This window comes from Leifsonia sp. 22587, assembly GCF_052044215.1.
In the GTDB taxonomy this organism is placed as follows: domain Bacteria; phylum Actinomycetota; class Actinomycetes; order Actinomycetales; family Microbacteriaceae; genus Leifsonia; species Leifsonia shinshuensis_C.
Genome location: NZ_JBQENB010000001.1, coordinates 401,422 through 453,711 on the forward strand (window position 1 = coordinate 401,422; position 52,290 = coordinate 453,711).

Annotated in this window: 60 protein-coding genes and 1 pseudogene (1 of these 61 only partly in view); 35 read left to right on the forward strand and 26 right to left on the reverse strand. The window is 70.7% G+C overall.

The genetic code is table 11. The features are described 5' to 3' along the window. Positions 1-13 precede the first annotated feature (13 nt). The 7 genes from iolC to iolG are packed head-to-tail and all read left to right on the forward strand — an operon-like array spanning position 14 to position 8,168. The gene (gene iolC, locus ACTJI1_RS01930; RefSeq protein ID WP_440741355.1) at positions 14-979 is read left to right on the forward strand and encodes a 5-dehydro-2-deoxygluconokinase; all 966 of its coding nucleotides are present in this window, start codon (positions 14-16) and stop codon (positions 977-979) included. Then, a complete protein-coding gene (locus tag ACTJI1_RS01935; RefSeq protein WP_440741356.1) occupies positions 966-1,850 on the forward strand; it encodes a class I fructose-bisphosphate aldolase in 885 nt (294 codons plus the stop codon). The genes iolC and ACTJI1_RS01935 overlap by 14 nt, the downstream gene beginning before the upstream one ends. Before the next feature lie 27 nt (positions 1,851-1,877). Then, entirely contained in the window at positions 1,878-3,383 is a 1,506-nt protein-coding gene (locus ACTJI1_RS01940) for a CoA-acylating methylmalonate-semialdehyde dehydrogenase (protein WP_310131287.1), read from the forward strand. An 18-nt stretch (positions 3,384-3,401) separates the two neighbouring features. After that, positions 3,402-4,313: a 5-deoxy-glucuronate isomerase gene (gene iolB, locus ACTJI1_RS01945; protein ID WP_440741357.1), complete on the forward strand. Its 912-nt coding sequence runs from the start codon at positions 3,402-3,404 to the stop codon at positions 4,311-4,313. Then, positions 4,310-6,235, forward strand: coding sequence for a 3D-(3,5/4)-trihydroxycyclohexane-1,2-dione acylhydrolase (decyclizing) (gene iolD / locus ACTJI1_RS01950; protein WP_440741358.1), 1,926 nt, complete (start codon positions 4,310-4,312; stop codon positions 6,233-6,235). Before iolB ends, iolD begins: the two co-directional genes overlap by 4 nt. After that, positions 6,232-7,143 (forward strand): sugar phosphate isomerase/epimerase family protein, encoded by a 912-nt coding sequence (locus ACTJI1_RS01955; RefSeq protein WP_310131279.1) that lies wholly within the window; start codon positions 6,232-6,234, stop codon positions 7,141-7,143. The genes iolD and ACTJI1_RS01955 overlap by 4 nt, the downstream gene beginning before the upstream one ends. A gap of 14 nt (positions 7,144-7,157) precedes the next feature. After that, positions 7,158-8,168 carry an inositol 2-dehydrogenase gene (gene iolG, locus ACTJI1_RS01960; protein ID WP_440741359.1) on the forward strand — a complete coding sequence of 337 codons (1,011 nt, stop codon included), beginning with the start codon at positions 7,158-7,160 and terminating at the stop codon, positions 8,166-8,168. 19 nt (positions 8,169-8,187) lie between these two features. Here iolG and ACTJI1_RS01965 read toward each other — a convergent pair whose 3' ends face one another. Genes ACTJI1_RS01965 through ACTJI1_RS01980 form a run of 4 tightly spaced genes read right to left on the reverse strand, consistent with a single transcriptional unit; the run spans position 8,188 to position 11,886 of the window. After that, entirely contained in the window at positions 8,188-8,955 is a 768-nt protein-coding gene (locus ACTJI1_RS01965; RefSeq protein WP_310131273.1) for a GntR family transcriptional regulator, read from the reverse strand. Further along, positions 8,901-9,725, reverse strand: a complete 825-nt coding sequence (locus ACTJI1_RS01970) for a glucosamine-6-phosphate deaminase (RefSeq protein WP_440742165.1) — start codon at positions 9,723-9,725, stop codon at positions 8,901-8,903. The genes ACTJI1_RS01965 and ACTJI1_RS01970 overlap by 55 nt, the downstream gene beginning before the upstream one ends. After that, entirely contained in the window at positions 9,725-11,116 is a 1,392-nt protein-coding gene (locus tag ACTJI1_RS01975) for a 6-phospho-beta-glucosidase (RefSeq protein WP_440741360.1), read from the reverse strand. Before ACTJI1_RS01975 ends, ACTJI1_RS01970 begins: the two co-directional genes overlap by 1 nt. After that, entirely contained in the window at positions 11,113-11,886 is a 774-nt protein-coding gene (locus tag ACTJI1_RS01980) for a DeoR/GlpR family DNA-binding transcription regulator (protein WP_310131269.1), read from the reverse strand. The genes ACTJI1_RS01975 and ACTJI1_RS01980 overlap by 4 nt, the downstream gene beginning before the upstream one ends. A gap of 117 nt (positions 11,887-12,003) precedes the next feature. Between ACTJI1_RS01980 and ACTJI1_RS01985 the strand changes: the two genes are divergently transcribed. Genes ACTJI1_RS01985 through ACTJI1_RS02000 form a run of 4 tightly spaced genes read left to right on the forward strand, consistent with a single transcriptional unit; the run spans position 12,004 to position 16,093 of the window. Next, a complete protein-coding gene (locus ACTJI1_RS01985; protein WP_440741361.1) occupies positions 12,004-12,990 on the forward strand; it encodes a carbohydrate kinase family protein in 987 nt (328 codons plus the stop codon). A gap of 3 nt (positions 12,991-12,993) precedes the next feature. Then, positions 12,994-14,352 carry an extracellular solute-binding protein gene (locus tag ACTJI1_RS01990; RefSeq protein WP_310131266.1) on the forward strand — a complete coding sequence of 453 codons (1,359 nt, stop codon included), beginning with the start codon at positions 12,994-12,996 and terminating at the stop codon, positions 14,350-14,352. Then, the gene (locus ACTJI1_RS01995) at positions 14,352-15,272 is read left to right on the forward strand and encodes a carbohydrate ABC transporter permease (protein WP_440741362.1); all 921 of its coding nucleotides are present in this window, start codon (positions 14,352-14,354) and stop codon (positions 15,270-15,272) included. Before ACTJI1_RS01990 ends, ACTJI1_RS01995 begins: the two co-directional genes overlap by 1 nt. Further along, a complete protein-coding gene (locus tag ACTJI1_RS02000; protein ID WP_310131261.1) occupies positions 15,269-16,093 on the forward strand; it encodes a carbohydrate ABC transporter permease in 825 nt (274 codons plus the stop codon). Before ACTJI1_RS01995 ends, ACTJI1_RS02000 begins: the two co-directional genes overlap by 4 nt. 65 nt (positions 16,094-16,158) lie before the next feature. Here ACTJI1_RS02000 and ACTJI1_RS02005 read toward each other — a convergent pair whose 3' ends face one another. After that, positions 16,159-16,584 carry a GNAT family N-acetyltransferase gene (locus ACTJI1_RS02005; protein ID WP_310131259.1) on the reverse strand — a complete coding sequence of 142 codons (426 nt, stop codon included), beginning with the start codon at positions 16,582-16,584 and terminating at the stop codon, positions 16,159-16,161. Positions 16,585-16,782: 198 nt separating this feature from the next. Between ACTJI1_RS02005 and ACTJI1_RS02010 the strand changes: the two genes are divergently transcribed. The 3 genes from ACTJI1_RS02010 (at position 16,783) to ACTJI1_RS02020 (ending at position 18,977) form a co-directional block, all read left to right on the forward strand. Beyond that, positions 16,783-17,517, forward strand: a complete 735-nt coding sequence (locus ACTJI1_RS02010; protein WP_310131257.1) for a Type 1 glutamine amidotransferase-like domain-containing protein — start codon at positions 16,783-16,785, stop codon at positions 17,515-17,517. A 73-nt stretch (positions 17,518-17,590) separates the two neighbouring features. Further along, entirely contained in the window at positions 17,591-17,926 is a 336-nt protein-coding gene (locus ACTJI1_RS02015) for a hypothetical protein (protein WP_440741363.1), read from the forward strand. Positions 17,927-18,092: 166 nt separating this feature from the next. After that, positions 18,093-18,977: an alpha/beta hydrolase fold domain-containing protein gene (locus ACTJI1_RS02020; protein WP_440741364.1), complete on the forward strand. Its 885-nt coding sequence runs from the start codon at positions 18,093-18,095 to the stop codon at positions 18,975-18,977. 15 nt (positions 18,978-18,992) lie between these two features. Here ACTJI1_RS02020 and ACTJI1_RS02025 read toward each other — a convergent pair whose 3' ends face one another. From ACTJI1_RS02025 to ACTJI1_RS02035, 3 genes are all read right to left on the reverse strand, one after another. After that, a complete protein-coding gene (locus ACTJI1_RS02025) occupies positions 18,993-19,208 on the reverse strand; it encodes a CsbD family protein (RefSeq protein ID WP_310131253.1) in 216 nt (71 codons plus the stop codon). Positions 19,209-19,390: 182 nt separating this feature from the next. Continuing rightward, positions 19,391-19,774: a hypothetical protein gene (locus ACTJI1_RS02030; RefSeq protein WP_440741365.1), complete on the reverse strand. Its 384-nt coding sequence runs from the start codon at positions 19,772-19,774 to the stop codon at positions 19,391-19,393. A 200-nt stretch (positions 19,775-19,974) separates the two neighbouring features. Next, positions 19,975-20,559, reverse strand: a complete 585-nt coding sequence (locus tag ACTJI1_RS02035) for a hypothetical protein (RefSeq protein ID WP_440741366.1) — start codon at positions 20,557-20,559, stop codon at positions 19,975-19,977. A 157-nt stretch (positions 20,560-20,716) separates the two neighbouring features. Here ACTJI1_RS02035 and ACTJI1_RS02040 point away from each other — a divergent pair, with 157 nt between their 5' ends. Next, positions 20,717-21,244, forward strand: a complete 528-nt coding sequence (locus ACTJI1_RS02040) for a hypothetical protein (protein ID WP_440741367.1) — start codon at positions 20,717-20,719, stop codon at positions 21,242-21,244. Between the two features lie 21 nt (positions 21,245-21,265). Here ACTJI1_RS02040 and ACTJI1_RS02045 read toward each other — a convergent pair whose 3' ends face one another. Continuing rightward, complete coding sequence (locus tag ACTJI1_RS02045) at positions 21,266-21,862, reverse strand: dihydrofolate reductase family protein (RefSeq protein ID WP_440741368.1); 597 nt, start codon at positions 21,860-21,862, stop codon at positions 21,266-21,268. A gap of 162 nt (positions 21,863-22,024) precedes the next feature. Between ACTJI1_RS02045 and ACTJI1_RS02050 the strand changes: the two genes are divergently transcribed. Together ACTJI1_RS02050 and ACTJI1_RS02055 are read left to right on the forward strand one after the other, a co-directional pair. Then, a complete protein-coding gene (locus ACTJI1_RS02050) occupies positions 22,025-22,207 on the forward strand; it encodes a hypothetical protein (RefSeq protein WP_440741369.1) in 183 nt (60 codons plus the stop codon). A gap of 28 nt (positions 22,208-22,235) precedes the next feature. Beyond that, positions 22,236-22,946: a hypothetical protein gene (locus ACTJI1_RS02055; RefSeq protein WP_440741370.1), complete on the forward strand. Its 711-nt coding sequence runs from the start codon at positions 22,236-22,238 to the stop codon at positions 22,944-22,946. A gap of 12 nt (positions 22,947-22,958) precedes the next feature. On the opposite strand, the gene ACTJI1_RS02060 is transcribed toward ACTJI1_RS02055, so the two are convergent. Then, complete coding sequence (locus ACTJI1_RS02060; RefSeq protein ID WP_440741371.1) at positions 22,959-23,900, reverse strand: LysR family transcriptional regulator; 942 nt, start codon at positions 23,898-23,900, stop codon at positions 22,959-22,961. Between the two features lie 117 nt (positions 23,901-24,017). Between ACTJI1_RS02060 and ACTJI1_RS02065 the strand changes: the two genes are divergently transcribed. The 4 genes from ACTJI1_RS02065 (at position 24,018) to lysA (ending at position 29,353) form a co-directional block, all read left to right on the forward strand. Beyond that, positions 24,018-25,562: an aminotransferase class I/II-fold pyridoxal phosphate-dependent enzyme gene (locus tag ACTJI1_RS02065; RefSeq protein WP_440741372.1), complete on the forward strand. Its 1,545-nt coding sequence runs from the start codon at positions 24,018-24,020 to the stop codon at positions 25,560-25,562. A gap of 66 nt (positions 25,563-25,628) precedes the next feature. Next, positions 25,629-27,125 carry an amino acid permease gene (locus ACTJI1_RS02070; RefSeq protein WP_310131233.1) on the forward strand — a complete coding sequence of 499 codons (1,497 nt, stop codon included), beginning with the start codon at positions 25,629-25,631 and terminating at the stop codon, positions 27,123-27,125. Further along, entirely contained in the window at positions 27,122-28,024 is a 903-nt protein-coding gene (locus tag ACTJI1_RS02075; RefSeq protein WP_440741373.1) for a universal stress protein, read from the forward strand. The genes ACTJI1_RS02070 and ACTJI1_RS02075 overlap by 4 nt, the downstream gene beginning before the upstream one ends. A 69-nt stretch (positions 28,025-28,093) precedes the next feature. Then, positions 28,094-29,353 (forward strand): diaminopimelate decarboxylase, encoded by a 1,260-nt coding sequence (gene lysA, locus ACTJI1_RS02080; protein ID WP_440741374.1) that lies wholly within the window; start codon positions 28,094-28,096, stop codon positions 29,351-29,353. A gap of 19 nt (positions 29,354-29,372) precedes the next feature. On the opposite strand, the gene ACTJI1_RS02085 is transcribed toward lysA, so the two are convergent. Continuing rightward, positions 29,373-30,764, reverse strand: coding sequence for an APC family permease (locus tag ACTJI1_RS02085; protein ID WP_440741375.1), 1,392 nt, complete (start codon positions 30,762-30,764; stop codon positions 29,373-29,375). A gap of 45 nt (positions 30,765-30,809) precedes the next feature. After that, entirely contained in the window at positions 30,810-32,498 is a 1,689-nt protein-coding gene (locus ACTJI1_RS02090) for an amidohydrolase (RefSeq protein ID WP_440741376.1), read from the reverse strand. A 120-nt stretch (positions 32,499-32,618) separates the two neighbouring features. Here ACTJI1_RS02090 and ACTJI1_RS02095 point away from each other — a divergent pair, with 120 nt between their 5' ends. Beyond that, on the forward strand, positions 32,619-33,221 hold the full coding sequence (locus tag ACTJI1_RS02095; RefSeq protein ID WP_440741377.1) for a TetR/AcrR family transcriptional regulator: 603 nt from the start codon (positions 32,619-32,621) through the stop codon (positions 33,219-33,221). A 10-nt stretch (positions 33,222-33,231) separates the two neighbouring features. Here ACTJI1_RS02095 and ACTJI1_RS02100 read toward each other — a convergent pair whose 3' ends face one another. After that, the gene (locus ACTJI1_RS02100) at positions 33,232-34,308 is read right to left on the reverse strand and encodes a phosphotransferase family protein (RefSeq protein WP_440741378.1); all 1,077 of its coding nucleotides are present in this window, start codon (positions 34,306-34,308) and stop codon (positions 33,232-33,234) included. Between the two features lie 29 nt (positions 34,309-34,337). After that, entirely contained in the window at positions 34,338-34,886 is a 549-nt protein-coding gene (locus tag ACTJI1_RS02105) for an N-acetyltransferase family protein (protein WP_440741379.1), read from the reverse strand. A gap of 135 nt (positions 34,887-35,021) precedes the next feature. Here ACTJI1_RS02105 and ACTJI1_RS02110 point away from each other — a divergent pair, with 135 nt between their 5' ends. Then, positions 35,022-35,207, forward strand: coding sequence for a hypothetical protein (locus ACTJI1_RS02110; protein ID WP_440741380.1), 186 nt, complete (start codon positions 35,022-35,024; stop codon positions 35,205-35,207). A 12-nt stretch (positions 35,208-35,219) separates the two neighbouring features. Here the strand turns inward: ACTJI1_RS02110 and ACTJI1_RS02115 are convergent, their stop codons facing one another. After that, entirely contained in the window at positions 35,220-35,783 is a 564-nt protein-coding gene (locus ACTJI1_RS02115) for a dihydrofolate reductase family protein (protein ID WP_440741381.1), read from the reverse strand. Between the two features lie 20 nt (positions 35,784-35,803). Further along, entirely contained in the window at positions 35,804-36,103 is a 300-nt protein-coding gene (locus ACTJI1_RS02120) for a hypothetical protein (RefSeq protein ID WP_440741382.1), read from the reverse strand. Between the two features lie 70 nt (positions 36,104-36,173). On the opposite strand from ACTJI1_RS02120, the gene ACTJI1_RS02125 reads away from it, so the two are divergent. After that, positions 36,174-37,889 carry a SulP family inorganic anion transporter gene (locus ACTJI1_RS02125; RefSeq protein WP_440741383.1) on the forward strand — a complete coding sequence of 572 codons (1,716 nt, stop codon included), beginning with the start codon at positions 36,174-36,176 and terminating at the stop codon, positions 37,887-37,889. 108 nt (positions 37,890-37,997) lie between these two features. Then, positions 37,998-38,762: a patatin-like phospholipase family protein gene (locus ACTJI1_RS02130; protein WP_440741384.1), complete on the forward strand. Its 765-nt coding sequence runs from the start codon at positions 37,998-38,000 to the stop codon at positions 38,760-38,762. Positions 38,763-38,786: 24 nt separating this feature from the next. Here the strand turns inward: ACTJI1_RS02130 and ACTJI1_RS02135 are convergent, their stop codons facing one another. Then, positions 38,787-39,230, reverse strand: a complete 444-nt coding sequence (locus ACTJI1_RS02135; protein ID WP_310131202.1) for an ester cyclase — start codon at positions 39,228-39,230, stop codon at positions 38,787-38,789. Between the two features lie 58 nt (positions 39,231-39,288). On the opposite strand from ACTJI1_RS02135, the gene ACTJI1_RS02140 reads away from it, so the two are divergent. Both ACTJI1_RS02140 and ACTJI1_RS02145 read left to right on the forward strand, forming a co-directional pair. Continuing rightward, complete coding sequence (locus tag ACTJI1_RS02140) at positions 39,289-39,915, forward strand: TetR/AcrR family transcriptional regulator (RefSeq protein ID WP_440741385.1); 627 nt, start codon at positions 39,289-39,291, stop codon at positions 39,913-39,915. A gap of 65 nt (positions 39,916-39,980) precedes the next feature. Continuing rightward, positions 39,981-40,565, forward strand: a complete 585-nt coding sequence (locus tag ACTJI1_RS02145) for a dihydrofolate reductase family protein (RefSeq protein WP_440741386.1) — start codon at positions 39,981-39,983, stop codon at positions 40,563-40,565. Positions 40,566-40,601: 36 nt separating this feature from the next. Here ACTJI1_RS02145 and ACTJI1_RS02150 read toward each other — a convergent pair whose 3' ends face one another. Continuing rightward, complete coding sequence (locus tag ACTJI1_RS02150; protein WP_440741387.1) at positions 40,602-40,970, reverse strand: VOC family protein; 369 nt, start codon at positions 40,968-40,970, stop codon at positions 40,602-40,604. A 63-nt stretch (positions 40,971-41,033) separates the two neighbouring features. On the opposite strand from ACTJI1_RS02150, the gene ACTJI1_RS02155 reads away from it, so the two are divergent. Together ACTJI1_RS02155 and ACTJI1_RS02160 are read left to right on the forward strand one after the other, a co-directional pair. Beyond that, positions 41,034-41,501 carry a MarR family winged helix-turn-helix transcriptional regulator gene (locus tag ACTJI1_RS02155; RefSeq protein WP_440741388.1) on the forward strand — a complete coding sequence of 156 codons (468 nt, stop codon included), beginning with the start codon at positions 41,034-41,036 and terminating at the stop codon, positions 41,499-41,501. A gap of 33 nt (positions 41,502-41,534) precedes the next feature. Further along, positions 41,535-42,344 carry a methyltransferase domain-containing protein gene (locus ACTJI1_RS02160; RefSeq protein WP_440741389.1) on the forward strand — a complete coding sequence of 270 codons (810 nt, stop codon included), beginning with the start codon at positions 41,535-41,537 and terminating at the stop codon, positions 42,342-42,344. On the opposite strand, the gene ACTJI1_RS02165 is transcribed toward ACTJI1_RS02160, so the two are convergent. After that, positions 42,291-43,016 (reverse strand): response regulator transcription factor, encoded by a 726-nt coding sequence (locus tag ACTJI1_RS02165; protein WP_440741390.1) that lies wholly within the window; start codon positions 43,014-43,016, stop codon positions 42,291-42,293. The genes ACTJI1_RS02160 and ACTJI1_RS02165 overlap by 54 nt on opposite strands. Positions 43,017-43,195: 179 nt before the next feature. After that, positions 43,196-43,486, reverse strand: coding sequence for a DUF4287 domain-containing protein (locus ACTJI1_RS02170; protein ID WP_310131185.1), 291 nt, complete (start codon positions 43,484-43,486; stop codon positions 43,196-43,198). A 183-nt stretch (positions 43,487-43,669) separates the two neighbouring features. Between ACTJI1_RS02170 and ACTJI1_RS02175 the strand changes: the two genes are divergently transcribed. The 3 genes from ACTJI1_RS02175 (at position 43,670) to ACTJI1_RS02185 (ending at position 45,938) form a co-directional block, all read left to right on the forward strand. Then, on the forward strand, positions 43,670-44,056 hold the full coding sequence (locus tag ACTJI1_RS02175; RefSeq protein ID WP_310131183.1) for a PLDc N-terminal domain-containing protein: 387 nt from the start codon (positions 43,670-43,672) through the stop codon (positions 44,054-44,056). 134 nt (positions 44,057-44,190) lie between these two features. Continuing rightward, positions 44,191-45,378 (forward strand): metallophosphoesterase family protein, encoded by a 1,188-nt coding sequence (locus ACTJI1_RS02180; RefSeq protein WP_440741391.1) that lies wholly within the window; start codon positions 44,191-44,193, stop codon positions 45,376-45,378. 44 nt (positions 45,379-45,422) lie between these two features. Then, positions 45,423-45,938 carry a GNAT family N-acetyltransferase gene (locus tag ACTJI1_RS02185; RefSeq protein ID WP_440741392.1) on the forward strand — a complete coding sequence of 172 codons (516 nt, stop codon included), beginning with the start codon at positions 45,423-45,425 and terminating at the stop codon, positions 45,936-45,938. Positions 45,939-45,960: 22 nt separating this feature from the next. On the opposite strand, the gene ACTJI1_RS02190 is transcribed toward ACTJI1_RS02185, so the two are convergent. Further along, positions 45,961-46,800, reverse strand: coding sequence for an SDR family NAD(P)-dependent oxidoreductase (locus ACTJI1_RS02190; protein WP_440741393.1), 840 nt, complete (start codon positions 46,798-46,800; stop codon positions 45,961-45,963). An 89-nt stretch (positions 46,801-46,889) separates the two neighbouring features. On the opposite strand from ACTJI1_RS02190, the gene ACTJI1_RS02195 reads away from it, so the two are divergent. Continuing rightward, positions 46,890-47,927: a transporter gene (locus ACTJI1_RS02195; RefSeq protein ID WP_440741394.1), complete on the forward strand. Its 1,038-nt coding sequence runs from the start codon at positions 46,890-46,892 to the stop codon at positions 47,925-47,927. Positions 47,928-47,933: 6 nt separating this feature from the next. Here ACTJI1_RS02195 and ACTJI1_RS02200 read toward each other — a convergent pair whose 3' ends face one another. The 4 genes and pseudogenes from ACTJI1_RS02200 to ACTJI1_RS02215 all read right to left on the reverse strand — a co-directional run bounded on the left by ACTJI1_RS02200 (position 47,934) and on the right by ACTJI1_RS02215 (position 49,770). Further along, positions 47,934-48,293, reverse strand: a complete 360-nt coding sequence (locus ACTJI1_RS02200; RefSeq protein ID WP_310131158.1) for a cupin domain-containing protein — start codon at positions 48,291-48,293, stop codon at positions 47,934-47,936. Beyond that, positions 48,290-48,409 (reverse strand): hypothetical protein, encoded by a 120-nt coding sequence (locus ACTJI1_RS02205; protein WP_440742166.1) that lies wholly within the window; start codon positions 48,407-48,409, stop codon positions 48,290-48,292. Before ACTJI1_RS02205 ends, ACTJI1_RS02200 begins: the two co-directional genes overlap by 4 nt. 64 nt (positions 48,410-48,473) lie before the next feature. After that, a pseudogene (locus ACTJI1_RS02210) lies at positions 48,474-49,025 on the reverse strand (alpha/beta fold hydrolase); the annotation flags it as partial. A 121-nt stretch (positions 49,026-49,146) separates the two neighbouring features. Further along, positions 49,147-49,770, reverse strand: coding sequence for a TetR/AcrR family transcriptional regulator (locus ACTJI1_RS02215; protein ID WP_310131155.1), 624 nt, complete (start codon positions 49,768-49,770; stop codon positions 49,147-49,149). Positions 49,771-49,875: 105 nt separating this feature from the next. Here ACTJI1_RS02215 and ACTJI1_RS02220 point away from each other — a divergent pair, with 105 nt between their 5' ends. Then, entirely contained in the window at positions 49,876-50,976 is a 1,101-nt protein-coding gene (locus tag ACTJI1_RS02220; protein WP_440741395.1) for an ABC transporter permease, read from the forward strand. Positions 50,977-51,006: 30 nt separating this feature from the next. On the opposite strand, the gene ACTJI1_RS02225 is transcribed toward ACTJI1_RS02220, so the two are convergent. Continuing rightward, complete coding sequence (locus tag ACTJI1_RS02225; protein ID WP_310131152.1) at positions 51,007-51,231, reverse strand: hypothetical protein; 225 nt, start codon at positions 51,229-51,231, stop codon at positions 51,007-51,009. Between the two features lie 69 nt (positions 51,232-51,300). On the opposite strand from ACTJI1_RS02225, the gene ACTJI1_RS02230 reads away from it, so the two are divergent. Further along, a protein-coding gene (locus tag ACTJI1_RS02230; protein WP_440741396.1) for an NAD(P)H-dependent flavin oxidoreductase crosses the window boundary here: on the forward strand, positions 51,301-52,290 show its 5' portion. 81 nt of this gene lie beyond the right edge of the window; the window shows 990 of its 1,071 coding nt (coding positions 1-990); its start codon is at positions 51,301-51,303; the stop codon falls past the right edge of the window.

A 52,290-nucleotide genomic window follows, 5' to 3' on the forward strand; every position in this document is an offset into this window, starting at 1 on the left:
GGAGTCAGCCTGCATGACCGAGCTCGAAAGGGACGACCTGGTCACGATCGGTCGAATCGGCGTGGACCTCTACCCGCTGCAAGACGGTGTGGGACTCGAAGACGTCGACACCTTCGGCAAGTACCTCGGGGGGAGTGCGACCAACGTCGCCATCGCCGCGGCACGTCACGGCCTGCGTTCTGCGGTCATCACGGCGACCGGCGACGACCCCTTCGGGCGCTACGCCCGGCGTGAGCTGCGACGCCTGGGAGTCGACGACCGCTTCGTCGGCACCGACCCCACGCTGAAGACGCCGATCACCTTCTGCGAGATCTTCCCTCCCGACCACTTCCCGCTCTACTTCTACCGGGATCCGATCGCCCCCGACCTCGCGATCACGGCCGAGCAGCTCGACCTCGACGCCATCGCACGGGCGCGTATCTTCTGGGCGACCGTCACCGGTCTCTCGCGCGAGCCGAGCCGCACAGCTCACCTCGCCGCCTGGGAGGCGCGGGGACGGGCGCCGCTGACCGTTCTCGACCTGGATTACCGGCCGATGTTCTGGGATTCGGCCGAGGCGGCGTCGACGCAGGTCGGGCGGGCACTCGAGCACGTCACGGTGGCCGTCGGAAACCGCGAGGAATGCGAGGTCGCGGTCGGCGAGGCGGACCCCGTGCGCGCGGCCGACGCACTCCTGGAGCGCGGCGTCGAGCTGGCAGTCGTGAAGCAGGGCCCGCGAGGGGTGCTCGCCAAGACCCGCACTGAGACGGTCGAGGTCCCTCCCTACGCCGTCCAGGTCGTCAACGGCCTGGGCGCGGGCGACGGCTTCGGCGGCGCGCTCTGCTACGGGCTCCTGCAGGACTGGTCGCTGGAGCGCGTCATCCGCTTCGCCAACATCGCCGGCGCCATCGTCGCGACCCGGCGGGAATGCTCGACCGCGATGCCCACGACCACGGAGGTCGAAGATGTGCTGAAGGGACTCGAGCATGTCGACGGCTGAAGCCTTCGCCCGCCTCCGGGAGCTCCGGCTCAGCGACCCGGGCGCCATCCGGACCGCTCTGGACGCGCGGGCACGGAGACCGCTGGTCCGGGGGGACGGGAGATTGTTCATCGTCGCGGCCGACCACCCCGCCCGCGGAGCACTCGGCGTCCGAAACGACGGCATGGCGATGGCCGACCGGTACGACCTGCTGGAGCGCCTCACCCTCGCTCTGTCGCGTCCAGGGGTGGACGGCGTGCTCGGAACCCCGGACATCGTCGAGGACCTCGCGCTGCTCGGTGCGCTCGACGGCAAGGTCGTGGTCGGCTCGATGAACCGCGGCGGGCTGCGCGGCTCTGTCTTCGAGATGGATGACCGCTACACCGGCTACGACGTGCCCGCCGCGATGCGTGACGGCCTCGATGCGACCAAGCTGCTGCTGCGGGTGAACCTGGAGGACCAGGCGACGGTCCGCACCCTGGAGAGGACGGCGGACGCCGTGACGGCCGCGTCCAGCGCTCGCCTGCCGATCATGCTGGAGCCGTTCCTCAGCCGGTGGCGAGACGGCCGCATCGTCAACGACTTGACGGCGGACGCCGTGATCACCTCGATCGCCATCGCTTCCGGGCTGGGGGCGTCGTCGGCGTATACCTGGCTCAAGCTCCCGGTCGTCCCGGAGATGGACCGGGTCATGAAGTCCACGACCCTGCCGACGCTTCTGCTCGGAGGCGACACCGACGCCGCGCCGGAACAGACGTTCGAGGCCTGGGGCGCAGCACTCGAGCTCCCGGGCGTGCACGGACTCGTCGTCGGCCGCACCCTCCTCTATCCTCCGGACGGCGACGTCGCCGCGGCGGTCGACATCGCCGCCGCGCTCGTCCACGGACACTGACACCGCAATGACCATCGAAGGAACGCCATGACCTCCAACACCCTGCCCGTCGTGCCGCACTGGATCGGCGGCGCCGCGTACCCGTCTGCCAGCGGCCGCACCGCCCCGGTGTTCGATCCCGCCCTCGGCGTCGAGACCAAGCGTGTTGCGCTGGCAGACGCCAGCGAGATCGAGGCCGCGATCGCTTCCGCGAAGGCCGCGTTCCCGGCATGGTCGGGGATGTCTCTCGCGAAGCGGCAGACGATCCTGTTCCGGTTCCGGGAGCTGCTGGACGCGCGCAAGGGCGAGCTGGCCGAGATCATCACCAGCGAGCACGGCAAGGTCCTGTCCGACGCGCTGGGCGAGATAAGCCGCGGCCAGGAGGTGGTCGAGTTCGCGACGGGCCTCGCCCACCATCTCAAGGGCGAGTTCTCGGAGGAGGTGTCCACCGGGGTCGATGTGTACTCCACCCGCCAGCCGCTCGGCGTCGTAGGGATCATCTCGCCGTTCAACTTCCCGGCGATGGTTCCGGCCTGGTTCTTCCCCATCGCGATCGCCGCGGGCAACACTGTCGTGCTGAAGCCTTCGGAGAAGGACCCGTCGGCCGCGATCTGGCTGGCGGAGCTGTGGAAGGAGGCCGGCCTGCCCGACGGCGTCTTCACCGTTCTCAACGGCGACAAGGAAGCGGTAGACGGTCTCCTCACCCATCCCGATGTCGCAGCGATCTCCTTCGTCGGCTCGACCCCGATCGCCCGCTACGTCTACGAGACCGGCACCCGGCACGGCAAGCGCGTGCAGGCGCTCGGCGGGGCCAAGAACCACATGCTGGTGCTGCCGGACGCCGACCTCGACCTGACGGCCGACTCCGCCATCAACGCCGGGTTCGGATCGGCGGGCGAGCGGTGCATGGCGATCTCCGTCGTGGTCGCCGTCGAGCCGGTCGCGGACGCGCTCATCGCGAAGATCGCCGAGCGGATGGCGGCCCTGCGCATCGGCGACGGCCGTCGCGGCTGCGACATGGGTCCGCTGGTCACGAAGCAGCACCGCGACAAGGTCGCCGGCTACATCGACATCGCCGAAGCCGACGGGGCCACGGTCGTGGTCGACGGCCGTACGGTGAACCCGGACGGCGACCCGAACGGCTTCTGGCTCGGCCCGACACTGCTGGACCGCGTGCCGACCTCGTCCCGGGCGTACACCGAAGAGATCTTCGGCCCAGTGCTCGCGGTCGTCCGCGTCCCCTCTTTCGAGGCGGGCGTCGACCTGATCAACGCCGGCACGTTCGGAAACGGCACCGCCATCTTCACCAACGACGGCGGCGCCGCCCGGCGGTTCCAGAAGGAGGTCCGGGTCGGGATGATCGGCATCAACGTGCCCATCCCGGTCCCTGTCGCGACGTTCTCCTTCGGCGGATGGAAGGACTCGCTGTTCGGCGACACCAAGGCGCACGGCAGCGAAGGCGTGAAGTTCTTCACGCAGCTCAAGGCGATCACCAGCCGCTGGCTCGACCCGTCGCACGGCGGGATCAACCTCGGCTTCCCGAAGAACGACTGAGGCGGGAGCGGCACGACGATGGCGCTGAGCAACGAGTGGTTCTTCCCGCGGGAGAGCCTGGCGGACGGCCCGTGGGAGTCGGTGGTCGACTCCACCCTCCCCGGCTGGCAGCACACCGGCCTGCGCGTGGCGGAGCTCGCGGGGGGCTCGGTGGCGCTCGCGGCGGGCGACGTCGAACGCATCGTGGTGCCGCTCGCCGGGTCGTTCTCGGTGGATCACGAGGGCCGCAGCACACAGCTGGCCGGGAGGTCGAACGTGTTCGACGGCCCGACGGACGTGCTCTACGTCGGCGCCGGGAACGGCCTCTCCATCAGCGGCACCGGCCGGGTCGCGGTCGCCGAAGGGCCGACCGGAATCCGCAAGCCGTCCGTCCACATCCCGCGCGAAGCGGTGCCCGTCGAACTGCGCGGCGCGGGGGCGGCCACCCGGCAGGTCCACAACTTCGGCACGCCGGCGGCTCTCGACGCGGCGTCGCTCATCGTGTGCGAGGTGATCACCCCCGCGGGCAACTGGTCGTCCCATCCCGCCCACAAACACGACGAGCACGTGGACGGTCGTGAGTCGCAGCTCGAGGAGATCTACTACTTCGAGGCGGCGCCCGCCCGAGGTCTGAGCGCCCCGGCCGGCCACGACGCATTCGGCACCTTCGCGACCTACGGTTCCCCTGCGGGCGCCATCGAGACGAACGCCCTGGTGCGCACCGGCGACATCGCGCTCGTGCCGTTCGGATACCACGGGCCGGCCGTCGCGCCGCCCGAGTACGACCTCTACTATCTCAACGTCATGGCGGGCCCGGGTGAGGAGCGCGTCTGGCTGGTCAGCGACGACCCGCGCCAGGCCTGGCTGCGCGACACCTGGGCGACGAAGCAGCAGGACGGACGGCTCCCGTACCTGCCCGCCGCCCCGAACCACGGAGGAGACACGCGATGACCACCCTCAGGAGGACCGTCGGCCAGGCGCTCGTCGAGTTCCTGGCGAACCAGTGGACGGTCGACGGCGATGTGCGCGAGCGGACGGTGCCCGGAATGCTCGGTATCTTCGGGCACGGCAACGTCGCCGGCCTCGGCCAGGCGCTGGCGCAGGCGAACGCTGTGGACCCGCGGCTGATGCCCTACTACCAGGCGCGCAACGAGCAGGCCATGGTGCACCAGGCCGTAGGTTACGCGCGCATCCACCGTCGGCGAGCGACGCTTGCGTCGACGGCGTCGGTCGGCCCTGGCGCGGCGAACATGCTCACGGGCGCGGCGCTCGCGACGGCCAACCGTCTCCCGGCCCTGCTGCTGCCGTCCGACACCTTCGCCACCCGTGTCGCCGACCCGGTGCTGCAGCAGCTGGAGCACCCGCACGACCCCGGGATGCAGGTCACCGACGCGTTCCGCCCGGTGTCCCGGTTCTTCGACCGGGTGCAGCGGCCGGAGCAGTTGTTCTCCATCGCGCTCGCCGCGATGCGGGTGCTGACCGACCCGGCCGAGACCGGCGCGGTCACCATCGCGCTTCCGGAGGATGTGCAGGCCGAGGCCCTGGACGTGCCGGCGGAGTTCCTGCAGCCCCGCGAGTGGCGCATCCGGCGTCCGCTGCCGGAGCGCTGGGCCCTCGAGGCGGCGGCCGGCGCGATCCGCGAGGCGAAGCGTCCGTTCATCGTCGCCGGCGGCGGCGTGCTCTACGCCGGCGCCGAGGGCGCACTCCGCGCGTTCGTCGAGGAGACCGGCATCCCGGTGGGAACCACCCAGGCCGGCGGCGGATCCCTCGACTGGGACCACCCGCAGTACCTCGGCGGCGTCGGCGCGACCGGCACGTCGGCCGCCAACCGCCTCGCCGCCGAGGCCGACCTCGTCATCGGCATCGGAACCCGGTACAGCGACTTCACGACAGCCAGCCGCACGGCGTTCCAGGATGCGGACGTCGCCTTCGTGAACATCAACGTCGCCGGCGTCGACGCCTTCAAGCATGGCACGCAGGTCCCCGTGATCGCCGACGCGCGGGAGGCCCTCGACGCTCTGCGCGCAGCGCTCGCCGGAACCGTGGTCGACTCCGGATACCGCGACCGCGTCGTGGACGAGAAGCGGGAGTGGGATGCTGTCGCGGACCGCGCGCTCGCCCCCACGGGGGCCGAGCTGCCCGGCCAGCCGGAGATCATCGGCGCGGTCCAGCGCGCGACGGACCCGCGCGACGTGGTCGTGCAGGCGGCGGGTTCGCTCCCGGGCGACCTCCACAAGCTGTGGCGCGTGCGCGACCCGCTGGGCTACCACGTCGAGTACGCCTTCTCGACGATGGGGTACGAGATCGCCGGCGGCCTCGGCGTGAAGCGCGGGCTGGAGGCTGCCGGCGACGACCGCGACGTGATCGTGATGGTCGGTGACGGCTCCTACCTCATGCTGCACTCCGAGCTGGCCACGGCGATCGCGGAAGGCCTCAAGATCGTGGTGGTCTTGGTCCAGAACCAGGGCTTCGCGTCGATCGGGCATCTCTCCGAGACCGTCGGGTCGCAACGCTACGGTACGCGCTACCGCTATCGCGACGCGGGCGCCGCGAACTTCGAGACCGGAGCCTTCGTACCGGTCGACCTGGCCGCAAACGCCCGCAGCTACGGCGTCGACGTGATCGAGATCGCGCCGGGCGAGGATGCGATCGCCCGACTGTCCGACGCCGTCGCGTCCGCCAAGGCGTCCGACCGGACGACACTGATCCACATCGAGTCGGATCCCTTCGTGTACGCCCCCGACGGCGGAGGGTGGTGGGACGTGCCGGTCGCCGAGGTCTCACGGCTGGAGAGCACGCAGGCGGCCCGCGCCGAATACGAGCGCCTTGCGCGGTCGAGGCGGCCGCTGCTGGGCCGGGAGGACAACCGATGAACGTGACCGTTGCCGGAGCCCCGGTGAGCTTCGGCGTCTTCGAGATGACCCCGGACGGGGCGGCGACGCTCTCGGCCGATGACATCCTGGACATCCTGGCCGAGACCGGATACGCCGGCGTCGACCTCGGCCCCCTCGGATTCCTCGGTCGTGGTCGCGTGCTCCGCGACCGCCTCGCGAGCCGAGGCCTCGAACTGGCCGGCGGCTGGGTCGAGCTCCCCTTCACGGACGACGAGGCCTTCCGGGCGTCGCTCCTCGACCTCGACGCGGCGCTCGCCGTCTTCTCCGAGGCCGCGGAGGCGGCACCGCGTCGGCTGCCGAAGCCCACCCTCGCCGACAGCGGGTCGCCGGAGCGCCGGCGTGCTCCGGGCTCCGGCATCGGCGCACTGGACCCGTCCGGGTGGGAGCGGCTCGCGGCCAATGCGGCCATCGCCGCCGACCGGGTAAGGGCGGCCGGGTTCGAGCCGACCTTCCACCACCACGCGGGCACCTTCGTCGAATCGCCGGAGGAGATCGGCGTCTTCCTCGAGCGCGTCGATGTGGGGCTCACGCTGGACACCGGACACCTCCTCATCGGCGGAGGCGACCCCGTCGCTGCGCTGACGGCCTGGGCCGGCCGGATCAACCACCTCCATCTGAAGGACGTCGACCGGTCCGAGCTGCACGCCGTCCTGTCCGCGGGCGGCGGGATGCGCGAAGTCTGGTCGTCCGGGGCGTTCGTCGCCTTCGGAAGCGGGGACATCGACCTGGCCGCTGTGCTCGCCGCCGTCGAGGCGATCGGGTTCGACGGCTGGATCGTCGTCGAGCAGGATGTCCTGCCGGCGCCGGACGTCTCGCTGCCCGACTTCAGGCGTTCGCGCGCAGCCGACCAGAAGATCAATCGCGACGCACTGCGCCCGTGGTGCTGAGAGAAGGAGCCCCCGTGAACGATTCGCCGATCCGGTTCGGACTGATCGGCACCGGCCGCATCGGTCAGGTGCACGCCCGCAGCATCGCCGAGAACCCACGCACCGCGCTCTCCCGGGTCGCGGATCCCTTCGTGGAGGGAGCCCGCTCGGTCGCCGCCCGCTTCGGCGGCACGCCGACCGACAGCGCCGACGAGCTGCTGGCGGCGGGGGACCTCGACGCGGTCCTGATCGCCTCGCCCACGCCGACGCACGTCCCGCTGATCTCCGCTGCACTCGACGCGGGCCTGCCCGTGCTCTGCGAGAAGCCGATCGACCTCGACCTGGCCGCGGTGGATGCTCTGAGGGGCAGAGTCGCCGCCTCGCCGGTGCCGGTGGCGATCGGCTTCAACCGGCGGTTCGACCCCGCGTTCGCCGACGTCCGTGCGCGCGTCCGGGCCGGCGAGATCGGTGAGCTGGAGCAACTCACGATCACCAGTCGCGACCCGGCCGCGCCGCCCGCGGACTATGTGGGCGTCTCCGGCGGCATCTTCCGGGACATGACCATCCACGACTTCGATATGGCGCGGTTCTTCCTGCCCGACATCGTCGAGGTGCAGGCGTCCGGTTCGACGCTCTTCGACGAGGGGGCTCGACAGCACGGCGACTTCGACACGGCCGTGGTCGTCCTCCGCTCCCGGAGTGGCGCCCTGGTCACCATCGTCAACTCCCGGCACAGTGCCGTGGGGTACGACCAGCGCATGGAGGCGTTCGGTTCGCGGGGGATGCTGAACGTGGCCAATGCGCCGACCTCGCTCGTCAGCGTGTCCACGGCTGCGGCCGTCGAGGCCCGGCCGCCCTATCAGGACTTCTTCCTCGACCGCTATCGGGAAGCCTACGCCGCCGAGTTGGAGGCGTTCGTCTCGACCGTGCGCGGGGAGCCATCGGAAAGTCCGACCTTCGAGGACGGCCGCGCGGCGCTCGTCCTGGCAGAGGCGGCGCAGCGGTCCGCTGAGACCGGCCGGTCGGTGCCTGTCGACCTCGACTGAGGGGAGCCGGGAGCCGAGTTCAGCGGTCGACGAGGGTGATCTCGAACGAGTACAAATCCGGACGGTAGCAGTGCCGGCCGAACTCGACGACACGGCCGGTGGTGTCGATGGCGGTGCGCGACATGGTCAGCACCGCAGCATCCTTGCCGATGCCGAGCAGCTCGCTCTCGTACGGGGTCGCTTCGCGTGCGCTGATCCGCTGCCGCGCGATGCGCATGTTCACGCCGCGGTGGCGCAGGAGGTCGTAGAGGCCGTGCTCTTCGAGATCCTCCCGGCTGATGTCGGTGGAGTCGGTGGGGAGGGTGTTGTCGAGGACGGCAAGCGGTACGTGACGGGCCAGGCGGAGCCGCACCAGGTGGAGCACAGGCGCGCCGGGCTCGAGAGCGAGCTGTTCCGCCTCCTCCGCCGTCGCGGGCCGCACCTCGTGGTGCAGCACCCGGGTCTCGGGGGACTGGCCGAGCAGTGAGAGGTCTTCGTACAGGCTCGTCAGGCCGAGATCACGGGTCACGCCGCTCTGCACCACCTGCGTTCCGACGCCGCGGCGCCGGATGAGCAGGCCCTTGTCGACGAGTTCCTGGATGGCGCGGCGCACGGTCGGTCTCGACAGTCCGAGGCGCTGGCCCAGCGCGATCTCGTTCTCGAGACGGGCTCCCGGCGGCAGCGACTCGTCGCGGATCGCCTGCTCGAGCGCTGTGGCCAGCTGATGGTACAGCGGGACGGGACTGTTCTTGTTCAGTGCCGTGAGAAGCTCGGCAGGGATGGTGCCCTCGTCCCGGCTCCCCGCCATGCCCGCACCTCCGAGTTTGTACGGACAATGTTACACGGCCCGGAATCCGTGAGCCGCGACCCGGCGGCTTCGTCGGCGATCAGCAGGACGTGCGGATGCGTCTGGAGCACCGACGCAGGGCAGTCGACCGAGATCGGTCCCTCCACTGCTGCCGTGATCGCGTCCGCCTTCCGCTCGCCGATTGCCACGAGGACGATGCGCCGGGCGCGCATGATCGTCCCAAGCCCCTGGGTGAGCGCGTGGGTCGGCACGTCTGCGAGCGACGGGAAGAACCGGGCGTTGTCGAGCCGGGTGCGCTCGCTGAGCTCGACGACGCGCGTGCGCGTGCCGAACGCCGAACCGGGCTCGTTGAACCCGATGTGTCCGTTCGAGCCGATTCCGAGCACCTGGATGTCGACGCCGGACTCCTCGAGTGCCCGCTCGTACTCGTCGGCGGCCGCAGCGAGGTCCGCGGCCGCACCGTCGGGAACGCGCACAACGGCCCGGCGCATGCGCAGCGGGGTCGTGACCGTCCGGTCGATGACGGAGCGGTAGCTCTGGGGGTCGGCGGGGTCGAGGCCGACGTACTCGTCCAGGGCGAAACCCCGCGCGCGCGACAGGTCGAGCTCTCCGCGCTGCACCCGGTCGGCGAGTGTCGAGTAGGCGCCGAGCGGCGAGTCCCCGGTGGCGAGTCCGAGCACGGCGTCCGGCCGCTCGGCGACGACCGCGGCGATCTCGTCCGCGGCGGCCTCGCCGACGTCGGCGGGAGTCGGCAGGACGAGCGTCCGGATCACCGGGCCGCCGCAGCGAGCCCGGGGGTCGCCGGCGTCCGGCCGAAGAGCTCAGTGAGCTGCGGGTGCGCCTCCGTGTAGCCCTGAAGCAGCCGGCGGGCCGTCGGGACGCTCTCCACGAGCGGGTGCAGGGCGAACGCGAGGAGCGCCTCCGACGGGGACCCGGTGAGCGCCGCGGCGATCGCGTGACGCTCGACCTCCTTCACCTGCGCCATCAGACCGAGCTGGTGGAGGCTCGGCGCCGGCACCGACAGCGGATGGGCGCCGTTCGCGTCGACGAGGGTGGGCACCTCGATGACGGCGTCGGCGGGGAGGCCGGCGATCGTGTTGCCGTTGCGGACGTTGAGGATCATCGTCGCCTGCTCGTTCCGGGCGATGGCGTTCATCACGCCGAGTGCGACGCCCGCATAGCCCTGGTCGGCGGGGTCGGAGTCCGCCTCGTGATGGTGCGCCGGCTCGTCCTGGGTGCCACCGGTGGCCTCGGCCATGTACGACGCACTGCGGCGGTCGACGGTGCGCCGCCACAGCCCGGCCTTGTCGTCGGTGTCGCGGGACAGCGTCCAGAACTCGGACTGCGTGCGGGCGAGGAAATCGCCGCGCGTCGTGCCCGCGTCGATGATGGCTCGGACGGCGTCGCGGTTGAAGTAGTAGTAGTAGAGGTACTCGTTGGGGATGACGCCGAGATCGCGGATCCACTCGGTGCCGAAGACCTGGCCCTCCTCGAGCTCGCCGAGCAGCCGGTCGTCCGCGATGAACTCGGGGAGGATGTCGCGGCCGTCGAAGTAGACACCGCGCATCCAGCCGAGGTGGTTGAGCCCGACGTAGTCCATGTGGATGCGGCTCTGGTCCACGTCGAGCGCCGCCGCCACCCGCCGTCCGAGCCCGGACGGGGTGTCGCAGATGCCGACCACGCGGTCGCCGAGGACGCTCTGCATCGCCTCGGTGATGATGCCGGCCGGGTTCGTGAAGTTCATGACGAAGGCGTTCGGCGCCAGCCGCGCGATGGTCTCCGCGACCGAGACCATGACCGGCACCGTCCGGAGCGCGTAGGCGATGCCGCCAGGCCCGGTCGTCTCCTGGCCGAGGACACCGAGGTCGAGCGCGACGTGCTCATCGCAGCGACGCCCCTCCAGGCCGCCGACGCGGATCGCGGAGAAGACGAAGTCGCAGCCGGCGATCGATTCCTCGAGCGACGTGGTCGTGGTCAGCCGCGGCGCATCGGGAGTGCCGGCGGCGAGCTGCCGCAGGAGCGCCGCCATCGTCGTGAGCTTCTCGGCGTCCACGTCGTAGAGGCTCACCTCGTCGACACGGGGGCTGCCCATGTCGCGCAGCAGGGCCTGCCAGACGTACGGCGTGCGGAACCCACCACCGCCGAGGATGCTCAACTTCATGCGATCACGACCTCTCCGCCGCTCGCGCGGCACATTTCGATTGCTTCTGCCGGGGCGCCGTCGGTCGTGACGAGCACGTCGACGTCGGAGAGCTCGCACACGCGGAGCGCGCCCGTGCCCGGGAACTTGGCTTCGCTGGCGAGCAGGACGACCTTGTCGCTCGACGCGATCATCGCCTGCTTGAGCGGAGTCTCCACCGCCATGTCGTCCACGATCGCTCCGCCTGCGCGCACACCCGTGCAACTGAGGAACATCACGTCCGCGCTGATCTGCTGCAGCGACGCCGCGGTGATGGATCCGACGAGGGTGCGCATATTGCGGCGGAGCACGCCGCCGAGAAGGACGACACGCACACTGCTGTCATTGCGGAGCTCGTCGAAGACGGCGAGGTTCGACGTGACGACCGTGATGTCGCGGCCGCGCAGCATCCGGGCGAGGAACGGAGTGGTCGTCCCGATGTCGAGCAGCACCACGCTGCCGTCCTGCACGTAGGGGAGAGCGGCCTTCGCCACGCGGACCTTCAGGTCGATGTCGGCGCTGTCGTCGTACGGCGTCTCGGGCGACTCGGGGCCTTCTTGGACCGTCATGCCCGAGCGCAGCACCGCGCCACCATAGCTGCGCGTGAGCTCGCCGTTTCGATCGAGGATCTCGAGATCCCTCCGGATCGTCGATGCGCTGACGCCGAGCGTCTCGGCCAATTCGGGGACGCTGGCGGCCCCGCTGGCGCGCAACTCGTTGAGGATGCGCTGGCGGCGTTCATTCACGATCATGGTGGACACGATAGCGAAATCTGCTCGAAATACGCAAAGGTGCGCAAAGTTGATCAAACCTGCGCAACGGTGTTACGGTGTCCCGCAACCGTCCGGAGAAGTACGAAGGAGTGAACCGTGCATCACCGTTTGTCCCCACCCGGGGTCCTGCTCTTCACCGGGGACGTGTTCTGCGATCTGATCTTCGCGGGTGCGGACGTGCCGGTCCTCGGGCAGGAGACGTACGCGGATCGCTTCGGCATCGTCGCCGGCGGCGCCGCGATCCGGGCGGTGGCTGCAGCGCGACTCGGTGCGGACTCCCGGCTGGTGTCCACGATGGGCGACGACGTCATCGGATCGCACATCCGCACGACGCTCCGGTCGGAGGCGAACCTCGACCTCGACGAGCTGGTGACCATCTCGGGGTACCAGACCCCGATCAGCGTCGCGATCTCCGGACCCCACGACCGAGGCTTCATCACCTATGTGGAGGAGCACCCCGCCGCGATTCCGCAGCGACGCGACGACGTCGCCGCGGTGCACCTCGACGTCGCGGACGCCGCCCAGCCCTGGGCGACTGAGCTTCGCTCCCGCGGAGCCGTGATGGTCGGAGGCGTCGGGTGGGACGCGAGCGGCGAATGGTCCACCGACCTGCTGGCCGAGCTGGACAAGGTCGACGTGTTCGTCCCGAACCACGACGAGGCGATGGCGTACACCCGCAGCTCCGACCCGGTGGCAGCGGCCCGGGCGCTTGCAGAGCACGTGGGTCTCGCGGTCGTCACTCGCGGGGCGGGCGGCGTCCTCGCCGTCGACTCCGCGAACGGCGACGAGGCCGAGGTCCCGGGGATCCCGGTCGCGGCCGTCGACCCGACGGGCGCCGGTGACGTGTTCACCGCCGCCCTGATGACCTCCTTCGGCGAGGACTGGACTCTCTCCGAACGGCTCCGGTTCGCCACGGCCGCAGCCGCCTACTCCGTAATGGGGCTGGGCGGCAGCGCGAGCGCCCCGACCGCCCACGAGCTCGTCGGTTTCGTCGAGCGACGAGCCGCGGACTCCGATTGGGGCTTCCTCCACGACTGGACCCGGCGCGCGCCGCTCCAGCAGACGACGGCAACAGAAAGGTAATCCATGAAGAAGCAGTTCACCGCCCTAGCGGTCGGCGCGCTCGCCGCGGCGACCGCGGTCCTCCTCGCGGGATGCGCGCCGGGGTCGTCGCCGGGCGGGTCCGGCGAGTCCAAGACCGCGGCGTCCAAGAGCGTCGAGTCCGGGAAGTACACGCTGACCGTCTGGGATCAGAACAACACCGGTGACATCGACACCGCTCAGAAGAAGCTCAACGCGGCGTTCGAGAAGAAGTACCCGAACATCACGATCAAGCGCAACAGCCAGTCGTTCTCGGACCTGAAGACGACGCTGAAGCTGGCCCTCTCCGGCAACAACCCGCCGGACGTGGTGCAGGCCAACCAGGGCTACCCCGACATGGGCGCGTTCGTCTCCGGCGGCATGCTCACCCCGCTCGACGACTACTCGACGCTGTACGGCTGGAAAGACTACTTCCCGTCGAATCTGCTGGCCCTCAACACATTCAGCTCCGACGGCAAGCACTGGCAGACCGGCAACCTCTACGGGGTCTCGAACACCGGTGAGTTCGTCGGGGTCTACTACAACAAGAAGATCCTGAGCAGCCTGGGCGTCGACGCGCCGAAGACGCTCGACGACCTCACCGCCGACATGGCCAAGGCGAAGGCCGCGGGCATCCAGCCGATGGCATACGGCGACCTCGAGAAGGTGCGCGGCATCCAGCTCTACGGTGTGGTGCAGGCCGCCACGGCCGGCGCGACGGCCGTGCAGGACCTCGTCTCGGCCAAGTCGGGCGCGTGGACGGACAAAGCCAACGTCGATGCCGCCGCCACCATCCAGGACTGGTCGAAGAAGGGCTACCTGCCCGCCGACGCCAACGGCATCTCGCAGGACGCGGCCGTCGCCGACTTCGGCAAGGGCAAGGCCGCGTTCATCATCGACGGGACGTGGGACATGTCGACGATCGGACAGGCTCTCGGCCAGACGAACGCCGGGATGGCGGCGCTCACCCCGGCGGGCGCCTCCGCGCCGGTGACCCAGGGCGGCGAGGGGCTCGCCTGGGCGATCACGTCGAAGTCCGCGCACCCCAACGCAGCAGCGGCCTACATCGACTTCATCTCGGGCAAGTCCAGCGCTCAGACGATGATCGACGCGAACAGCCTGCCGACCGTCCTGCCCGCGGACCACAAGGCGCAGGATGGCTCGCTGCAGGCCAGCGTCTACGACCAGTACACCTCGCTCACCGCGGGCAAGAGCATCGTGCCGTACCTCGACTACACCACGCCGACGTTCTACAACACGCTGACGGCGGCGATGCAGGACCTCACCGCCCAGAAGAGCACTCCGCAGCAGTTCACCCAGACGCTGCAGACCGACTACTCGGGCTTCGTGTCCGGAAACAAGTGATGGCTCAGACCCTCACCGCGACTGCCACCGACGCCACGCGCACCCGCGCGCGGCGCCGGTGGCAGCCCGCCGCCTACCTGTACATCGCACCGGCCGTGCTGGTGCTGGCCGCGTTCATCGTCGTGCCGCTCGTCCAGACGTTCCAGTACTCGTTCTACGACTGGAACGGTATCGGCGCCTCGACGTGGGCGGGGCTGAAGAACTACGCCGCCGTCTTCACCGACGTGCAGCTGCGCGACTCCTTCCTGCACGTGTCCGTCCTCCTTGTCTTCTATGCGGCGCTGCCGGTCGTCCTCGGACTCGGCCTGACGATCATGCTCTCGCACGCCAACCGGCTGCGCGGGATGGGCTTCTTCCGCACCGTGCTGTTCCTTCCCCAGGTGATCGCTTCGGTCGTCGTCGGCACGATCTGGGTGTCGATCTACGCACCTCACGGGCTGCTGAACCAGGTGCTCGGGATGGTCGGCCTGGGCGATCTGGCGCGCGCGTGGCTCGGCGACTACACCTTCGCCCTCGCGGCGATCGGCTTCATCGGCACCTGGGTGAACACCGGGCTCTGCCTCGTCCTCTTCCTCGGCGGCGTGCAGAACATCGAGCCGTCCGTCTTCGAGGCTGCGCGCATCGACGGCGCAGGACCGCTGCGCGAGTTCTTCGGCGTGACGCTCCCGGCCCTGCGAGGGCAGATCGCCATCGCTCTCACGCTGACCGTCACCGCGACTCTGAAGACTTTCGACATCGTGTACATCACCACCCAGGGCGGCCCCGGCACGAGCACCAGCGTTCCGGCGTTCGAGGCCTTCAACCGTGCGTTCAACACCGGGCAGGTGGGCTCTGCCGCGGCCGTCGCGATAGCCCTGACTGTCCTGATCATGGTGATCTCGTGGCTGATCACCCGTTTGCAGCCGAAGGAGACCGCATGAGAATCGGCAGGGTCGAGAAGACGATCGATTACGTGATCCTCAGCGTCTTCGCGGTGTTCGCGCTGCTTCCTCTGGTCGGTGTGCTGTTCTCGTCGGTGATCCCGCCGGCCGAAAACACCGGTGGTTTCCAGCTCCCGCACGCTCTGCGCCTGCAGAACTACACCGACGCGTGGACAGAGGGCCATTTCTCGTCGTACATGCTCTCGAGCATTCTGGTCGCCGTCGCGGTCGTCGTGATCACCTTCGTGCTGGCGACTCTCGCGGGCTACGCGTTCGCGCGCATGACCTTCCCCGGCTCGGGCATCTTGTTCTTCGTCCTGCTCGTGGGGCTCATGCTCCCGGAGGAGGCGTTCATCATCCCGCTGTACTTCAACCTCCGCTCGGCGGGCCTCACCGACACCTATTGGGCCCTGATCCTGCCGCAGACGGCGCAATCGCTCGGCTTCGCAGCGTTCTGGATGCGCAACCATTTCCGGTCGTTCCCCGGCGAGATCATCGAGGCGGCCCGGCTGGACGGCGCAAGCGACCGGCGGCTGCTGTGGCGTGTGCTCGTGCCGGCATCATGGCCGTCGATCGGGACGATGGCCGTCCTGGTCGGCATGTGGACCTGGAACGAGTTCCTGATCCCGCTCGTCATGATCACGCAGGATCAGCTGCGCACCGCACCGTTGGGCCTCGCCTTCTTCCAGGGCCAGCACATGACGAACTACTCGCTGCTCTCAGCGGCCGGCATCCTGATCGCGCTGCCGATCGTCATCCTCTACCTCGTCCTGCAACGACGGCTGATCAGCGGTATCGCCGGCGGCGTCGGCACCCGCTGAGCGCCCGGCTGACGAGCAGCGCCTGATCGCCTCGCTGTGCCACTGCGGCACGAGCCATTCCGGGCTCACAGCGTGAGCTGGAAGTATGCGCTGTTCGGATCGTCCGTGTAGTCGGCGAAGGGGCCGCGGCGGCGGAATCCGTGCTTGGCGTAGAGCGCACGAGCGGGGGCGAAGTACTCCTGGGTGCCCGTCTCGAGATTGAGCTCGCGGATGCCCCGGGTGCGGCACTCTCCGAGGATGGCCGCCAGCAGTGCGCTCGCCACACCCCGGCTTCGCGCTGCGCCGCTCGTGCGCATGGACTTCACCTCGCCCATCGTCGCATCGTGCTGCTTCAGGGCGCCGACGCCGAGCAATCGGCCCGTCTCGCCATCACGGGCGGACCAGAAGGTGATACTCGGGTGCGTGAGCGCCTCGGGATCCAGCGCATGCACACTCTCCGCCGGCGAGGTCGCGAACATGTCGCGCAGATGCTCCTCGAGCAGCGCGAGCACGTCAGCCGCCTTCGGGTCGTCGACCGCGATAATCACGCCTTCGACACTAGTGCCGACGGGGCGCCAGCTGATCGATCATCCTCCCCGACGACTCTTGCGCCGCTCCACGATGTCGACAACCCGGTAGCCTCTTCGGATGACCTTCGATGCGTACGACACGGGCGCCGGCGGCGACGGGATCCGCGGCGATGGTGTCGCGTGAGCGTGCACCTCATCGGCGGCGGCGCGACCACGGCTGCGGACGCCTCGCTCTACGCACCGTTCGTTGCCGAAGCGGCACGGCGAGCCCGCCATACGGGCCGTTCGCGGCCGCGCGTCGCCGTGATCTCGTTGCATCCGGAGGCTGAGGAGAAGGCGGAAGCGCTCGGCGAACTCCTGCGCGAGGCCGGAACGGGATCTGCGCTCGAGGCGCACCTGACCGCGGGATTGCCTGGCGAGGCGATCGGGCCCGGCGCGATCGCCGACGTCGACGGCATCGCGGTGGGGGGTGGCGTCGTCGAGGATGTGCGTGCCGGGCTCGAGCCGGTGTTCGGTGAGCTGCGCCGGCTGGTCGCAGCCGGTGTCCCCTACCTCGGGGTCTCGGCCGGTGCGATGATCGCGGCGGGGAGTTCGCTCGGAGGCGGCTCGCGCATCGGCGGAGTGGCCGTCTCACCGGAGGATCCCGGTGATCCGGGCTATGAGCTGGAGATCGCGGCCGGCATCGGCCTCGTCGATGCAGCCATCGAGGTGCATGTCGCCCAGCGCGGCATGCTCTCCCGACTGGTCGCCGCCGTCGAATCCGGGCTGGTCGCGGGCGGGTTCGGCATCGACGAGCGCACGGCCCTGATCGTGGGGGATGGCACGCTCCGGGTGGAGGGCGAAGGCCGCGTCTGGCGGGCGCAGCGCGCCGAGGGCGGCGTGCAGGTCGGCACGATCGGCACGATCGGCACGTGAGGTGTCAGCGTCCGCGCCCCGTTCGGTCTAGCTGAGCCTCGACAACGGTCACGTCCTGTCCGAGGCTTTGCTAGTGGAGTTGCAGCTGAGCATGGGCATGCTGGAAGTGCGCGACGTGGAGGCGTCCGTTCGCTTCCACCGCGCGCTGGGCCTGGTCATCGCCGACCCGCCGGCCGGGCGGCCGGTGGTCGTGCACCGCATGCCCAGTGGCGTGAGCCTTCTGCTCACCACACGGTTCGCATCCGTGTATGACCCGGCGTGGTCCCGCCCCAGCGCTGGCTACCAGCAGATGCTCGAGTTCTACGTGGGGGATGACCTGGCGGTGGAGGCGAAGTGGCGGGGACTCACCGCGGCTGGATATCCCGGTCGAGGTCGTCTGGGGTCTACGCGCAGCGACCTGCCCGGGTGAGCTCGTCCCTGGCTGCTGATCGCGCCGGCGCATACGACCGCTAGCGGAACTGATGCGCTGGCGCACATCGCTGCGGGGCGATAGCCGGATGCGGTCGGAGCGGTTAACGTTTGGGGCACGCCGCTTACCGCGCTCCGCGTACAGCGGTCCATCGAAAGGCTCCTCGGTGTACATCCCCGAAGCGGTCATTCCCGCGGTGCTCCGCGCCGCCCGGGTGAACCGCCCGTACCTCACCTCCGAAGGGGCGGCGCAGGAGGTTCGGAAGCAGGTCCTCAGCCCGGCTTCGCACCAACCGCCGAAGCGACTCCGCCCGGACGTTGCCGTCTCCGTGCGTCGCCACGGCCGAACCCCGATGTACGCGGTCGCTCCAACGGGATCAAAACCCGAGGGACAGGTCATCTACGTGCACGGCGGCGGGTGGGTGCACGAGATCAGTCCCTTTCATTGGACCCTGATCGCGCAGATCGCCGCCGAGGCGAACACGACGGTGACCGTCCCGATCTACGAACTGCTTCCACACGGTGACGCCACATCGACGAACGAGTTCATGGTCAGGCTGTTCGAGGCGGTGAACAACACGGAGGACGACGTGCGCCTGGCCGGAGACTCCGCCGGCGGCCAGATCGCCCTCGCCGCGGCGCTCACCCTCCGCGACCGCGGACACGCGCACATCCGCACCGTGCTGATCTCCCCGGTACTGGACCTGACCATGTCGAACCCGGACATCCCTCACGTGCAGCCGAACGACCCGTGGCTCGGTGTCGACGGCATCCGCGCTGTCGCGGAGCAGTGGGCCGGCGACCTCCCGGTCACAGATCCGAGGGTCAGCCCGCTCATGGGCGACCTCCACGGGCTCGGACCGATGCTGCTGCTCACCGGCAGCCACGACATCCTGAACCCGGACGCCCGTCTGCTGGCATCGAAGGCACGAGCCGCCGGCGTCGACGTGACCCTGTTGGAGCGCCGCGGCGCGGTCCACGTCTTCGCGCTCCTGCCCAGTCGCGCCGGCTCCGCAGCGCGGGACCGTATCGTCAGTGCGCTGCGCGCCTGACGGAGGCCGTACGCCCTAGAGCGCGTCGTCGCGACGGTCGTCGTGCGACTTGTCGGCGCTGTCCTTGAGGTGCGCCTTCACGTCGGCGACCGTGTCCTTGACACTGCCCTCGGCTTGCTCCGCCTTGCCTTTCACTACGCGCGACTCGTCGTCGGTGACCTTGCCGATGACCTCGTCGACCTTGCCCTTCAGCTTGTCGCCCTTCGCGTCCACCTTGTCATCGATGCCCATGATGTCCTCCTTGTGCATCCGTGCTGCTTGGTGATTGCCGGTCACCGTACGCGGATTCGGACGAGTGGGTACCCGATGGGATCTCCAGAATTCTGGCGATCGGGTTCCAGCCGGTGAACGGCCGCCGGTCGTACTGGGTGGGGGCGTGATTCGTCGGCTCAACCCGCGCGATCAGGATCTCGTCAGCCTTCGCCGTTGTACAGGCAGGTCTGCCGCTGGTGGCCGTCCGTGACGACGATCCAGCCTTCAGAAGCACTCGAGCCGATGGGCGGGCGCGCATAGATGAGGCCGCCGCCAACGGTGTGTCCTTGAAGAGTCAGGCCGCGCATCAAGACATCGGCAGCGGGGAGGCCATCGCAGCGGTAGTCCTCCCCGAGGTACTGCACACGAGGCGGAATGGGCACGGGCCAGAATGCGCCCGTCTTCCACCACAAGGCCACGCCGGCGACACCGGTCGCGAGTACTGCGATCGCGAGCGCGGCAACACAAGCCGCAACGATGCGCCGTCGGGTGCGTCGGGGAGGCTTGAGCCGTATCGCCTCCATCTGGAGCGGGTCCTGACTCATGTCGAAACCCTAGCGCCGCCGGCGTGCCCAGACGTACGCGAGCTGCGCGGTCCGATCCTTCGCCAGAGTCCTGGCGCCCTACTCCGCGATCGGCTTGTACAGGCGTTCGTGGCAACCCGGCATAGATTTTGCTGCGACTGTCTACGTTGGTTCGCGCGGCGATGGCTAGCAGGCGGTCACCGGGCGGGCGCGCGCTTGACCTACCGCCGCCCGCGGTGCGGCAGCAAAGCCCACAGCGCCGCCGCCGTGCCCAGACCGTACGCGAGGTGCGCGGTCAGGTCCTTGCCGAGCGTCTTGGCGTCGTACTCCGTGATGGGCTTGTACAGGTGCATCGGGGGCAGGATGACGTAGCTGAAGGCCCACATCCCGGCCCCGAAGAGCAGTCCGTATCCGACGCGAGGCCTACGGAGGGATGCGGCGAGCAGCCCATAGCCGACGGCCGCCGAGACCGAGTAGCCCCAGTGCATGATGTTGTTCGTCTGGCGAGCGGCCGAGTCGGGGAGTTCGCGCTCGAAGAGGCCGTCGACGACGCGTCGGCCGACCTGTGCCGGCGCGGGCGCGTTGTCCCAGCCGGTGACGTCGGCCGAGAACTCCCACTCGCCGAAGGCCTCGGTGCCCTGATCCCGCCGGTAGCGGCGGTACATCACGAGGTCCATGGCAAGGGTCCCGATCACACCGGCCGCAGCGCCCCGGAACACGGCGCCCAGCGGGGTGAGCTGTCGTCGCGGCGCCGTCCGCACGCGCGTGGATGCGGCCCGCCGGCGATCGATGCCCGCCTGCTTCATGACAGGACCCCTTCCCTCGCCCGATGACGGTCGCAGCCTACGCCGGTCGCCGCCCGCGCGGAACGTCGAACGTGCCGAAGGCCGGGTCGGCGGGCGGTTCTTCCTCGGCCCACGGCCGCATGCCAGGATGGTGCTTCCGGGGGATGGGGGGACGCCGATGGTGGCGGAATCGAAGGATGCGCGGACGCGGGACGCGGAAGCGGCCGAATGGGAGACGGCACCGGTTTCCGTGCGCCTGCTCGGACGGGCGCGCACGCTCGTGCTGTGGGCATTGGGAGCCGCGATCCTCTACTCATCGCTCCGCGCGTCCAAGGGGAGCTGCCCGGGCGGCTTCGACTGCGACGGCGGCTTCGTCGACGCGAGCGGTCAACCGACATCGGTCGCGCCGCAGTGCGTGCAGCTGGAGCTTCAGCCCGCACCGGTCGTCTACCTGGCGATCGGGCTGGCCGTGATCATCGCGCTGACCCGCGCCGCCCGCGCGGCGGACATCGACGCGGCGCTGCGCATCATGAAGCGCGCCGCCGTCGTCGTCGTGGGGATCGCGGTGGTGTCGATGCTGATCGCGATCCTGTGGTTCCAGGGCATGCCGATGCCGACCACCACCAGCACCGTGGTCTACCCGTTCCCGTTCGGCGGCGGCACGACGACCGTCACGCCCATGGAGCCCGGGCCCACCTCCGGCTGAGCAAGCGTTTCGTCGAGCACCTCAGGCGTACTGCGGCCGCCCGCCCACCCGGTAGGTGAGGGACACGATCCCCGTCGGGAACACGCGGGTGTCGGTGAGCTCGAGGGCGAAGTCGAGGCCGTGCTGGGGCAGCCAGCGCTCGCCGTCGCCGACGATCACCGGGAACTGGACCAGGTTCAGCTCGTCGACCAGCTCGTTCTCGAGGAGCCATCGCGCGAGCGCCGCGCTCCCCACCACCAGCAGTTCGCCGCCGGCCTGGGCCTTCAGCTCGCGGACGCGGACCGCGACATCCCCCGAGAGGACGGTCGTGCCCTGCCAGGTCGGCCCGTCCAGCGTGTTGGAGACCACGTACTTCTGCCGCGAGCTGATCGCCTCGCCGAAACCGCCGTCGTCGCTGCGTGAGCCCCAGTAAGTCTCGAACAGGCCGTAGGTCTTGCGGCCGAGCAGGAAAGCGTCCGGGCGCCGCCACGTGTCGAGGATGTACTGGACCGCTTCGCCGTCGTTGAGCGGAAGGGCCCAGCCGCCACGCGTGAACCCGGGGTCCATCTCCTCGTTGTTGCCGCCGTTCGCCTGGGCGACGCCGTCGAGGGTGACCTGGAGGCTGATGGTGAGCTTCATGATGTGTTCCTCTCTCTCACCCCTTCTACGAACAGCTCACGTCCATTTCGACAGCACCGATGCACAGAATAAATGAGCATTCGTCAGATAACACTTCTCGGGCGGCCCCCGCAGTCCTAGCCTGCTCGTAGGGCGGCGTACCGCCGCCGACGGAGGTGCGAGATGTCGAACGACGGTGGCAAGCAGAGTCGCGACGCGGCGGCCGGTTTCGGCGACGCGACCGAGAGGGGCTTCGGCGCGATCGGGGACGCCCTCGACGCCCTGAACGGGAAGAAGGGCGCCGCCGACCCGCGCGACGACGACGATGGCGGCGGCGGCGATGTCAACATCACGGTCAACCGGTGAGCGCGCGACCGCGGTCGTCGCGGTAGGGGTGGCGATCGCACTCCTCGTGACCGGGTGCGGTGGCGGCTCGAGGCTGAGCCTCCTGGCGAGGGGCGCTTCGGAAGCGTCGAGCGAGCTGCGGCCGCTCAGCGACGACCTCCTGCACGCGGCGCAGAAGGGTGCCGTGAAGACGCCGAGTGCGCTCGAGGATGCGGCCGCCGGCATCCCCGCCTCCGGCCTCTCCGACGCCGAGCGCGCCGCAGCGGCACGGGTGGAGCGGTGGGTGAAGGTCATCGCGTTCTGGAACGGCGCGGTGAAGTGGTCCACGGGCTGGGAGACCGGGCTGGGCGACGAAGCCACCGGGCTGGTCGGCGCCGCCCTGATCGCCGACGCGAAACCGGCGTTCCGGCAGCAGGTGGACGATCTGACGGAGCGCCTCCTGCGCAACCTCACGTGCCAGACGGCGAGGAAGTACATCGACGCTGCGGCGCAGGAGGCGGAGGGGGAGTCCGGACTGCTCTACGACCCGGCCGTCCCCTCGGACCGGCCGGCCATCGAGGACTTCGCCCGCGGCGTGCTCTACGCCGACTGGGACGATCAGGGAGTGGAGGCGGCCATCGACCTGGCAGCCCTGGCCGTCTCCATCGTCGGCACGGTCCAGACGTGGGAGAAGACCCTGCGCAGCATCATCGACTCGCCCGACGGCACCATCCGGCAGGCGAACATCTTCTACCTGCGCAGCTGCGTGGCGAAAGTGTGACCGGCGGGCGGCTCACCCCTCCGCCCGCGACTCCGATCGCACCGCCGCGAACCCGTCCCGGATCGCGGCGACCAGCTGGCGCACGGCCGCTGAGGGGCTGCGGGATGCGTCGTCCGCGGGCGTCGCCACGAGGATGGAGCGGACGAACGACGGGTCGTTGATCGGACGCAGGACGATCCCGGGATGCGCGGCCGTGGTGGCGAGGCTCGGGATGAGGCCGACGACCATCCGCGCGGCGGTCATGCCGAGGAGGACCTGGAACTCGTCCGTCCGGATGGCGACGTCGAGGGCGTGACCTTCCGCCGCGAACGCGTCGACGACGATGCGGTCCATCGGGTCGTCCGCGGTCGTCGCGAAGACCCAGCGCTCGTCGCGCAGCGACAGGAGCGCCGGCAGGTCGACGGGCGCCGGTGACGCGAGCCGGTGGCCCACCGGCAGGGCGAGCATCAGCGGATCGCGGTGCACCTCGGTCGTCACCACGTTCGGGCGGAACGGCAGCTCGTAGCCGGGCACGGTGTAGACGAGCGCGGCGTCCAGCGCCCCGCGGTTGATCTGGTCGACGAGCGCCGGGACCTCCTCCAGCAGCGCGTCGATCTCGATGCCGAGGTCGGCGATGCGGGAGGCGACGAACGGCAGGATGTTCGCCGCGGCGGTCGCGAACGTCCCGAACCGGAGCCGCACCCGGCCCAGCTGGCTGAACTCGCGCGCATCCCGGATCGCCCGCTCGCTCAGGGTGAGGATCTCCTGCGCCCGCTCGAGGAGGAGCACGCCGACCGGTGTGAGCCTGCTGCCCCGGGGGGAGCGCGCGAGCACGGGCGACCCGACCAGCCGCTCCAGATTCTTCAGGTGGTAGTCCACCGTGGGCTGGCCCCACCCGAGCCGGCGCGCGGCGGCGGTCACGGAACCTTCCGCGTGGACGGCCCTGAGCGCCTCGAACTGCCGCAGATCGGCCATGGCTGCCCCGTCCCTATGTCGGCGACGCATCCGACGGATGCTGAGTCACATACAGTGTATGTGGGCCGCGAAGTTCCGGGTATTCCGGCCGGGCATCCCGACCCTCACCATGGAGAAATGGCCCCCACTCGCTCCACCGCGGTCGACGGCGCACGTCCGCTCGCTGCTGCAGACCTCCGGCAGTGGGAGACGCCGTACGCCGACGCTCTCGACCGTCACGCCGCACGCGAACCGCTCGCCCTGATGGTGCCGGGGCACGGAGGCGACGAACTGGGGCTCAGCGCGCGGCTCGCCGAATACTTCGGGACACGCCCGTTGCAGCTCGACGTGCCGATGCTGATCGACGACATCGACCTCGGCGAGGACTCGCCGCTCAGCCGATCCCTCGACCTCGCGGCGGAGGCATGGGGCGCGCGGCGCACGTGGTTCCTCACCGGCGGAGCATCCCAGGCCAACCGGATCGCCGCGCTGGCGGTGCGGGGACTCGGCGAGAACATCCTGACGCAGCGCAGCGCGCACTCCAGCTTCAGCGACGGCATCCTCTCCGCGGGGCTGGTGCCGTCGTTCGTCCTCCCCTCCATCGACACCGGCCACGGCGTGGCGCACGGCGTCTCGCCCGCCGCCCTCGACGACGCGCTCGCCGCGGCGGCGGCCGGCGGACGCCCGGCCGACGCCGTCTACGTCGTCTCGCCGAGCTACTTCGGCGCCGTCGCCGACGTCGCGGGCCTCGCGCGCGTCGCCCACGCCCACGGCGCGCCGCTGATCGTCGACGGCGCGTGGGGACCGCACTTCGGATTCCACCCCGACCTCCCGGAGTCGCCGGCCCGGCTCGGCGCGGACCTCGTGGTCTCCAGCACCCACAAGCTGGGAGGCTCGCTCACCCAGTCGGCCATGCTGCACCTCGGCCACGGCGCGTTCGCCGACGCCCTGGAACCGCTCATCGAACGCGCCGTCTCGATCACCGCCTCCACCTCGACGTCCTCGCTGCTGCAGGCATCGCTGGACATCGCCCGGCACTCCCTCGCGACCGGCGGCGAGCTGATCGGCCGGTCGATCACCGTGGCCGACGCGTTCCGGGATGCGCTGCGGGACGACCCGCGGTTCGGCGTGCTCAGCGACGGGTTCGGCGCGTTCGACGACATCGTCGCGGTCGATCCGCTGCGTGTCGCGATCGACGTGTCGGGCACCGGGGTCAGCGGCCACTGGCTGCGTCAGCGCCTTCTCGACGCCGACGGGATCTACTTCGAGATGTCGACCGCGACCTCCCTCGTCGCGCTCATCGGCGCGGGCAAGACGCCGGACCTCGTCCGGGCGCACCGGGCGCTCGTGGCGGCCGTCGACTCCGAGGAGGCGCGGGTCGAGCGGTCGCAGGCGGCCGTCCACGGGTTCCCCGCCCTGCCCGAAGCCGGCTCGCTGCGGATGTCGCCCCGCGACGCCTTCTTCGCCGAGACCGAGCTCGTGCCCGCGGCCGAGGCCGTCGGCCGCGTATCGGCCGACACCCTCGCGGCCTATCCGCCGGGCATCCCGAACCTCATTCCGGGCGAGGAGATCACGGCGCAGACCGTCGCCTTCCTCCAGGCGGTCGCCGCCTCCCCGTCCGGGTACGTGCGCGGGGCGGCCGACAATGGAGTGGAGCGGTTCCGGGTGACACGCCAGGACTGACCCGCCAGGACTGACCCGCCGGCCGACAGCGACCCCGACCCCCGAAACCAATCAAAGGAGACTGGTATGCCCACCATCGCCCAGCAGCTGCTGCGCAGGAAGCCGACGACGCCCCCGGGCGTCGGCGACGTGCACCTGAAGCGCAGCATCGGCCTGTTCTCGCTCACCATGATCGGCGTGGGAGGGACGCTCGGCACCGGGATCTTCTTCATCCTGTCCCAGGCCGTCCCCGTCGCGGGACCGGCGGTGATCTGGTCGTTCGTCATCGGCGGCATCGTCGCCGGGCTCACCGCGCTCTGCTACGCCGAGATGGCGGGGGCCGTCCCGGCGTCGGGTTCCACCTATTCGTACGCCTACGCGACGCTCGGCGAGGGCACGGCGATGGCGGTCGGCGCCTGCCTGCTGCTGGAGTACGGCGTCTCGACGGCGGCGGTCGCGGTCGGATGGTCGCAGTACGTGAACCAGCTGCTCCAGAACCTCTTCGGCTGGCAGCTCCCGGTTCAGCTCTCGCAGGCGCCCGAGCAGGGCGGGATCGTCAACATCCCCGCGGTGGTCGTCATCGTGCTGTGCTCGCTGCTGCTCCTGCGTGGGGCGCGCGAGTCGACCACGGTCAACAGCATCATGGTGGTCATCAAGGTCGCCGTCGTGCTGTTCTTCTGCGCCGTCGCCTTCACCGGATGGAACGCCGACCACTTCCACAACTTCGCTCCGGCCGGGTTCGCGGGCATCGTCGGCGGCGCCGGGATCATCTTCTTCTCGTTCGTCGGACTCGACGCCGTGTCGACAGCCGGGGAGGAGGCCAAGAACGCCAAGCGGAACCTGCCGCTCGCGATCATCTTCGCCCTCGTGATCATCGTCGTGCTCTACGTGCTCACCTGCCTCGCGGCGCTGGGCGCGCAGGCTCCGGAGAAGTTCGAGAACCAGGATGCGGGCCTCGCCGCCATCCTGCAGAACATCATCGGCTCGGCGTGGCCGGGGACCATCGTGGCGATCGGCGCGATCATCTCGATCTTCTCGGTGACGCTGGTCGTGCTGTACGGGCAGACGCGCATCCTCTTCGCCATGTCGCGCGACGGGATGATCCCGCCGGTGTTCGCCAAGGTGAACCCGCGTTCGATGACGCCGGTGCAGAACACGGTCATCGTCATGATCGCCACGAGCATCCTCGCCGCCGTCATCCCGATCGACTTCCTCGCCGAGATGACGAGCATCGGGACGCTGGTGGCCTTCCTCGTCGTGTCGCTCGGCGTCATCATCCTCCGCGTTCGCGAGCCGGAGCTGGAGCGCGGCTTCCGCCTCCCGCTCGGCTGGACCATCCCCATCCTGTCGATCGCGGGCTGCATCGCGATCATCACGCAGCTGAGGCTCATCACGATCATCGTGTTCCTGATCTGGACGGCGGCGTTCCTGGCCTTCTACTGGTTCTACGGCCGCACGCACTCCAAGCTCCAGGTCGGGCAGCCGGCGGTGGATGCGGAGGTGCCGTACACCAGCAACTTCGCGCAGCCGAGCAAGAGCGAGATCCGCGAGGCCGCCGCACGTCGCCGGGCGGGACGGAAATGAGCATCGTCGTCGGGGTGGACCCCGCGCACCGTTCGGCTTCGGCGCTGCACCTGGCCGCCCTGCTCGCCCGATCCTCCGGCACCGAACTGGTCGTCGCCGCGATCGTCCCGCCCGGGTGGCCGACGACGGCGGGGAGCGCGGACGCCGAGTGGCGCAGCTACACCACAGACACGGCCGAGGGCGCGCTCGACCACGCGGCAGCCGTGCTCGGCAGTTCGGTCGCCGCGGAGTACCTCCGGTACGAGGCGCCCTCGGCCCGGCGCGGCCTGATCGGGCTCGCGGAGGAGCGGGATGCGGCGTTGATCGTCGTCGGCTCGGCGGCGGAGGCGCAGCCGGGACGCATCGCCCTCGGCGCGGAGAGCGACACGCTCCTCCACGCCTCGCCGGTGCCCGTGGCGATCGCGCCGCGGGGATACCGCACGGAGGAGGGCTCGCGCGTCAGCCGCGTGACCGCCGCCTACCGGGGCACCGGGGCGTCGGCCGGTCTCGTGCTCGGCGCGGCCGAGGTGTCGGCGACGCTGGGCGCCGAGCTGCGCATCGCATCCTTCGCCGTCGTGCCGCCCGATTCCGGGACCTCCGGCGCCGGGCTCGACGCCGAGGAGGCCATCGCGGACACCTGGGCCGCCGACATCGAGAAGCACGCCGCGTCGCTGGTGCGTCGCGTGGCGCAGCTGGAGGACGCCCCCACCATCTCGGGCGTCGCCATCGGCCGCGGCGAGACCTGGGAGTCGGCCCTGGCGGCCGTCGAGTGGAGACCGGACGAGGTGCTCGTCGTCGGTTCGAGCACCCTCGGCCCGATCGCGCGCGTGTTCCTCGGCTCGCACGCCACCAAGATCGTCCGCCACTCGCCCGTGCCGGTCGTCGTCGTCCCGCACGGCGTCGCCGTCCGCGAGCGGTAATGCCCGATCGCGGCACCGGCGCACCAGAACCAGGCACTGCCTGACCCGACACGAACAGAAGGACCCCGCATGGCGCATCCCATCCTCGACCTCTTCCCTGCGGGGGCGGCCGTCGACCCCGACGGCACCCTGGTGGTCGCCGGCTGCCGCGTCGACGACCTCGCGCGAGACTTCGGGACGCCGGCGATCGTCGTCGACGAGGACTCCCTGCGGGCGCGGGCGCGGGAGTACCGCACAGCCCTCACCGATCGCTGGCCGAACGCACGTGTGGTGTTCGCGTCGAAGGCCTTCCCGGCGACCGCCGTGCAGCGGGTGATGGTGGAGGAGGGGCTCGGGTTGGATGTCGCGGGCGGCGGCGAGCTGCTCAGCGCGCTGCGCGCGGGCGTCGACCCGGCGCTCGTGGTGATGCACGGCAATGCCAAGACGACCGAGGAGCTGCGGATCGCGGTGGAGGCGGGGATCGGCCTCGTCGTCGTGGACAACGCGGACGACGTCGACCGGTTGGAGCAGCTGGTCCTGGCCGGGAGCAGGCAGGGCGTCCTCGTCCGCGTCATCCCGGGGGTGGCGTCGTCCACGCACCCGCACGTGCAGACGGGGCAGGTGGGGTCGAAGTTCGGGCTGACCGCCGCCGCTGCGCGCACCCTGATCGCCCGGATCGAGGCCAGCCCGGTTCTCGACATGCGCGGCGTGCACGCGCACGTCGGGTCGCAGATCATGGACCCGGCAGAGCTCGCCGCGGCCGTCGCACCGCTCGCGGCGCTCGGCACGTTCCCGGTCTACGACCTGGGCGGCGGGCTCGGCGCCCGGTACACGTACGACGACCGGCCCGCGTCCGTTGACGAGTACGTGGATGCCCTGCTCGCGGCGGCGCGGGAGCACCTGCCCGCCGAGGCCGAGCTCATCATCGAGCCCGGCCGGAGCATGGTGAACGGCTCCGCGTTCACCCTCTACACGGTCACGACCGTGAAGCGGGACGCCCGCAACTTCGTCGCCGTCGACGGCGGCATGGGCGACAACCTCGAGGCGGCGATGTACGACCAGCGCTATGAGGCCGTGCTCGCCGGCCGGATGCACGACGAGGATTCCGAGGACGTCGTCGTGGTCGGCCGGCACTGCGAGTCGGGCGACGTGCTCGTCGATCCGCTGCGCCTGCCCGCGGCGCGCGTCGGGGACCTGCTCGCCGTTCCCGCGACCGGTGCGTACACGCACACCATGGCGAACAACTACAACGGCTACCGGCGCCCGCCCGTCGTCTTCGTGCGCGACGGTCAGGCGAGGGCCGTCATCCGGCGCGAGACCTGGGACGACCTCTTCGCCCGCGACCTGTGAGCCGGGTCGCGGGCGTCGGTCAGAGCTCCTCGGACGGGCCGCTCAGAGCGGGAGGCGCCTCCCGGAAGAACCGCGTGCGCCACAGCAGGTAGCCGACGCCGATCGCCACCCAGACCGCGCCGACGATCATCGCACTCGGCTCCAGGCTGAACCACAGCGCGACGTTGATCGCGACGCCGAGCGCGGGCAGCACGACGAAGCCGATCGTCTTGCGCCAGCCACGCGCCTTGACGAACCGCACGTAGGTGAAGATCACCGAGAGGTTCACGAAGATGAACGCGACGAAGGCGCCGAAGTTGATCAGGGATGCGGCGCGGCTGAGGTCGAGGAACAGCGCCGAGCAGGCCAGCGCGGCGATCAGCAGCACGTTGCCCGCCGGTACGCCGGCGCGGTTCAGCCGGCCGAAGAAGCGCTGCGGAAGTGCTCCGTCGCGCCCCATCGCGTAGAGGAGGCGCGCCGCGCTGAGCTGCTGCGTGATGCCGCAGCCGAGCACCGCGACCATGTAGCCGCCGATGAACAGGGCCTGGAAGGCGGCCCCGCCGATGTACTTCGCGATCTCCGGTGAGGCGCCGACGATGTTGCCGACGGCCGAGACGTCCGGGAAGAGGACCTGCATGACGTAGGTGACGCTGACGAAGAACAGCCCGGCGACGCCGACGATGATGAGGATCGCGCGCGGGATGTCGCGGCGCGGGTGCTCCGCCTCCTCGGCGAGCGTGCTGACGGCGTCGAAGCCCAGGAACGACAGCGCGAGGATGGCCGCACCCGACGCGATGGCGCCCGCGTCGATCCCGGGCGCGAAGAACGGCGCGACCGAGAAGGGGGACCCGTTGGCGCCCTCCGCGATGTTCTTGATCGTGAGCGCCACGAACGCGACCGCGACGACCACCTGGATGACGACCAGGATGACGTTCACCTTGGCCGCGATGCGGACGCCGGTGAGGTTGAGCGCCGTGCAGACGACGATGGTGGACAGGATCCACACCCACGACGGCACGTCCGGGAAGGCTGCCGTCATGTAGATCGCCGACAGCAGGGCGTTGATCATCGGCAGCAGGAGGTAGTCGAGCGTGGCCGCCCATCCCACGAGGAAGCCGAGGTGCGGGTTGATCGCCTCCCGCGTGTACGTGTACGCCGAGCCGGCGCGCGGGTAGAACCGCACCATCTTGGCGTAGCTGAGCGCCGTGATGAGCACGGCCACGAGCACGAGGAGATACGACAGCGGGACGTGACCGTTGGTGATGTCGGCGACGATGCCGAAGGTGTCGAACACCGCGAGCGGCGCCATGTAGGCGAGCCCCAGGAAGACGATGTGGCGCAGCGTGAGACTGCGGCGCAGGCCGGTGGCCTGCAGGTCTTCGGGCGTCTCGGCGGAGCGGGCGGGGGCGATGGAGGGGTCGAGCTCGGACATGCGGGTGGGTCCTTTCGCGACGGTGGGAGAGGGAGGCGGGGCCGGTCAGTGGGCTGCAGCGGAGCAGTGGGCGAGTGCGCCGTGCTGTTCGGGCAGGGGCGCGTCGCGTTCGGCGTCGTGGACGATCGCACCGCCGACGACGGTGAGCTCGGCGCGCTGCTCGAGCAGCGCCGCCGGGTCGGATTCGTGCTCGTAGAGGTCGGCCGACCACGCGACCAGGTCGGCCCGCGCGCCGACCCGGAGGACGCCGAGGTCGTCCTCCGCGTGCCACGCCCAGGCGCCCTCGCGCGTGTAGCCGCGCAGGGCGTCGTCGAGGCCGATGCGCTCGTCGGGGGTCCAGGCGTCGCTGCCGTCGAGGCCGGCGCGCGTGAGCGCCGAGTACAGGCCGACGAGCGGATCCATCTCGCCGACCTGCCAGTCGCTCGACAGCGCGACGCGGGCGCCGGAGGCCATGAGCGACCGGATGCGCCAGGCGCGGTCCCAGCGCTGCTCGCCGATGTTGTCCATCCACGTGCCGGCGACGAGGTCGGGGGAGCAGTGCCGCGGCTGCATCGCGGCCGTGACGCCGAGGGAGCCGAATCGCGGCAGATCGGCCGGGTCGAGGCACTCGACGTGCACGATCCCGTGCCGCCGGTCTCGGGTGCCGTTGGTGTGGCCCGCCGCCTCGATCGCGTCGAGGGCGAGGCGGATGCCGCCGTCGCCCGTCGCGTGCGTGTGGGTCTGGAAGCCGAGCCTGTCGAGCTCCGTGACGATGCGGGTCAGCTCGCCGACCGGGGCGGACGGGTGACCCCGGTGTCCGGGCCGGTTGGCGTAGTCGTCGAGCATCCACGCGGTGTGCGGCTCGATCACGTCGTCCGCGTACAGCTTCACCGGGCCGAAGCGCAGCAGGTCGCTGGTGGTGGCGCCGTCGACGGCGTCCCGGAGGTCGCGGCGGAAGGCGGCGTCCGCGTCGATCGGGTGGAAGAGCGCCGCGATGACCCGAGACGACAGCAGGCCCGCATCCCGCGCCCGGTCGAGCAGGCCGATCTCGGCGAGCGGCACCTGCGGCTCGACGACCGTGGTGATGCCGCTGGCGGTCGCGAGCGCCAGGCTCCCGAGCAGCTTGCGGTAGCGGCGCTCCGGCGAGTACATCGGGATGTCGCGCTGCAGGCCGGCGAGTCCGGCCCGTGTCATCGCGCTGGTGTAGAAGTCGGTGACCCAGCCGGTCGGCGCGCCGCGCTCGTCGCGCTCGGGGCGGCCCCAGGGGATGTCACCACCGGCGGCGATCCCGAGCGCGCGGAGCGCGGCGTCGTTGAGCCAGACGGAATGCTGGTCGTAGGTGGTCACGAAGATCGGGCGGTCGCTGAGGCCGGCGAGGTCGGCGGCGTTGGGCCGGCGGCCGGGCACGATCGAGTACACGGCGTTCTCGGCGCAGATCCAGTCGAGGTCGGGGCGGCGCTCGGCGAGGTCGTGGATGCGGCGCCGCACCTCCTCAAGAGTCTCTGCGCCTTCGAGGCTGACCGCGTCGGGGTCGAAGCCGAGCAGCAGGTGGTTGTGGCTGTCGATGATCCCAGGGGTGACGAGCGCCCCGGTGAGGTCGCGTGTCTCGCGTGCAGCGGGCGCGTCGGCCGCGGATCCGACGTAGGTGATGCGGCCGTCCGTCACACCGACCGCCGCGGCCCAGGGCCGCGCGTCGTCGAACGTGCGGACGCGGGCTCCGGTGAGGAGGAGATCGGTGGTCTGCGGTGCGGTCACGGTGGCTCCCATCGACGGTGATGATTCTTTGACACAAGCGTCAAAGAATTCCTGAAGTGTGGCACGGGCCGTCGAGGGGTGTCAAGCGTGCGCGGCTGCGGACGCCGGTAGGGTCGAGGCATGGCCCGACCCCGCAAGCAGGAGGAGCGGCGCGCCGACCTCATCGAGGCCGCCCTCAGCGCCGTGGGCGAGCGCGGGCTCCGATCCCTCTCGCTCGCCGATGTCGCCGCGAAGGCCGGCCTGACGCGCGGCGCGATCCTGTACTACTACGACGACCTCGACCAGCTGCTGGTGGAGGCGCACCGCGCCGGTCTCGAGCGCTTCTGCGACCACCGGGACGCGGTCGTCGCCGCGATCCCGGAGCCGCAGCTCCAGCTGGCCGCCGCCATCCGCGAGGGTCTCCCGAGCGGACCCGACGACGCGCTCATGCGCCTGCTGTACGAGTTCGACGTGCTGGCCGGCACCTCGACGCTGCACGACGAGCTGGTCGAGCAGATGTACCGGCGACAGCTCGCGACGTACACGGGCATCCTCGAACGCGGGATGGCGGCGGGGGTCTTCGCGCCCGTGCTCCCGATCGAGACGCTGGCCATGAACCTGGTCGCTCTGGAGGACGCGTACGGCCTCCACATCGTCGCGGGCAACTCGCTCATCACCGTGGCGAGCGCGGAGACCGCGATGCGCGCCGCGGTCGACGGGCTCGGCGCCTCGACGGCGCTCTGAGTCGGTCTGGTCAGCCGAGCGTGCGGTCCGCCGAGGCGAGGAGCACGCCGACGAGCTCGATCAGTTCCTCCCGGGCCGTCTCCGGCGGTTCGTCGGGCAGGCTGCCCCGGCGGGGCGGATCGCCGGACTCGAGACCGGCGATCACGTCCACGGCGAGCTTCCAGCGCAGGGCGATCGCCGCGTCCACCCCTCGCCGGATCTCAGCGGGGGAGACGGCGGGGACCTGCTCGCGGAAGCCGTCGACGTAGGCCTGGATCGCGTCGTCGAGCACGGACGTGATCACGTGAACCGATGCGTCGCCCCGGCGCGGAGAGAACAGCAGCGAGGCGAGATCGGCGCCCACCGCGCCCGGCCCGACGGACTCCCAGTCGATGAGCACGGTCGCGGAGGCGGTGCGGAAGACGTTCGCGCCGACGGTGTCGTGGTGGCACAGGGTGTGCGGAAGGGACTCGAGCACCGCACGCACCCGCGACTGGGCGAGAATCAGCCGCTCGATGTCGGAGAGCCGGTCCCCGAACCGGGCGACGGCTTCGGGATGCGCGCGCCGCACGGTGGCGAGTCCGCGCTCGACCGCCTCCGGCTGGCCGTGCCGGTCGATCCATCCCCGGAACAACCAGGGCTCGTCGGCTGGGTGACCGTACCAGTGGCCGTTCATGCTGCCGAGGTCGCGTGCAGCGGTGAGCACGGCCTGCGCGTCCAACGGTCGGGGGCCTTCGTGCCGCACATCCTCGATCCAGAGTGTGATCGCGCCGTCGGCTTCGAGCAGTGTGCCGGAGGCGCTGGGGGCGTGGATGTGATCGGGCATGTCGTCGAAGAGGCCCGAGCGATAGGCGTCCAGCTCGCGGACCCCGTTGCCGTACAGGTACGGCGCGGCGAGGTGCGGACCCTCGGTGCGCTTCTCGATCAGCGACCACGTCCGGCGCTCGCCGTTGACGACCGCCTCGCCGTCGAGGCGGCTCAGCTCGCGGTGCGCGAAGAAGGCGTCGTAGTCGAGCGGGGTCTCCCGGATCGGGCCCAGCGCGACCACGTCGCCCCCGAGCATCGCGACGACGGCGGCCTCCCGGCTGTCTGGCTGTGCGCGACCCATCCCTCCATCCTGCCGCAGCGGTTCGGTTGTCAGCGCCAGCGGACGACCGCGCGATCGCGTGACAGCCTCCCGACCTCGGCGAAGCCGAGCGCCATGAACGCCGGCAGCACGCCCGAGAAGCGGTTCGTCGTCGCGCCCGTGGCGGCGGGGTCGATCGGGTAGGCCTCGAGGGATGCGCCGACCCGCCTCGCCTCGGCCATCGCGCCTTCGATCAAGGCCGTCATGACGCCCGCACTGCGCGCGCGCCGCGCGATGTAGAAGCAGGGGAGGGACAGCGGGTCATCTTCGGAGAACTCGTAGGTGGTGAATCTGCCGGTGAGGTAGGCCAGCTCCGACCTCGGCGTGAGCCGCGCCCAGCCCACCGGTTCGTCGCCGCTCAGCGCCACGAGGCCGGCGGAGGCCGCATCCACCTGAGCGTGCAGAGCCGCGCGGTTGGCGTCGCGGTCGCGGCGGTGGTACTCGGGTCCGATCAGCCAGTACTGACACCAGCACCCGTTGGAAGCGCCCGCCCGCCCGAACAGCGTGCGGACCTCCGACCACCGCCCGGCGGCCGGGACGACCTCGACGGTGGTGCCCACGGCGACCATTGTCTGCCCGTCTCCGGTCGAAGGCGAGCAGGGCGTCGAGGGGCGCTCGCCCTTGCCGCGTCAGCGCTGGGCCGCGTAGGGTGCCGCGTGTTCGGTTCGGGCCCGGGCCGGGGAAGGCAGGCACTCATGTCCACCAAAGCCGAAGCGACCTCGCTCGAGAGTCTCGACGACGCGCTCAAACGGGTGATCTCCGAGAACCCTCCGCCCAGCTCGGCGCCGCGGGACTACGCGATCACGCGATCGTGGGTCGAAGTGGGCGGCGTCGTCGGGGCCCCGCAGTATCACGTCGAGGTCGACATCTCGGATCGCTGACGCCCGGCGCGGTCACGCCCGGGGCCGATAGCGGAGCAGCACGACACCGCTGGATCCGATCCGGCGCTCGTCGATCAGCTCGAGGTCGATGCGCGCCCCGGTGGGGAGCCCGGGCTTGCCGCCGCCGACCGCGACCGGATGCACGTACAGCTGGACCTCATCCACCAGCCCGGCGGCCAACGCCTGAGCGGCGAGGTCGGCGCCCCCGATGATCAGGTCCCGGTCGGCGGCGGCCTTGAGCTCCTTGACCTGGGCGGGGTCGAAGTCGCGCTCGATCCGGGTGTCTGCGGTGGGCGCCCCCGTGAGGGTTCGCGAGTAGACGACCTTGGCCGGCGCCCGCCACGCGGCGGCGAAACCGGCGAACTCCGGGGAGTGCTCCGCGAGCGCCGGGTCGGTCTCCCACACGGACATGGCCTCGTACAGGCGCCGGCCGTACAGGAGGGTGCCGGCGGACCGCATCAGCTCGGTGTGCGTCGCGAACACGTCGTCGTGCACGGGCATCCAGTCGAACGCGCCGTTCGCGTCCTCGATGTAGCCGTCGACGCTGACGTTGGTCGGATAGATGAGTGCGCCCATGCGATTCCCCCCGGATACCGTCAGGCCGCCGGCGTCCGTCGCCGGGCGACGACGAGTGCGGCGATGAGGACGAGCGCGCCGACCGCGGCGACCACGAGTCCGATCCAGAGGCCGGTGTAGTCCGGCACGAAGCCGCGCTGGGTGTACTGCGTGTACACGCCCACCGGAAGCGTGACCATCGTGGTCGGACTGGTCGTCCCCTGCTCGGCCGACACCTTCTCGACGATCGCGAAGAGGACGCCGAACACGGCCAGCGAGGCGCCGGCGACGATCAGCGAAGGGATCAGGCGGCGTCGACGGGACGGCTGCGGTTCGCGCATGAGGAGACTGTAGCGGCAGACCGCCCCCGCTCTCTATGCGCGCACCCCCGGCGCGCGATAAGACGGGCGCATGCCCAGGACGCGGAAGGCAGGTCCGGGGCGGGTGCCCATCGTCGGCCAGCTCCGCTCCTACAACCGTGCGTGGTTGCGGGGCGACCTGATCGCCGGCGTCACGGTCGCGGCGCTCATCGTGCCGAAGAACCTCGGGTACGCGGGCATCGCCGGCGTCCCGCTGCAGAACGGCCTGTACGCGGCGGCGGCCGGCGCGATCGTCTACGCGACCTTCGGGACCAGCAGGCAGATCTCGATGGGGCCGAGTTCGGGGCTGGCGGCGGTCGCCGCGAGTGCCGTGCTGGCGGCATCCATCAGCGGGGTGCAGGAGGTCGCGTCGTTCGTCGCCGGGATCACGCTCGCCTCCGGCATCCTGTTCCTCCTGCTCGCGATCTTCCGGCTGGGGTGGGTCGCCCAGTTCCTCTCACGCGCGGTGGTCACCGGTTTCCTGTTCGGCGCCGCCATCGACGTCGTCATCGGCGAGCTGCCGCGCCTGACCGGCACCGAGGCCGAGGGTGCCAACCCGATCCAGGAGTTCTGGTCGTGGCTGGGGACGCTGGGGGATGCGCACCGCACCACGGTCCTCGTCGCCATCGTCTCGCTGGTGGTCGTCTTCGGGCTGCGCGCCATCGCGCCGCGGGTGCCTGGGGCGCTGGTGCTCGTCGTGGGCGGCCTTGTCGCGGCCGCGGTCTTCGACCTCGGGGCGAAGGGCGTCGCCCTCGTCGGCGACGTGCCGCGGGGGCTGCCCGTGCCGAAGGTCCCGGACCTCGCGCAGCTGTGGGACCACGCGGGGACCGTCGCGGTCGCCGCCGTGGCGCTGGTGCTGATCGGGTTCTCGCAGACGGCGGGCGACGCGCGCACGTTCGCCGCGAAGCACCGCTACCAGATCGACATCAACCAGGAGTCGGTGGCCCAGTCCCTGGCGAACATCACGGCGGGGTTCTTCCAGGGGATGCCGGTCTCGACCAGCCTCTCCGCGAGCTCGCTCAACGACCGGTCCGGAGCGCGCAGCGGCCTGGCCTCCCTGACGTCCGGCGTCACCGTCCTCCTGACGCTGCTGTTCCTCGCGCCGCTCTTCTCGAACCTGCCGAAGGCCGTGCTCGGGGCGCTGATCATCGAGGCCGTGGTCATGGGCATGATGGACTTCCCCGAGATGCGGCGGCTCTTCAGGGTGAAGAAGACCGACTTCTGGATCGCGATCATCGCGCTCCTCGGCACGCTCGTGTTCGGGGTGCTCGCGGGCGTCGTCATCGGCATCGGGCTCTCGCTGCTGTGGCTGGTGGCCGTCGCCACCCACCCGGACATGCCGGTCCTCGGACGGGAGCGCGGCACGCAGGTGTTCCGGGAGGCGGACGAGCATCCCGACGACGAGGTGGTACCGGATGTGGCGGTGCTCCGGTTCGACGGCGGCCTGTTCTTCGCGACCGCGGACGCGCTCGAGGACCGCCTCCGTGACATCATCCAGTCCAACCCCGACCTCACCGGCATCGTGCTGGACTGCGAGGGGATCGACTTCATCGACTCCCAGGGCGCTTCCACGCTCGACGACATCGTCACCCTGGTTCAGGATGCGGGACTCGAGCTCCGGCTGACCCGCGTGAAGCCCGGGCCGCGGGCGGTGCTCGAACGGGACGGGGTGCTCGCCCGGATCGGCGCCGACCACATCCACGGCAACATCCACCGCGCGGTGGTGGCCGAGCAGGAGGACGCACGCCGACGAGACGGGAGAGGCTGACCGTCGCGGTTCCCGCCTGCGTGGCGACTGACTGAGATTGACATTCCGGTCAGCCGTCTCCCATCCCGACCCTCTACGGTCAGACCCATCGATGACGTGGAGGAGACCGTGGGCGACGATCGCAGCCTTGGCCTGGTGCTCAGCGGCGGAGGGGCCTTCGGCGCCGCGCATGTGGGCGTGCTGCAGGTGCTCGCGGAGCGGGGACTGCATCCGGGGATCGTGACCGGGACGAGCTCCGGCGCGCTGGTCGGCGCCGCCTACGCCGCCGGGTTCGAGCCCGAGGCGATCGAGGCCGGAGCGCTGGCGTTCCGCTGGAACGCGATCGCGCGCTGGTCGCTGACGCCGCGCTGGGGGATGCTCGACACGCACGCCGTCTCGGACAGTGTGCGCCGCGTCCTCGGAGCCGACCCGTTGATCGAGACCCTGCCGCGCACCTTCGGCGCGGTCGCCACCGACCTCCGTACGCGCCGCGCGGTCACGATCGACCGGGGGCCGCTGAGCGTCGCCCTCCGCTCGACGATAGCCATCCCGGGGCTCCTGCCGCCCGTGGTCCACGGCGGCATGCGGCTCGCCGACGGCGGGATGATCGACAACGTCCCCGTCAACGCCGCCCGTGCACTCGGCGCGTCGCGCGTGATCGTGGTCCGGCTCCACGCCAAGTGGGAGAACGTCCGGATGATGCGGACCGTGAACCGGACGGCCGACCTCCTCGCCGACCCGTCCGTGGTCCTCATCCAGCCGGAGATGCAGGGCATGGCGCAGTGGATGATGACCGACATCAGTCGCCTCATCGCGGAGGGCCGCCGCGTGGCCGAACTCGCTCTGGACGCGGCCGCCTCCCGGACCGCTGCGCTGGAACGCCAATCGTCGTAGCGATTCCGCCGGCCCCGGCGCCGGTCACGGCTGACGCGGGAGGTCGATCCGTCCCAGCTGGAGCATGATCGCGAAGCGGTCGGGCACGCCCCAGTGCTCCACGATGCGCCCATCCCTGATGCGGGCGACGTCGATGACCGTGAAGTGGACGGTCCGTCCGGTCGGCGGTCCGAAGAACGGCCCGGTGTTGGTGCCCGTCCCTTCGGCACGCACCCACACGATGTCGTCGCGCTCTGCCCAGTCGCCGATCGTGAACCGCAGGTCGGGGAAGGCCGCGTGCACCTCCGTCATCCCCTTCTTCACCTTGGCGATGGCTTCCGCTCCCTGGCCGGCCAGCCCGAGCTGGTGCTCGACGATGTCGGGCGAGCAGAGCTCGTCGACGACCTCCGTGCGCCCGAGAGCGAAGCCCTCGTGGAGCATCCGCTCCAGGACGTGCAGCGACGTGTGGTCCTGATCTGTGGAAAGCATGATGCGACTCCTTCGTGCACTGCCACTGCGGTGACTGCAGTGTTACTGCAGTGAGTGCATGACTAGTATCGATCTCGTGAACGCCGACGTCAAGACCGCATCCACGTATCGCCAGGAGCTCGCGCTCCAGACGCGCGTGCGGATCGCGGCGGCCGCTCAGAGCCTGTTCGCGCGCGACGGCTACTCGGTGACGAGCATGGAGGCCATCGCCAAGGAGGCCGGGGTCGGGACGCGCACCGTCTACGCCTCATTCGGCGCCAAGCGCGAGATCCTCAACGCGATCTGCGAGCGCTGGCTGGAGCGCGCGCGTGCGCGCGAGCTCGCCGAGGAGATCCTCGCGCTGCCGGATGCGGGGCAGCGCGTCGCCGGGGCGGCCCGCTGGTTGACGGTCCTCTACTCCACCGACTTCGATGTGGTGCGCATCCTGGACGCAGCCGTGGACGAGGATGCGGAGACGCAGACGCTGCTGCGCTCGAAGCTCCGCGGCCGCAACCGGGTGATGGACCGCCTGATCGCGTCGGTTGAGGATGAGCTGGTCATCCCGCTCGCCGAGGCGCAGGCGATCTACCGGGCGTTCGCCGCCACCGGCGTCTACCTGGAGCTAGTCGTCACTGCCGGTTGGACGTCGGAGCGGTTCGAGAGCTGGCTCGCGGACACCCTCCTCGGCCAGCTGCTCCGCCCCTGACCTCTTGCCGGCGCCTACCGGGGTGTGGTCGTCTGGCGTGAGGCACTCCGAAGGCGGTGGATCCCATGGGACGCGTGATCTGCGACATGTCCGTCTCGCTCGACGGCTACGTGACGGGCCCGAACGACAGCCGGGAGAATCCATTCGGCGACGGCGCGGAGGATCTGCACGCCTGGCTGCGTCCGGAGGCGGGCGACGACGACCGGGCGGTGCTGCAGTCCGCCATCGAGAAGGCCGGGGCGGTGGTCATGGGCCGGCGGTCGTTCGAGAAGAACGAGGGCGACGGTGGATGGGGCGACGGCGGTCCGCTGGGCGACATCCCGTGTTTCGTGGTCACGCATGAGCCGCCGACGCGGTCGTACCCTCCCGTGTTCACGTTCGTCGCGGACGGCGTGCCCGCCGCGATCGACCTCGCACAGCAGGAGGGCGGTGACAAGGACGTGCACCTGTTCGGTGCGACCGTCATGCAGCAGGCGCTGCCGCTCGGGCTGGTCGACGAGCTGCACCTCCACGTGATGCCGCTCCTCATCGGCGGCGGCACCCGCCTCTTCGGCGACCTCCCGTCGGCGATCGCGCTCGAGCGCACGGGCGCGACGATCACGCCGCTCGCCACGCACCTGAACTACCGCGTGCTGAACGCGGCGCGCTGAGTCCGGCGGGCGAATCGCACCGCGCGGGGCGTGAACTCACGCGCGGTCGTGCAGCGTGACGTGGTAGCCGTCGGGGTCGGCGAACGTGAAGGTCCTGCCGAAGGGGCCGTCGATCGGAGCCGCGACGATCGTGTGCCCGTCCGCCGCGAGCGCGTCGTGGATGGCCTGCACGTCGGTGGCGTGGAGCCAGATCGCGACGCCGAGGCCGGGCTGGGCGACAGCGTCGAGGTCGGTCCCGGGTACGAGGTCGCGCAGCGCGAACGCGATCGGGGTCGTGTCGAAGACGACGGCGTGCGGCGGACCCGCCGGCGAACGGACGAGGCCGAGATAGCGCTCGTAGAACGCCTGGGACCTCTCGAGGTCGCGGGTCTGAAGGGAGAGGAAATCGGGGCCGGTGGCGGGCATGGAGTGCTCCTTCGAATGCGTGTCAGTTATCTGACACGGCTCAACCTATGTCAGAATACTGACATGAGTCAAGACCGCGCCGGCATCGACCTCGAGACCTCCCTCGGATACCTCCTCAAGGTCGCGTCCAGCGAGCTGCGAACGGCGATGGAGGCGGCGCTGCGCCCGCTCGGCATGACGATCACGCACTACTCCTGCCTCGAGCTGCTGGCCCAGCGTCCCGGCCTGTCCAATTCGGAGCTCGCGCGGGGAGCCTTCGTGACCCGGCAGTCGATGAACGTGCTGCTCCAGGCCCTGGAGCGCGACGGCTCCGTGATGCGCGCCACCGAGGCGCCGGTCGGGAAGGCGCTGCCGACGCGGCTCACTCCGCGGGGCCGGCGCGCGCTCGCGAAGGCGACGGCCGCGGTGCGGGAGGTGGAGGTTCGGATGCTCAGCGGACTGAGCGACGCGGAGCAGGCGGCCGCATCCACCCTCCTGCGCCGGATGATCGCGTCGCTGCGGTCCGAGCGAGAGGGCGCTGCGGAAGCCTGACGCGGCCGGCGCCGTCCCTGGCAGGATGCAGGTATGGAAGACGCCACGTTCGAGGAGCTCGTCGCGATCGGCGAGCAGGCCGACGTCACGGGCTGGGACTTCTCCTGGCTCGACGGGCGGGCCACCGAGGAGCGACCGCCCTGGGGATACGCGCGGCAGCTGGCCGGACGCCTGCGTGACGCCCGGTCGTGGCTCGACGTCCAGACCGGAGGCGGCGAGGTCGTCGGCCGAGCGGAGGTCTTCCCGCCCACGGCGGTGGTCACCGAGTCGTGGCCGCCCAACGTCGTCAAGGCGACCCGGCTGCTCCACCCGCGCGGCGTGGTCGTGGTGCACGACCCGGACGAGCCTCCGCTGCCGTTCGCGGACGGGGCGTTCGACCTCGTCACCAGCCGGCATCCCGCGACGATCTGGTGGGACGAGCTCGCCCGCGTGCTGGCACCGGGTGGAACCTACTTCGCGCAGCATGTCGGCCCGGCCAGCGCCTTCGAGCTGATCGAGTTCTTCCTGGGGCCGCTGCCGGAGGCGCGCCGCGGACGCCACCACGACGACGAGGCCGACGCCGCCCGGCGGGCCGGTCTCGACGTGGTCGAACTCCGCACGGCACGCACCCGGATCGAGATCTACGACATCGCCGCCGTGGTCTACCTGCTGCGCAAGGTGATCTGGTGGGTGCCGGGATTCACGGTCGACGCCTATCGGGACCGGCTGCGCGACCTGGATGCCCTCATCCGGCGGGAGGGGAAGTTCGTCACCTACTCGTCGCGCCACCTGATCGAGGCGCGCAAGCCGTCATCCCCGGAGGAGGCCGAGCCGCACGGCCGTCCGGACGGCGTCGATGCGTGAGGTGGCGCCGAGCTTGGCGTAGATGTTGGTGGTGTGCCGCTTGACGGTGCCCTCGGCGATGTGGAGGCGGGCGCTGATCTCCCGGTTGGTGTAGGCCTGCGCGATCATCGTGATGACCTGCAGCTCGCGATCCGTGAGGATCCCGGTGGACTCCGTCCCGGCCGCGAGGGCCCCGCCGGCGGTCTCTGGAGACGGCACGTGCAGCCTGCGCCAGATGCCGAGGTGCTCCTCGGCGTCCGCGACGGCGATCCGCTCGAGGAGCACATCCACGTAGCCCAGTGCCGCGGGGACCACCTCGTCCATGATGGATGCGTTCAGCGCGCGGGCGACCTCCACCGCGTCGCCGTCGTGCTGGAGCTCGGTGAGGGCGATGTCGAACAGCAGCGTGGCTGCGGTCAGGCTGTCGACGGGGTGGATGTTCTGCCCGGCCCGCGCCCGCCCCACGCGCTCGCCACCCGCCGGGCGTGCCGCATCCACGGCGGTCCCGCTCAGACGGTCGCGGGTGCGCTGCAGGATCACCCCGACCTGGGCGCGCAGCTGCTCGACGAGCACCGGATCCGCGGCCAGGGCATTGCCCTGCGCCCGGAGCCGCCGCACGAGTTCGTCCGCGATCGCCGACTCCGCGTCAGGCCGGCCGTTCGACCGTTCGGGGGAGTGCGCGCTGGGGACCACGCCTCCCATCATGGCTGCCGTGACGCTTCCGCGCCGACCCCGGCAATGTGACTTTCGCTACATTCCGGTCGGTTCCGGCCGCCGCTAGGCTCGCCCTGTGCGCCGAACGGGGGACCCGCGGCGCCCGGGTGGCAGGTATCCGGGGGGAGCCTGCCGCCCACGTCCTTCCTCCAGTGCACTCAGGACGGTTTCGTCGCGATCCCGTCGAGCCACAGCGTCTCCGACTCGTCGCGGTGGACGCCGTCCGTGCCCACGTGCTTGGTGCTGATCGTCGGACCCTTCTGGATGACGTGCACCAGCGCCATGCCGTGACCGCGACCGAGGTCGTAGTCGTCCTTCAGCCACGCGAGGATGTCGCCGGCCTTGACGCCCGGGGCGTCGAGGCCTTTCTCGTGGGCGATGTCCACGAGCTGCCGGGGCGTGAGCCCGGTCTTCTTCTCGATGGTGTCCAGGTACGCCTGGAATGACATTCGATCCCCTCTCTCCGGCGCCCACGGTAGCGTGGCCCAGCAGGTGCCCGCCAGCATCAGGCGGGGATGAACGGCGACGCCCCCCGAGGGCAACTGACTGCTGCCTAGCCGCATCCGACCCGGCCGTCGTACCGTCAGGCCACGCGGGGCGAACAACCGTTCCGTGGAGCGATCGGAGCCGTCATGACTTTCTGGGATTTCCTCGTCTGGTCCTTCTGGTTCTACCTGGTGGTCGTGTGCATCTCGATCTTCATCCGGGTGATCATCGACATCTTCCGGGATCCCGAGCTGAACGGCTGGGCGAAGGCACTGTGGGTGCTGTTCATCGTGATCGTGCCGTTCCTGGGCGCGTTCGTCTACCTGATCGCGCGCGGCGGGCGCATGGCCCAGCGCAGCGCGGCCGGGGCGATGGAGGCGCAGGTCGAGTCGGCGAACTACATCCGGAACGTGGCGGGCAGCAGCTCGCCGGCCTCGGAGATCGAGTCGGCGAAACGGCTGCTGGACAGCGGCGCGATCACCGCCGCCGAGTTCGACACCCTGAAGACGAAGGCGCTCGCCGGGACCGCGTGAGCGGCCGCGCATCCTGAGAGCCTCCGCAGGCGTCATTCACCCGGATGACGCCTGCGGTTCATCCGTGCGTCTCCGGGCGCCCGGAACCTGCTGTGGCACGCGGCCGTCGACGACCGCCACTCCAGGAGGATCCCATGCGCACCCGCACCCGCAAGACGTCCCTCATCGCGGCCGGGGTCATCGCCGCGACCCTGTTCGGCACCGCCGCGGCGGTCGCCGTCCCCGTCCTCCAGGGGGGCTGGCCGTACGCCGGTCAGAGCCACGGTGAGGATGCGAAGACCTACACCCTCGCGGCCGTCGGCGACATCGCCTGCGAGCCGGACGACGACGACAACGCGGCCACCCCGGCCGCCCTCAAGTGCGGCAGCCCGAGCCTCGGCGGCTACGACGCCGAGTTCGCGACCGCGAAGCAGACGGACGCGATGAAGCCGGATGCGGTGGCGCTGCTCGGTGACGAGCAGTACGAGGTCGGCAAGCTGAGCGACTTCGAGGGATCGTTCGAGCAGGCGTGGGGCGGGCTCAAGTTCCTGGAGCGTCCGGCGCCCGGCAACCACGAGTACTACGCCTACACGAAGAAGGGCGACAACGAGGCCGGCCAGAACGGCGACGGCTACTTCGCCTACTTCAACGGGCACGACCAGTCCGGCACGCCGAACACCGCGGGCCAGGCGGGCGACGACAGCAGCACCAACCAGGGCTGGTACTCCTACGACCTCGGCAACTGGCACATCGTCTCGCTCAACGTCGAGTGCAACTCGCCGGCGTTCGGCAACGACTGCTCGACCACCGACGGCGGCCTGCTCGCGCAGGAGACCCGCTGGCTCGCCGACGACCTCGCGCACAACCAGAAGCAGTGCACCATCGCCTACTGGCACCAGCCGACGTTCTCGGCGACCACCGCCTCCACCCCGACCGTCCCTGCCTCCGCGCCCGGGGCCGGCGGACAGGAGGGCCAGGTCGCGGACGCCTGGTGGAAGCTGCTCTACGCGAACCACGCCACTCTCATCCTGAACGGCCACGAGCACGCGTACGCGCGGTTCCAGCCGCTGAACCCGGCCGGCCAGGTCGACACGAAGCACGGCATCCCCGAGTTCATCGTCGGGACCGGCGGCGAAGCGCTGGACACGCTGGCGAAGAACGCGGACGGCAGTTACGCCAACCCGAACGTGGTCACGGGCTACGACCAGGGCTACGGCACGATGAAGCTGACGCTCGGACAGCACGGCTACTCGTTCTCGTACGCGCCGGCCCTGCAGGGTGCCGGACTGCCCGCTTCGGCGCTCGACTACTCCGACTCGGGCTCGGGCTCCTGCAACCGCTGAGGCGCGCGGCCGGCCGTGTCGGCCGCGCGGGCGATACTGGACGGGTGACCTCCACGTTCGTCATCCGCCCCGCATCCCCCGACGAGTTCCCCGCGATCGGCGAACTCACCCACTCGGCTTACACGCGCGACTACGACGACCTGCCCGCGAACTATCGCGAGGAGCTCAAGCACCCCGAGGCGCTGGCCGACGAGTACGAGTTCTTCGTGGCCGAGGATGCGCGCACCGGCGCGCTGCTCGGCACGATCGCCCTGCTCAGGCAGGGGATCGACGACGGCGGCCGGATCGGCCCGGACGAGCTGTACTTCCGCCTGCTCGCCACCCATCCGGACGCCCGCGGCCGGGGGATCGGGATCGCGCTCACCGAGTTCGCGATGGAGCAGGCGGCCGCTCGCGGCCAGCATGCGGTCGTCATGAACAGCGGGCCGGACATGCTCGGCGCCCACGCCCTGTACCGCAAGCTGGGCTTCAGCCGCCGCTCCGAGCGCGAGGGCACCATTGCGCTTCCGGACGGCCGGACGCTGCAACTGCTGACGTTCGTGCGCGAACTCGCGGGCTGAACGAGGCTCGGGCATTCCTGCGCTACTGCACCCAGTGCGCAGTGACGGCCTGCACGTGCGAGCCGTCGAGGTCGGAGAGCTTGATCCCGGCGAAGCGGACCGCGTTCTCGGAGGTCTGGATGCGCGCCGGCGGCTGCTCCGCGTCGAGCACGCCGAGGATGACCCCGGCGACGCCCTCGGGCGCCTGCGCGACCGAGGGATCGAAGGCCCCGGCCGTGCGGGCGAGGTAGGCGCTGAACGCGGGCTCGTACGGGGTGCCGTAGGCGGGGTGGTTCGCGTCGAGTCCGACGTTCGCGACGAACTCGGTGCTCACGGCTCCCGGCTCGACGACGGTCACGCGGACGCCGACGGTGGCGGCGACGGGCGTCAGCGACTCCATGAAGCCCTCGACGGCGAACTTCGCCGCGCAGTACGCCTCGTTGAACGGCTGGCCCACGACGCCGCCGACGCTCGAGACGGTGACGACGCGTCCACGGCTCTCGCGCAGCATCGGCAGGGCGGCACGGGTGAGGGAGACGACGCCGAAGAAGTTCACCTCCATCACCGAGCGCACGTCGTCGATGCTCTCCAGCTCGATGGTCCCGACGTGGCCGGCGCCCGCGTTGTTGAGCAGGGCATCCAGTCGCCCGTAGGCCTCCCGGATGTAGCCGATGCAGTCGGCGACGGAGCGCTCGTCCGTGACGTCCAAGCGCTGGAGGTCGAGGTCGACGCCCGCCTCCCCGGCCGCGGCGCGGAGCGGCTCGGCCTTGTCGAGGTCGCGCATGGTGGCGACCACGCGGAAGCCGTGACGGGCGGCGGCGACGGCCGACTCCAGACCGATGCCGGACGAGGTGCCGGTGATGAGCAGGACGGGGGAGGTCATGGGCTCAGTCTGTCACCGGCCCTCGCCGCGTGCTCGCTTTTCGGGGGACGCGGCCCGCGCTAGCGTGAGGCTCCGACGAAAGGACGGCCGTGAGCACTCTCGCAGGCGATACCCCGGACACGCCCGCGCGACGGCGTTCGGCCCAGCGCATCCCGCTCAACACCCTGGCCATCGCGTTCGGCCTGGCCGGTCTGGCGGGGGTCTGGACCACGGCAGGCCGGCTCCTCGGCGTGCCGGAGCTGATCGGACAGCTGCTCTGGGTGGTCGTCCTCGTCGCGTGGCTGTGGCTCATCGTCGCGCATCTGCGGCGCGGCGCCCGGAGCGCCGAGACGCTTGCTGCGCAGCTGCGGCACCCCGCGCAGGGCCCGATCGCGGCACTGGTGCCGGTCGTCGGGATGCTGCTGGGCGCCGACCTGTACCGTTTCGTCCCCGTCGCGGGCCTCGTCGTCGTGGTCGTCTCGCTCGTGGTGGCCGCCGGGTTCGCCGGCTGGATCCTGGCGTATTGGCACACGGGCAGCCTCCCGCCGGAGGCGTTCCACGGCGGCTACCTGCTCCCGACGGTCGCCGCGGGTCTGATCGGGGCGACGACATCGTTCAAGGTCGGACTGCCAGGAGTTGCGATGGCAGCCTTCGCGGTAGGAATCTTCTTCTGGATCGTGATCTCGACCGTCCTGCTCGCGCGGCTGGCATTCTTCCCGCCGCTGCCGGCGGCGCTCACCCCGACCTGCGCCATCCTGCTCGCGCCGCCCGCTGTCGCCGGCACCGCGTGGTTCACGATGAACGGCGAGCACGCGGACGCGGTCTCGACGGCGCTGCTCGGCCTCCTCGTGGTGATGGCGCTGCAGCAGCTCGCGCTCATCACGCGCTACCGGGTGCTCCCGTTCTCGCTGGGATTCTGGTCGTTCACATTCCCGGTGGCGGCCGCGGCGGGGTACGGCGTCGAGTGGCTGTCCATCGCGGGCTTCGCCGGATGGCAGCTCGTCGCCTGGCTGGTGGTGGCGCTGGCCACCGTGGTGGTGCTCGCGGTCGCCGTCCGGTCGCTCGTGCTGGTCACCAGCGTCCGCCGCGGCGCCCGTCGCGCCGAGAGCGTGCTCCGGCGGGCGGACGCCGCGGTCGAGCGGCGCTGAGGTCGGCTATCCCGGCGGGTCGACGAAGCTCGCGAGCGGCGCGTCCGGATCCACCAGGTACGTGGACAGCATGCGGCCGGTGCCCGGCCCCACGTCCTTGGCGTTGTGCGGCGTGCCGGGCGGGATCAGGAACCCGGAGCCCGCTTCGAGGTGCAGGGTGTCCGCTCCACTGATCCGCATCTCGACGGAACCGGCGACGATGTAGCCGACCTCCTCGCCGGGATGCGTGTGCCAGCCGGACTCGACGCCGTCCGGGATCTCGGTGAGCACCTGCACGATGATGCGGCCGGGGATGGACGACGTCCGTCGCTGCACCTCGGTGCGCTTGAGGCGGCCGGCCAGCGCGTCGTGCGCGTCGTCCGTCATCGGCTCACCGATTGGATGGCGCCGAGGATCACGTCGGCCACGGCGCGCGGTTGCGAGACCATGATCAGGTGCGAGCCCTCCAGCGTGGTGAGCTGGGCCCCGGCCTGCTTCGCCATTCCGAGCAGCACATCCGACCCCGCGGCCTTGTCCCCGGTCGCGACGACGGCCCACGACGGCAGGTTCTTCCAGGCGGGTGCGCCGTTCTTCTCGTCGAAGGCCGCGGCCGCGACGGGACGCTGTGCGGAGCCGAGGACCGCGCCCTGCTCGGGAGACAGGTCGCCCGCGAAGACGTGCGGGAAGTCGGCCTCGTTCACGTACAGCTCGACCGCCGTGGCGTCGCCGTCGCCCGTCGGATAGGTGCGCTGCACGAGCGCGGGAGCCAGGGCGCTGTCGCGCGACGTGCCCTCCACCTCGCCGAGCGTCTGGCCCTCCTCGGGGGGCGAAGCCGGAGACGAAGACGAGACCTTTCACGGCGTCCACCCCGGTCGCCGCATTGGTGATCACCGCCCCGCCGTACGAGTGGCCCACCAGCAGGAACGTCCCGTCCAGCTGGGTGAGCATGTGCCGCAGGTAGGCGGCGTCGGAGAGGAGCCCCCGCAGGGGCACGGCCGGGGCGAGCACGTGCACGCCTTCCGCTTGGAGGAGCTGCGTCACCGCGGCCCAGCTGCCGGCGTCGGCGAATGCGCCGTGCACCAGGACCACCGTCATGCCGGTGGATTGTTCGTCTGTCATCGTCGCCCTCTTCGCGCGTGACTTCAGCGGAGGATGCTCGCTGACAGGTCGCCGCTGAACGCCCGCCGGTGCCGGGTACCCGGACGATGGCGTCAGTGTAGGGGCGCGTTTCCTCGCTTGGCTAGGGGACCGGTGTGATCGGGTTCGTCCGCACCGCGGCCGCCACGCGCTCGACGGCCTCCAGGTAGCCCCGGCGATCGAAGTCCTCGAAGAGGACGCTCTGGACGACGTAACCCTGCACCAGCCCGACATACAGCGGCGCGTCCGCCTCCGCCGCCGGCTCCGCCTCTTCGGGCGGCAGCCCCACGACGCGCGTGTAGTACTCGGTCAGGTAGCCCGCGAACATGCCGCGGATGCGGCCGCCGATCGTGCCGGCCAGGTTCCGCAGCTTGGCGTTGATGGGCACCTGCCCCCACACCTGGAGCAGCAGCTGCAGGTCGCCGATCTGCGCTGTCAGCCCTTCGACGAGCATGCGCACCAGCTCCGCGGGGGAGACCAGCGGGTCACGCCGGCGGGCCTGGGCGAGATCGAGGAAACGGGCGTCGAGGATCTCGGAGACGGCGAGCTCCATGAGTTCCTCCTTGCTCTTGTAGTGCCCGTAGATGGCCCCGGCGGAGAGCCCGGACTCGGCGATGATGTCGGCCATCGAGGTCTGCTGGAAGCCGGAACGGGCGAAGCAGCGGAGCGCAGCGGTGACGATCTGGTGGCGGCGTGCCGCCCGGTGCTCGTCGGTGACCTTCGGCATGGCGCTCGGCTCCTCCCCGGGACGACAAAAAGAATGATCGTTCTTGACAATACCGTGCAACCGCATCACCATAAAGAACGAGTATTCGTTTTTTGGGAGGTCGCCATGCTCACCGCCACACCTGCCGTGTCCGAATCGGACCGGCCCGCCGTCCCGTCCGGCGGAGCGCCCGCGCCGCACACCCCCTGGCTGCGCGCGGTGCTCCTCGCCGTCGGCGCCGCTGCGATCGTCGTCGTCGTGCTCCTGGCCTTCCTCTGGCCGACGGTCACGTCGACGGTCAAAGATCTGCCGATCGCCGTCGCCGGCCAGCCGGCCGCCGTGGCGCAGGTGGAGAAGCAGCTCGACGCCGCCGCGGAGGGCGCATTCGACGTGACCGCCGTCGCGGACCGCAGCGACGCGGTCGACCTCATCAAGACGCGCGACGTCTACGGCGCGATCGTCATCGGGCAGAAGCCGGAGGTGCTCACGGCGTCCGCGAACGGCGCGGCCGTGACCCAGATCCTCACGCAGGTCGCCGGCAAGCTCCAGGCGGCCGCGCAGAAGCAGGCGGATGCCGCCGTGGCCGCCGCCGTCGCCGCCGGCCGGGCGCCGGCCGGCACGCGCGCGCCCACTGTGACGGTCCCCGTCACCGACATCGTGCCGCTCGCATCGACGGACGCGCGGGGCCTCGGCCTCGCCGCGGCCGCGTTCCCGCTCGTGCTCGGCGGGATGCTCGGCGGCATCCTGATCTCGCTGCTGGTCGTCGGAAGCTGGCGACGGCTCACGGCGGTGGTGCTCTACGCCGTGATCGGCGGGCTCGGCGTGACGGCGATCCTGCAGGGCTGGTTCGGCATCCTGCAGGGCGGCTTCTGGCTCAACTCGCTCGCTGTGGGCCTCTCGATGCTCGCGACCGCCGCCTTCATCGTCGGGATGAACGCCCTGCTCGGCCGGCCCGGCATCGCCGTCGGCGCGGTGCTGACCGTGCTGGTCGGCAACCCGCTGTCCGCGGCCGCTCAGCCGCTCCAGTTCCTCGTCGGGCCGTGGGGCGCCGTGGGTCAGTGGTTCGTGCCGGGTGCGTCGGTGACGCTGCTACGCGACCTGTCGTACTTCCCGGACGCGAGCACCGCCTTCCCGTGGCTGGTGCTCACCGGTTGGGCGGTCGTCGGACTCGTCGCGATGCTGTTCGGGCACTTCCGCAACCAGGAGGTCACGCAGGCGGCCGCCTGACCGCTGGGCCGGCCGGGCCGTCCGTCGCCGCTAAGGGCAGTGGATGCGCGTCGACGTGCGCGAGTCCGCGAACCGCTCGATCCGGTGCTGGTCCAGCGGCTTGCCGCACAGCGGGCAGGCGGCGTCGGCGCGCCGGACATCCGGCTCCTCCGGGTGTCCCGCCCCGAGCTGGGCGGGACCGGTGAACGTGCGGACGACATCGTTGGCCTTCTCGTAGAAGCGCCAGAAGCGGCCGGCCATCGTGTCCCCGTCCATCCATTAGTTAGTACACGAACGATTATCGCACATCCGCACCCGATCGGATCAGGCTCGTATATTTGCACCGTGAACACCGAGCTTCGCGACCTGCTCGCCATCCAGACACCCGTCGTGCTCGGCCCGTTCGGCGGTCTGTCCTCGGTCGAGCTGACCGCGACGGTGAGCAGCGCGGGCGGCCTCGGGTCGTTCGGCCTGTACGGGCTCGGCCCGGAGCGGATCGCCGCCGTGGCGGCGGAGATCCGGGAACGCACCGCCCGGCCGTTCGCGCTCAACCTGTGGCTGCCCTACCAGGGTCCTGGCGAGCGGGCTCCCGGCGACGGCTTCGACCGCGCCGAGTTCGACCGTGCCGTCGCCTGCCTCGGCCGGCTGTTCGCCGAGGCCGGCGTCGAGCCCCCGGCGTGGCCCGTCCCCGGCCTCCCGCCGTTCGAGGAGCAGCTGGAGGCCGTGCTCGCCGCCCGGCCGGCCGCCGTCAGCTTCGTGTTCGGTGTGCCGTCGGCCGACGTGGTCGAGCGCGCACACCGTGAGGGCGTCCGCGTGATCGGGGCGGCGACCACCGTGCCGGAGGCGCAGGCGCTCGAAGCGGGCGGGGTGGATGCGATCGTCGCGTCGGGTCTGGAGGCCGCGGGGCACCGGCCGTCGTTCCTGGCGGCTCCCGAGGCGAGCCTCGTCGGAAGCATGGCGCTCATCCCGCAGGTCGTCGACGCGGTCTCGGTGCCGGTCATCGCTGCGGGAGGCATCGCCGACCGGCGCGGGGTCGCGGCGGCGTTCGCGCTGGGCGCCGCGGGAGTGCAGGTCGGATCGGCCTTCCTCGCGACCCGGCAGTCGGTCGCACCGCCCGTGCACCGGGAGCGGATGCGCGGCGCGCTCGCCCACGAGACTGTGCTCACGCGCTCGATGAGCGGCCGGCCCGCTCGCGGCCTCCCGAACCGCGCCGTGCGCACGATCGAGGAGAGCGGGACGCGTGCGTCCTTCCCGCTGCAGAACATCCTCACCGGCGTCTTCCGCCGCCGGGCCGCCGAGCTGGGCGACCCCGAACTGCTCTCGCTCTGGATGGGC

Bases quoted from the DNA above. Each gene is read 5' to 3' on its own strand.
- ACTJI1_RS02145 (WP_440741386.1), top strand. From the start codon at position 39,981: ATGGGACGCGTGATCTGCGACATGTCCGTCTCGCTCGACGGCTACGTG.
- lysA (WP_440741374.1), top strand. From the start codon at position 28,094: ATGGCGCATCCCATCCTCGACCTCTTCCCTGCGGGGGCGGCCGTCGAC.
- ACTJI1_RS02040 (WP_440741367.1), top strand. From the start codon at position 20,717: ATGGTGGCGGAATCGAAGGATGCGCGGACGCGGGACGCGGAAGCGGCC.
- iolB (WP_440741357.1), top strand. From the start codon at position 3,402: ATGGCGCTGAGCAACGAGTGGTTCTTCCCGCGGGAGAGCCTGGCGGAC.
- ACTJI1_RS02025 (WP_310131253.1), bottom strand. From the start codon at position 19,208: ATGGGCATCGATGACAAGGTGGACGCGAAGGGCGACAAGCTGAAGGGC.
- ACTJI1_RS01940 (WP_310131287.1), top strand. From the start codon at position 1,878: ATGACCTCCAACACCCTGCCCGTCGTGCCGCACTGGATCGGCGGCGCC.
- ACTJI1_RS02045 (WP_440741368.1), bottom strand. From the start codon at position 21,862: ATGAAGCTCACCATCAGCCTCCAGGTCACCCTCGACGGCGTCGCCCAG.
- ACTJI1_RS02030 (WP_440741365.1), bottom strand. From the start codon at position 19,774: ATGAGTCAGGACCCGCTCCAGATGGAGGCGATACGGCTCAAGCCTCCC.
- ACTJI1_RS02205 (WP_440742166.1), bottom strand. From the start codon at position 48,409: ATGGCGAAGCAGGCCGGGGCCCAGCTCACCACGCTGGAGGGCTCGCAC.
- ACTJI1_RS02200 (WP_310131158.1), bottom strand. From the start codon at position 48,293: ATGACGGACGACGCGCACGACGCGCTGGCCGGCCGCCTCAAGCGCACC.
- ACTJI1_RS02170 (WP_310131185.1), bottom strand. From the start codon at position 43,486: ATGTCATTCCAGGCGTACCTGGACACCATCGAGAAGAAGACCGGGCTC.
- ACTJI1_RS01980 (WP_310131269.1), bottom strand. From the start codon at position 11,886: ATGATCGTGAATGAACGCCGCCAGCGCATCCTCAACGAGTTGCGCGCC.
- ACTJI1_RS02110 (WP_440741380.1), top strand. From the start codon at position 35,022: ATGTCCACCAAAGCCGAAGCGACCTCGCTCGAGAGTCTCGACGACGCG.
- ACTJI1_RS02175 (WP_310131183.1), top strand. From the start codon at position 43,670: ATGACTTTCTGGGATTTCCTCGTCTGGTCCTTCTGGTTCTACCTGGTG.
- ACTJI1_RS02075 (WP_440741373.1), top strand. From the start codon at position 27,122: ATGAGCATCGTCGTCGGGGTGGACCCCGCGCACCGTTCGGCTTCGGCG.
- iolD (WP_440741358.1), top strand. From the start codon at position 4,310: ATGACCACCCTCAGGAGGACCGTCGGCCAGGCGCTCGTCGAGTTCCTG.
- ACTJI1_RS01975 (WP_440741360.1), bottom strand. From the start codon at position 11,116: ATGAAGTTGAGCATCCTCGGCGGTGGTGGGTTCCGCACGCCGTACGTC.
- ACTJI1_RS02000 (WP_310131261.1), top strand. From the start codon at position 15,269: ATGAGAATCGGCAGGGTCGAGAAGACGATCGATTACGTGATCCTCAGC.
- ACTJI1_RS02140 (WP_440741385.1), top strand. From the start codon at position 39,289: ATGACTAGTATCGATCTCGTGAACGCCGACGTCAAGACCGCATCCACG.
- ACTJI1_RS01995 (WP_440741362.1), top strand. From the start codon at position 14,352: ATGGCTCAGACCCTCACCGCGACTGCCACCGACGCCACGCGCACCCGC.
- ACTJI1_RS02065 (WP_440741372.1), top strand. From the start codon at position 24,018: ATGGCCCCCACTCGCTCCACCGCGGTCGACGGCGCACGTCCGCTCGCT.
- ACTJI1_RS02190 (WP_440741393.1), bottom strand. From the start codon at position 46,800: ATGACCTCCCCCGTCCTGCTCATCACCGGCACCTCGTCCGGCATCGGT.
- ACTJI1_RS02125 (WP_440741383.1), top strand. From the start codon at position 36,174: ATGCCCAGGACGCGGAAGGCAGGTCCGGGGCGGGTGCCCATCGTCGGC.
- ACTJI1_RS02220 (WP_440741395.1), top strand. From the start codon at position 49,876: ATGCTCACCGCCACACCTGCCGTGTCCGAATCGGACCGGCCCGCCGTC.
- ACTJI1_RS02100 (WP_440741378.1), bottom strand. From the start codon at position 34,308: ATGGGTCGCGCACAGCCAGACAGCCGGGAGGCCGCCGTCGTCGCGATG.
- ACTJI1_RS02095 (WP_440741377.1), top strand. From the start codon at position 32,619: ATGGCCCGACCCCGCAAGCAGGAGGAGCGGCGCGCCGACCTCATCGAG.
- ACTJI1_RS02155 (WP_440741388.1), top strand. From the start codon at position 41,034: ATGAGTCAAGACCGCGCCGGCATCGACCTCGAGACCTCCCTCGGATAC.
- ACTJI1_RS01990 (WP_310131266.1), top strand. From the start codon at position 12,994: ATGAAGAAGCAGTTCACCGCCCTAGCGGTCGGCGCGCTCGCCGCGGCG.
- ACTJI1_RS02035 (WP_440741366.1), bottom strand. From the start codon at position 20,559: ATGAAGCAGGCGGGCATCGATCGCCGGCGGGCCGCATCCACGCGCGTG.
- ACTJI1_RS02160 (WP_440741389.1), top strand. From the start codon at position 41,535: ATGGAAGACGCCACGTTCGAGGAGCTCGTCGCGATCGGCGAGCAGGCC.
- ACTJI1_RS01935 (WP_440741356.1), top strand. From the start codon at position 966: ATGTCGACGGCTGAAGCCTTCGCCCGCCTCCGGGAGCTCCGGCTCAGC.
- ACTJI1_RS02060 (WP_440741371.1), bottom strand. From the start codon at position 23,900: ATGGCCGATCTGCGGCAGTTCGAGGCGCTCAGGGCCGTCCACGCGGAA.
- ACTJI1_RS02115 (WP_440741381.1), bottom strand. From the start codon at position 35,783: ATGGGCGCACTCATCTATCCGACCAACGTCAGCGTCGACGGCTACATC.
- ACTJI1_RS02070 (WP_310131233.1), top strand. From the start codon at position 25,629: ATGCCCACCATCGCCCAGCAGCTGCTGCGCAGGAAGCCGACGACGCCC.
- ACTJI1_RS02120 (WP_440741382.1), bottom strand. From the start codon at position 36,103: ATGCGCGAACCGCAGCCGTCCCGTCGACGCCGCCTGATCCCTTCGCTG.
- ACTJI1_RS02225 (WP_310131152.1), bottom strand. From the start codon at position 51,231: ATGGACGGGGACACGATGGCCGGCCGCTTCTGGCGCTTCTACGAGAAG.
- ACTJI1_RS02180 (WP_440741391.1), top strand. From the start codon at position 44,191: ATGCGCACCCGCACCCGCAAGACGTCCCTCATCGCGGCCGGGGTCATC.
- ACTJI1_RS02050 (WP_440741369.1), top strand. From the start codon at position 22,025: ATGTCGAACGACGGTGGCAAGCAGAGTCGCGACGCGGCGGCCGGTTTC.
- ACTJI1_RS02135 (WP_310131202.1), bottom strand. From the start codon at position 39,230: ATGCTTTCCACAGATCAGGACCACACGTCGCTGCACGTCCTGGAGCGG.
- iolC (WP_440741355.1), top strand. From the start codon at position 14: ATGACCGAGCTCGAAAGGGACGACCTGGTCACGATCGGTCGAATCGGC.
- ACTJI1_RS02150 (WP_440741387.1), bottom strand. From the start codon at position 40,970: ATGCCCGCCACCGGCCCCGATTTCCTCTCCCTTCAGACCCGCGACCTC.
- ACTJI1_RS02085 (WP_440741375.1), bottom strand. From the start codon at position 30,764: ATGTCCGAGCTCGACCCCTCCATCGCCCCCGCCCGCTCCGCCGAGACG.
- ACTJI1_RS01965 (WP_310131273.1), bottom strand. From the start codon at position 8,955: ATGGCGGGGAGCCGGGACGAGGGCACCATCCCTGCCGAGCTTCTCACG.
- ACTJI1_RS01955 (WP_310131279.1), top strand. From the start codon at position 6,232: ATGAACGTGACCGTTGCCGGAGCCCCGGTGAGCTTCGGCGTCTTCGAG.
- ACTJI1_RS02215 (WP_310131155.1), bottom strand. From the start codon at position 49,770: ATGCCGAAGGTCACCGACGAGCACCGGGCGGCACGCCGCCACCAGATC.